Genomic DNA, 57,671 nt, shown 5'->3' on the forward strand with positions numbered 1-57,671 from the left:
AACCTTATCTCCTTATCGGAAACTGATATCTCATCGACGCTCCTTCGGGCGTGAAACCACTAATGGTAACCATATTATTGCGGCTTGATTTGATTGCGGTTTCAATATCCTGAGTTTTATTTACTGCTTGTCCATTAACTGTGGTGATCACAGTTCCCTGAGCAACTTCGATCTGGTCAAAGTATCCTCCATTTTGAACGCCGGTAACTATCACACCTGAATTGATCTTGTATTTTTTCTTAAGAGACTCGCTCACAGGTGCGAAGCTTGCACCCAGATTCCTGGTTACAACGCTGGCTGTTGTGGTTTCATTGTTTTTTACAGACTCTTCGCCTTTAAGCGTTACGTTGGTATTAAACGTTTTACCATCTCTGAGGTAAGAAAGCTGAACTTTGTCGCCGGGACCTAAGCGGCCGATACGTTCCTGGAGATCAGAAGGACCATAGATCTGCTTTCCGTCAACCTTTGTGATGATATCTCCCTCTTTCAAACCAGCCTGATCAGCTCCACCACCGGTGATAACGCCGTTGATATACAATCCGTTAAGTTCATCAACACCGAAGCGTTTTGCCTGCTCAGCATCGAGTCCGGTAAAGTTCACACCTATAAATCCACGTCTAACCGATCCAAATTCCTTAAAATCATTCAGGATCTTTTTGGCAAGGTTAATCGGGATAGCGAATCCATAGCCCTCGTAACTTCCACTCTGGGAAGCTATCGCAGCATTAACTCCAATAAGCTCACCATTAGTGTTTACCAGGGCACCACCACTGTTCCCGCGATTGATTGCAGCATCTGTCTGAATAAACGATTCAATCGCTGTTCTCGCCTGCGGCTCACCATTAGGAGATGGCTCACTGTCAAGAATTCCTATCTGGCGACCTTTAGCACTCACAATACCGGCAGTAACCGTGGTATTCAGGGCAAAAGGATATCCAACTGCCAGAACCCATTCCCCGATACGGACATCATCAGAGTTTCCCAGTTTTACTATAGGAAAGCCAGACCCTTCAATCTTAATTAATGCCAGGTCGGTATTGGCATCCCTGCCAATGACTTTAGCAACAAGTGAACGTTTATCAGGCAAGATAACGTCAATCTTGTCTGCGTTGTCTACCACGTGGTTATTGGTTACGATATATCCATCCGGTGAAATGATAACACCTGATCCGGAGCCCATCGCCGGTCCGCGTGATCTCCGGCCTCCACCAAAGAAATCCTCGAACATATCCTGCATCTGGTCGCGGCCGGCACCTGCAGATGGATTGTTATACGTTGTTTTAATATGTACAACAGCCGGCGTAACGGCAGCGGCAGCCTGCGTAAAATCCAGATCTCCGGTAGAAGAATTAATAACCGGTAAAGGATTATTTGCAAAATGAACCTTTTGTTTCTCTTCGAATGACATCCCGTCCTGGACCTGATTCTCGATCAGCTTGTACGAGCCGATAGCAACCGCCCCGCCAAGGCAAGCTGCCAAAAATGTAACACCTATCTTCTTCATATCTATATAGTTATTTATTTTTTATTATTCGTTCAAAGATTGTTCAAAATTAATACCAGTTAAACGCAGAACAAACATTTCGTGTATCGAAAATATGTTAAAAATTGTTAAATACATTTCATTGTTACCGTGATATATTTACGGCGCGGGATGATCTGGACTACATTATAATTCCGAATTTTAAAAGAATACTTGGTTAACATACTTTACTTATACCGATACAAAATATGAAATTAAATTTTTATAAATACGAAGGCGCTGGGAACGATTTTATCCTTTTAGATAACCGGGAGCAGCACTTTAACCCGGATCAGCAGCCTCAGATGATTAAGAAATTGTGCGACCGTCACTTCGGTATCGGCGCCGACGGACTAATGGCATTACAGCTAAAACCCGGTTATCATTTCGAGATGCTCTATTATAATGCTAACGGTTCGGCTGGAACCATGTGCGGAAATGGGGGGCGATGCATCACGGCCTTTGCCAAACGACTTGGCATTATACAAAATGAGACTAACTTTATGGCAGTTGACGGACCTCATTATGCCAAAATTTCAGAAAACGGAGATTGGGTGAGTCTGAAAATGATTGATGTAGACGATATTAAAATGGACGGAAATGCGTTTGTTCTCAACACCGGATCTCCCCATTATGTTGTGCAAAGAAGTCAGCTCAGGGATCTTGACGTTTTCAGGGCAGGGCGCGAGATCCGGTATAACGAAGTCTATTCATCGGAGGGCATTAACGTGAACTTTGTTGAGGATATGGGTGATCATTATTATGTACGCACCTACGAAAGAGGCGTAGAGGATGAGACATTCGCTTGCGGCACAGGGGCAACCGCGGTGGCTATGGCTATGGCCCGTCTAAAAAACAAAACCGGTCAAACCACAATCACGCTCAGGGTTACGGGCGGCCAGCTAAGTGTTAGTTTCGATTATGATGGTAAAAAGTTCACAAACGTTTTTCTCGAAGGTCCGGCGAGTTTTGTGTTCGAAGGCTCTATCGATGTATGATAGTCTGGCATAAACGATGGCGTCGGTGCCCTCTTAAATTTGTCATTGTCATATTTTAAACATAAATCAATTATTTACTGCGGTCACTTGAAAAAGGCCAAAATTCTGCATAGATTTAGAATTTTTTAATGCTCAACTTGCTTAAAATTTTTCCGATTACCTATGTTAAGAGTTGATAGCAGTAAGCCTTGCAAGATTGTATACTCTATTTGCAAACATGATTTCCTGGGATATTTGATTGAACCTCATATTGTTCAATTAAACCCTGATGGAGGGTTTTCTCTAACATATCAGCGAATATTCAGTACTACCGCAAGCGAATTTTCTTCTATTCTTGACGAAACGGATCTTAAGCTAATAAAACTCCTGGAAGAAACCGAGCAAGGACATATTATAAAGCGATACCACAAAAAAGCTATCAGGCCTCTTGAATATTTCAGTACGATCTTTAATGAAAAGCTTTACGAAACTTTAAGGCCGAAAATAGAGAAGCGGCTGGTTGACGCATTTGGCATGCTTGCAGAAAAAGAGCTGTATCTCATGAGCAAAGAAGGCTGGCCCGTAGAGCGTAAAATCACAATTGCCTCGGAGCCTGCCTCGATCTTATTTCATTTCCGGCGTGGTTTGACAGAAACAAGATATTTTCCCACTATTAAGTTCCAGGGACTTAGGATCGAATTTATGTTTAAGGATGCGCAGATCATTTGCAACCAACCTGCATGGCTGCTTCTTGACGACGTACTTTATTATTTTGAAGAGGAAGTTGAGGGGAAAAAACTACAGCCTTTCCTGAATAAGCGTTTTATTTCTATTCCAAAATCTTCTGAAAAAACTTATTTCGAAAAATTTGTAGGCCCGCTCATAGAAAAACATGCGGTTTACGCCGAAGGGTTTGAAATAAGAACTGAGAAGTTTGAGGCCACACCGGTCCTAAAGCTTTTGTACGCGAATAGTGAACGGCCCCAGATTCAACTATATTTTAGATACGGCGATTATATTTTCCCTGCCGGGAGTGAACGGAGGGTATCGGTAAGGACCGAAAAAAAAGATAACGATTACATTTTCCACCGTATCAAGCGCTCGCTGAGCTGGGAAAAAAATAAGCTTAACACCTTGCAGGAGCTGGGCCTTAGATCCACCGGTTCCTTATTCCTCAGTGTATTCACCACAGATCCGGAAAATACAGAAGAGGAAGATTCCCCCTTCAGAATTATTAACTGGTTAAACGAAAACCATGATGAACTTGAAGCCAAAGGCTTCACATTTGAGCAGGCGGATGGTGAAAAGAGATTTGTGATTGGGAAAAGTAAAATAGACCTGGAGATCCGGGAAAATAATGATTGGTTTGATATACATGCTGTGGTGCATTTTGGCCATTACCAGATACCTTTTATTGATCTAAAGAACCACATTTTAAACAAGATCCGGGAATTTAAGCTGCCATCAGGCGAGATTGCTGTTATACCGGAACAATGGTTTTCACAATACGGAAATTTACTCCAGTTTACAGAGGGCTCAAAACAGCTAAAATTAAAAAAGCTGCACATCGGGCTTGTTAACGATTTCGCTAATAGCGAACTGGCTACTGTAAGCATGGACAGAAAGCTTCAAAGGTTATCAGATTTTGAGGAGATCGAAGACGCTGATATTCCAAAATCATTTAGTGGAACTTTACGTCCATATCAAAAGGCAGGATACAACTGGTTCCACTTTTTACGCAAGTATAATTTTGGCGGCTGTCTGGCAGACGACATGGGCTTAGGGAAAACCGTTCAAACCCTTGCATTGCTTCAAAAGATCAAGGAAGAAAACCACGATCTGGATATTCACACTACCTCCCTGATCATCATGCCGACCTCCTTAGTTTACAACTGGCTGAACGAAGCCAGGAAGTTTGCCCCTAAGCTTAAGATCCACGCGCATACAGGAAGTTTCCGGAACAAAGAAATAGAGCTGTTTTCAAATTATGATGTCGTGATCACTACCTATGGAATTACGCGGGTTGATATCGACCTTTTAAAAAACCTCTATTTCAATTACATCATACTGGATGAGAGCCAGAATATTAAAAATCCGGCCTCCAAATCCTTTAAGGCAGTAAAAAGCCTTAAATCGAAACATAAACTCATTTTGAGCGGCACTCCAGTAGAAAATACTGTAAATGATCTCTGGACTCAGATGTCATTTATTAATCCTGGTTTGCTGGGCAATCAGCATTTCTTTTACACCGATTTCGTTGTTCCCATTGAAAAGAAAAAGGACGATGAGAAAGCGGCAAAACTACAGGCGCTGATCAAGCCCTTTGTGCTAAGGCGAACAAAAACGCAAGTTGCAACAGAACTGCCAGCCAAGACCGAGAACTTGTTTTATTGTCAGATGAGCGATGAGCAGAAGGAGTATTACGAAAAAGTGAAATCTGAATACAGGAATGCCTTGCTTGTGAATCTTGAAAATGGCGCTTTCAAACGATCTCAGATACAGGTCTTACAGGGCCTCACCCAATTGCGCCAGATCGCTAATCATCCGCTGATGATCGATGAAGGCTATGAAGGTGACTCTGGTAAATTTGAGAATGTAATCCATACACTTGAAAATGTGCTTTCGCGGGGCCATAAGGTTTTAGTATTCTCCCAGTTTGTAAAGCAACTGGATATTTACCGCAGGCATTTTGATAGCCAAAATATTCCGTTTGCTTATCTGGACGGAGCCACGTCGAAACGAGGAGAGGTAGTGAGAGAGTTCCAGGCTAATAAAGATATTAAGCTTTTCCTGATATCGATCAAAGCGGGAGGAGTTGGTTTAAACCTTACGGAAGCTGATTATGTTTTCATTCTCGATCCATGGTGGAACCCGGCGGTAGAACAGCAGGCTATCGATCGCACCCACCGCATCGGCCAGAATAAAAACGTGTTTATCTATAAATTCATAACCAAAGATACTGTGGAAGAAAAGATCCTTGCCCTCCAAAACCGCAAGCGGAAAGTGGCCGAATCGCTCATTACCACCGAGGAGAGTTTTGTTAAATCATTGACAGCGAAAGATATTTCGGATATTTTAAGCTAGTTTACTAGTGTAGTCAAGTAGGATTAATCTGCGTGAACAAGCACGGTCACTGTCCACCACCAGTGTTAAAAGATATCGCTTGTCGACCCCGAAGGTGCCCGCCCGGATGAACAGCGCTCGGGCGGGGTCACATGTTTATAGCAATCGATATCTCCAACAAATCGACCCCGAAGGGGGTCGAATATGCGAATTTTAAAAATACATACGACCTCTTCGGGTCGGGAAAGCGTTGGTATGGCTTTTTATAAATATGTGACCACCTTTGGGGTCAATATCTGCTTTATTTTATCGGGGCTTATTTTTTAAAACGCAACTATAAATAACCCAATGGGAAGCATAAAAGCATATTTTATTAAGAATTTAATTTTAACCGGACATTAGTGACTGTTGCCCAATATCACCTCGACTTCGGAAGCGTCCATTGATATTTAAGAGATATAAGCCGGATAAAAATGATCGCAAAAACGCTGACGAACGAATTTATATTATCATCAACTTCCAAAAGTTTTAGAACAACAAATATTGCTGCTCCCGATAAGCATGCCGTCGCATAGATCTCCTTCTTAAAAATAAGCGGGATTTCATTGATCAGCGTATCCCTTATTACTCCCCCCATTACTGCAGAGAACATTCCCATAATTATAGCAGCCAGGGGGGATACGCCATGCTCGAGCGATTTCTGAACACCCACAACCGTATATAAGCCTATCCCAATTGTATCGAATAGAAAAAAGGTGCGCCTGTACTTGATGATATAATATTTGAAAGTAATTGCAAATACTACTCCGATGGTTATAGCGATCAGATAGTTCCCATCAACAACCCAGGTTGGACGCACCCCGAGAATCATATCACGCAAAGTACCGCCTCCTACCGCGGTGACAAAACTTGTAAACGTTACCCCGAAAATATCCTTGTACATGTTTTTATCAGATGCGGCCAGGGCACCTGAAACTGCAAACACTAATGTTCCGAGCAGATCAATATAATAAGGTAACTGCATGGGGTATCTGTTTGAACGTTAAATTAGGACTTTTTATTCAAAAAAATCAGATACTCCTCACGGCCGATCATTTCTGCACCCAGGCTTTCGAGATGGCTCGTATGGACCTGGCAGTCAATCATAATATAAGACTGGTTTTGACACAACCATATCAGTGCAGCTTTAGAAGCATTGCTTACCTTACTGAACATACTTTCTCCGCAAAAAACCTGGTTCACCTGTACCCCATAAAGTCCACCCACCAGTGACCTGTTCTCCCACACTTCGACGGAGTAAGCAAAGCCTAATTCATTTAACCGGATGTAGGCTTGCTTCATCTCGTTAGTGATCCATGTGCCTGGTTGCCCCTCACGGGATATCGATGAGCACGATTCGATCACATCAGCGAAGGCTGTGTTGAATGTCACCTCGAATTTGCCGCTCTTCAGGATCTTATGCATAGACGCAGAAACCTTAAGCTTATGAGGAAATAAGACAAAACGCTTATGAGGAGAATACCAAAGGATCGGCGTTTCTTCAGAATACCAGGGGAAAATTCCGTGATGATAGGCAAGCATTAAACGTTCCGCAGACAGGTCCCCACCCACAGCAAGCAATCCATCATCCTCTGCTAATTCTGGCTTTGGAAACCAGATCTCGGTATCTGACAGCTGATAAAACATTCTGATATACCGCCCTTAGGCCGGTACCGCTTGTATGGTAATTATTAAAAGCGACATTCGTTCCAGGCTCATTTACAATGTTGAGCGATCATTCCGGCTGCAACATCGCTTCCTAATCTCCGAACAGTTTGAAAATCCTCACAGGCTCCTTCTTTATCACCCTGTTTTAATTTGCGCTGGGCGAGCTTCAGAAGGCGTTCGATAAACTTCTCATCATAGCCTAGCTGAGCTTTAAGATCCTGTATTCTTGCCTCATCGGCCTGGTCATATGTTCCCAATGCCTTTTTATCATAAAAGTTAAAAATAGCGTCGTTCATGCCTACACGGGCATGATAAGCACTAATAGCTGCATTGATCTCGTCCCTGGATCGCTGATCACATTTAAAATCACGGAGAGAAAAGTTAACCGGCAGAACGAGAGAAATTAATGTATCATGATTCGTCGGGATGATCCATTTCCCCGAGGTAAGACGGACAACACGTAAAGCTTCCAGATCCAGATCTGTTCCAAAGCCTTTTTGTATTTTAGAATCATATATTTTACCCTGCCTGTTAAGTCTGAAGCTCACCTGGATAGTCCCCTGCAGACAGTTTTCTTTTGAAAACTCGGGGTAAATTAAATTATTGTCGATAAAACTGACAAGAGCTTTTTGTCCGCCTTTGAACGCCGGTTGCTCCTGCGCATTCACACTGATTACTTCGCGAAACCCAAAAAGACCGGCCAAACTCAAGATAAAACCTAATGTTATACTCGGGTACATATTCTAATTTAACGAAAAATAAACAGAAGTAATATATAACCGGATCATGTGATGCCACGATTATTCATCGCCCGGCTCATACAAACAAATAGAAATAGTTATATACGTAGTGCGAGGCTGCACCAGCTACAACAAAAAGGTGCCAGATCTCGTGGCTATGAAGCAACCGTCCCATTGGCTTGTCCTTATAATAAAAGAACGTTCCGCTAACGTAAAAGAAGCCCCCCAGGAGCATCCAGGCAATCGCCGAAAAAGGCAACTTTACTGACATCTCACTTAAAAGCGGAACAATGAGCGCGCCCATAGCTATGTAAATAGTGAGGGAAAGGGCTGTATTTTTTAAACGGTTAAATATTTTTAAAAGACAGCCGGCCAGAGCTATGCTCCAGATCATCGCAAATAAAGACCAACGGATATACCCATCAAAAACAAGTAATGCTGTTGGAGTGTAGGATCCTGCGATCATCAGGTATATACAGCAGTGATCGAACTTCTGCCAAAAGCGGATCTCTCTTTCAGTTACCGGGTAGCTATGATAGGTAGAACTGATACCGAAAAGTACGAACGTACATACACCATATATCCAGGCAGCGGTTTGCTGAGCCTGCGAGCCGGCGCGCAACAATAAGAAAAAGGTACCCGGAATTGCAAGAATTGCGGGAATTATATGAGTATAAAAATTTACAGGCTCCCGTATAGTTCTCATCATCAATCTTCCTGCGATGGCTCGTCGGGCTGGCGTGGCTCCTTGCTGATCTTATCGAATATCCTGTCCATCTTTTCAACATAATCACTGGTATCGTCTACAAAGAATTCGAGCTGAGGAACTATCCTTGCCTGGTCTTTAATCCTGCTGCCCAGTTTATACCGGATCTCCCCGGCATGCGCTTTAATAGTGTTTAGTGAAAGAGTATTATTAGTACTGTTAAAAAAGCTGAGATAGACCCGCGCAATTGCAAGATCAGAGGTTACTCTGACCTTGGTAATTGTTACCATAGTGTTCGGTAGCAAGTTAGCTCCTTCCCGCTGAAATATCTCAGCCAGATCTTTTTGTATAACACCTGCAAACTTCTGTTGACGTTTCGATTCCATATTCTTGATAGGCTGATAAATGATTTTGCTATGGGCCGTGGGCAATGAGCTATGAGCTCCGTTATTGTTATTATTAATAATTCTTTTTACGCGCGAGGTGGAAGCTCATTGCTCACAGCTCATCGCTCAAGGCCGTTAACTTCATTTCATTGTTAACATATCACTAGTATAACAATTTATCGTAAGGATAACGTGCCGTATGGATAGATTTCACCTTCTCATAAAGCAGCGACCTGAATTCTTCTATATTATCTTTATTTAATGCTGAAATAAAAACAGCTGATGGCCGGTTCTTATTCATCCAAAGATTTTTAAAATCGGTCAGTGTTAAAGGTGGATGCTCCTCCTGGGGATCAAAATCGGCTGGTACGTACGCATCTATTTTATTGAATACCATGATTATTTCTTTATCAATGGCTCCCATTTCCTTAAGAGTCTCATTAACTGTATTTATCTGGTCTTCAAAATTAGGATGGGAAATATCAACCACGTGAATTAAAACATCCGCCTCTCTGACTTCATCCAGGGTTGACTTAAAGCATTCTATCAAATGATGAGGTAGTTTCCGTATGAATCCGACGGTATCTGAAAGGAGGAAAGGTAAATTTTCGATCACCACCTTTCGTACGGTCGTATCCAGGGTTGCAAATAGTTTGTTTTCTGCAAAAACTTCTGATTTAGATATCATATTCATGATGGTGGATTTACCAACGTTGGTATATCCAACCAATGAAACCCTGACAAGCTGGCTCCTGTTCTTGCGCTGTGTTTCATTTTGCTTGTCGATCTCTCTCAATCGTTCCTTTAACAGGGAGATTTTATTTAAGATCAGCCGGCGGTCAGTCTCGATCTGGCTTTCACCGGGTCCGCGCATTCCAATACCTCCTTTCTGCCGTTCAAGGTGAGTCCATAAACGGGTAAGCCGTGGAAGGAGATACTGCAATTGCGCCAGTTCAACCTGGGTTTTCGCCTGGGAGGTTTGCGCGCGCTTTGCAAAAATATCCAGGATAAGGTTGCTCCTGTCAAGAATCTTTACCTGTAATTCGTTTTCTATATTACGCAATTGGGACGGTGATAACTCATCGTCGAAAACCACGATGTCTATTTCTTCCGATTTTACGTATGCATTGATCTCTTCCAGCTTTCCTGTACCAACAAAGGTTGCGCGGTCTGGACGTTGCATTCTTTGCGTGAATGACTTGTGCGTTTCGCCACCTGCTGTATCAACCAGAAAAGTCAATTCATCCAGGTATTCCTGCGTCTGTTCTTCTGTCTCCCCCGGAGTGATGATACCTACTAAAACCGCCTTTTCAGGTTTAATAGCTGTATCGAAAAATTTTTGTCTTGGCATCTATTTGGTTAACAAGTGTCAAAGATAAGAGTTTGATCTCTTGGTTCTACTTTTAAAACCCTGCCACAAATTCCTTCATAGCTTTCCCCGGGTCCTGCGTTTTCATAAAGTTCTCACCAATAAGAAACCCATTAAACCCCGCTGCTCTTAATTCAGTTATCGTTTTAGGATCGCTTAAACCGCTTTCCGAAATCTTTAAAAACTCTGCTGGAATGTGCTCAACCAGGTCATAGGAATGCTGAACGGAAACTTCGAAATTACCGAGGTTCCGGTTGTTGACTCCGATGGCATCAAGTTCGGGAGTTATGCTTCGTTCCAGTTCTGCTTTGTTATGAACTTCCAGCAATACGCTCATTCCAAGATCTTTTGCAAGCCTTGCAAGTTTCAGGACCTCATGGGGCGTAAGGATGGCTGCTATAAGCAGGATAATATCTGCGCCCAGCGCCTTCGCTTCAACAACCTGGTACTCATCCAGCATAAATTCTTTTCTCAAGACCGGGATCTGATTAACTTTCCTGGCCTCCACCAGGTCTGCTTTCCTTCCTCCGAAGAAACTTCTGTCGGTCAGAACAGACAGCGCCGACGCTCCCGCTGCTGCGTACCCATTTGTTACCTGCTTTACGGTAACGCTATCGTTAATTATTCCTTTCGAGGGAGATTGCCGTTTGAATTCAGCTATCACGCCTGTACGTAACGGGTCCAGAATAAATTGGCGTAATGAATAACATTCCCTGAAAAAGTTTTCTGATTCTTCAAGCCGTATGATTGGGGTCCGGCGTCTGTCGGATTCAATTTCCTGTCTCTTTTTGGCTACTATTTTATCCAGAATATTTCCGGACTGTGTTGTTTCACTTCTACTCATTCTAATACGCTTAACCCAGCCAATTGGATATTAATAGTTTACCATGTTCAGTAAGTACAGATTCAGGATGAAACTGTACACCTCTGACATCAAGCTTGCGATGCCTTAAAGCCATAATTACTCCTTCCGTATCTGTTGCTGTTATTTCTATATCTGCAGGAACATTATCATTTTTCAAAGCCCAGGAATGATATCTTCCAACCTTAAATTCCTCAGGACAATTCCTGAACAGTTTTTCTTGTCTGTCAAGGACTGTTATTTCGGTTGCCCGACCGTGCACCGGCCGGGAAAGATTATAGAGCTCGCCGCCAAACACCTCACCAATCGCCTGAAGGCCGAGGCAGATACCTAAAATGCTTTTGCTTGACGAGTAAGTACGGATAACATCTAAGAGCAAGCCGGATTCTGAGGGTATTCCCGGTCCGGGCGACAGAAGAATCTTATCAAATGCGTTTACATCAGCGAGCTTGAACTTATCATTACGCCATACGGTCGCCTCGTGTCCTGTTTCATTTAACAAGTGTACCAGGTTAAAGGTAAAGGAATCGTAATTGTCTATTACTAGTATGTTCATTTTATGTGTTTATTAGGTGTTAGGTGTTAGGAACTAGGTATTAGGATCATACGCAGTGCTCACCTTCCATCTTTCAGTTTTCAGTTTCTTAAAGTTCTTCTGCCATCTCCAGCGCTTTTCTAAGCGCCGCAATTTTGTTATTAACTTCGTTTAATTCGCTTTTCGCATCAGAATCAGCAACAATTCCAGCCCCTGCCTGATAGTGAAGCACGTTATTCTGGCTTAAAAAGGACCTGATCATAATTGCATGATTAAAATCTCCGTTGAATCCCATAAAACCAATCGCTCCACTATAAAAGCCACGCTTTTGACCCTCGAACCTGTCGATAAGTGTCATAGCCATATACTTCGGGGCGCCGCTAAGGGTTCCGGCAGGATAGGTATCTCCAACAACATCAAAAGGGTCGACAGATTTCTGCAACTGACCGGTGACTTTTGATACCATATGGATCAAATGAGAATAATATTGAATTTCCTTAAACGACCGGACCTCCACCTTATCGCAATGACGGCTCAGATCATTTCGCGCAAGGTCGACAAGCATCACATGTTCCGCATTTTCTTTCACATCCTGCTTTAGGTTTTCTGCTAGCTCCGCATCCAACAACCCATCGCCGGTCCTTTTAAAAGTACCTGCAATCGGATAAATTGTCGCTTCACTATTTTTTATGGTAAGCTGCGCCTCTGGCGAAGACCCAAAAAGTTTGAAATCACCATAGTCATAGTAAAACAAATAGGGCGACGGATTTATAGACCGCAGGGCCCGGTAGACGTTAAACTCATCCCCCAGAAAGGGAGTGGAAAATGATCTTGAAGGTACTATTTGAAAAATATCGCCACGGAAGATGTGCTTTTTTATGCTTTCAACAGTCTCAATAAATTGGTCATCCGTAAAATTTGATCTTTCCTCACCGTTTAGGTGAAACTTATATTCAGGAAAATTCTTATTCTGAATTAAATACTGGATCTTCTCCAGGCTGTCGGGCGCATTTTTCTCGGTTCTGTGTTCAAGCAGAAACAATTCGTTTTTAAAATGATCAATTACGATTATATACCGGTACACATGATATTGCATCAAGGGGATATTCCGACCATCGACATTTGTTGATTGTAGTTTTATATCCTCGAAATGCTCAATGGTTTCGTACGCAAAATATCCAAACAAGCCATTTGAAATAAATTTAAAATCACCTTGCGAGGCCGATTCAAATTGCTTCCTGAAATCGGATACGTGCTTCTTCAGATCCAGGCCAGTGAGCGGGTATTGCTCACGGGTACCATCGGGGAAATAGGTTTCAAGTTTATCCCCGTTAAGTGTTATACCTGCGATCGGATCACAGCATACGTAGCTCAAACTATTTTCGCGACTGTGGTAATCCGAGCTTTCAAGTAAGATACTATTGGGAAACACATCCCTCAATCGCAGATAAATACTTACCGGCGTTGTCGTATCCGCAAGCAGTCTTTTGTGTGAGGTATATAATTTATAATTCTTCATAATCGTTTTCTTATCCCCGGGATATATTCTTTCATAAAAAAACCCGACGGCATTAAAGCGTCGGGTTCATATTGTTTAGGTTTTGGTTGATTAATATTATCTCAAAATACCTGTCCCGTGCGCCGCTCTTTTAAAGGGTACCACCAATTTCCAGTATTTTGTATCATCTTCATCGGTCACAAAAATATAAAGAAATTTGACATTGCAAATTTTTTATATAATATAAGCGTGCTATTTCTGCTTTTTTATGAACCTATGCTCGTCATTCCCAACAAAGGCCTGCCACTTTGGTAAATAGCGATGACAATTACCAATATCGCTAAACCATAATACAATGCAATTGCCCTATGCTTATTGACAGCAGCCACATCTTTTTTTGAACGCGAGTGGCCAACAGTTATTAATGCCACAGCAAATAGCATCAATACCGCATGTTCAACCGTCCAGTATCTCGCAAGAGTATTTTTCATTGCCTCTCCCATATTTCCATATTGAACCAGCGGGCTGAAGAAATACAATATCAGACCGGCAAGAAGCTGAGTATGGGTAGCTATCATCGCAAAAAGATTGATCTTCCTGTTTGTCTGGGTATAATCTTTTTTACCGAATAATGCAGTTACCGACAAAACGATTGCTACCGCAAGAAGCAACAGGACGATATAACGTAATCCTGAATGCAGTCCTAAGAAAAAATTGTACATGGCTTTTTTATTTTATGATCAAAGTAAAGAAAAATTGTGATCAATAGCGAGCGGGTTCCTACCTGGCATCCAAATAAATTGCTTCTGGCGACGAACTCAACGTAGTGGTCATAAAAGGATCGACGTTCCCATTATCAGCCAGCTTAAAAACAAGTATCTTATTATTTGCTTTTTCAGCAACATAAATAAGTCCTTTGCCTTCCCGTTTGTCGAAAGCTATATCGACAGGATTTCCTAAGCCCGTTGATACACCTCTTATAGTTCTTGTCGGTGTTATTTGCGAACCCTGCGCTGTAAACTTTGCAGCTGCCTCTTCTATAATATATATAGCTCCATCTGTTTTTGATGACGCGTCACCGATATCTGTGATCATTAAAACGTCGCTTTCCGATGAATATGTAATTCCGTGCAGCCTTGTGGCGCCCGCGATAGCGATCCTTTTATTAGCGCTTATAAGTCCGACCTGCAAAGCCGATGCATTTTCAAACAGCAGCACCTCCAATTTTCCCTGATCCAGTGCAACAAACAAGTTTTCTCCTTCAAGGTGTATACCCCATGGCCGTCCGTCATTTATCTTTAATTTCTTAGTTGCCCTGACGGTGCTCCGAAGTGTGTCTATGCCGCCATATACGTATATCGCACTATCAGAATCACTTGAAACATAAAGTGACTTCCGGTTCCTGTCGAAAGCAATCTCTCTGGCACTTGGCAAACGTTCGTCGATGAAAGAACCCTTTTCGGAAAGTGTGCCGTCTGTTTCTACGGAAAAACTGCGGATGTTCCGTTCCTGCCTGCTCACCTGATAGACTATTCCTGAATAGGGATCAAAAACAATCCCATTCCCATCCGGCAATTTAGAGTCAAATTGGTAGGGTTTCGGAAAGGAAGTGCTGTCAGCAGGATCAAAAATAAAAAGGTTCGGAACTGCAGTGTCAGTATCAGCATTCGAAACATATAACCGGGAAACAGTACTTTTCGGCAGCGGTTCGTTATCGTCTTTCGTACAGGCAGACAATATCACCGTAAAAAGAAGAACCAGAAAGGCTGATTGTTTCATATTCTTCTCAAAGTTAAGAGTTCAATTTATATTAAGAGAATAAGGGGCAAAGAACAAAGAATAAAAGACAAAATATAACGGCCAGATTTAGATGGGTTCGGAGGTCACAAAATCCAGCTTTGATCCTTGCTCTTTGTTCCTTGTTCTTTATTCAATTACGCTATTTCGTTCTAAATGCCTTGTTAACAACGTCCTCAAGGTCGCTTATGCTAAAGGGCTTTGCCAGAGTGTAATCCGCTCCTGCATTTTCCGCAAGTTGATCTATATCCTGGCTGGCAGTGAAATATACAACCGGTATAGATTTATGGACAGGATGACTTTTTATCGTTTGAGTAGCTACTACACCGCCATGCGTAGGAATTTTATTATCCATAAAGATAAGAGCAGGTTTTAATTCCTCTATTTTGGCGATAATATTATCACAATCGGGGATAGTATAAACTTCCGCCATATTGCTGTCCACCAGAATAATGGCTACTACCTCTGAAATAGTGACATCATCATCACAAACTAAAACACGTCTCATTTCGTCTTTTTATATCTGATCTAATAATACAACATTCAAGCCACTTCCATGTTTTTTTCAGAAAGAACTTTTAGAAAAGACAGCAGGAGATGAAATAAAATAAGCTCCTGATGGGCAGGAGCTTATTTAAACTAACCAATTATAAACCTGTTGAATAAGGTTTGCTGTAGGGGAAGGAGTCGAACCTTCACGAAGCAGTTATTTCCCTTTTACGGTATTTCCCAAATCTTCGCCACCGAGACGAGGAGGTGTGTCTGCCAAATTTCACCACCCTACAGTGTGTAAGCGCTCAGTATTTCCGATTGCTTAATACAAATGTAAGGAGAAGGTTCATTCCTTGCAAATATTTTAATGAATTAAGTTTATTTTTATTTATTTGATAATTTTTAAGTGAATTTAGTATGATATTAAAAATTTTTATTGAAAATAATGGGGCGAAATTTCATTATTGATAACAGGTATAAGGGGTCATCCCAGTCCCTTTCAGGTTGTGTTGACTGGCAGGACAGAAAAATATTTTATAGAATCATTAAAAAGGTAATAATCTGGAAAGCAGGTGCTGTAGTTTTTCGGTTCGGAAACCGACTCTCCCCGTCCGAATGGCTTCAGCCGGGCGGACGCTGTAGTTTTTGCCATGAACGTTGATTTAACCAGAGAATTTCTCAAAGGCAAAAAGCTGCCGCTACTATCCCGTTTAGATGGCAGGGATACTGCTATTATTATCGTTAATTAATCCCGATCGATGGAAATTGTTCTAATAAACTGTGCAAACTGCTGCACCAAAGAACTTCTGTCCTGAGTAAAATAAACCGGATCGCAGCAAGTAGCCTTTGCCAGCCCATAATTTCAATTTAATATAATCTTTATTGGCAAAGCTACTGCATAGAGCCGGACTACCACGACCAAAGAGACACAGGCCTCCCTTTCCAACAAATTAATGAAAGTTTTCTCGTTAACACTTAAAATATCGTTGGGAAACTCATCCTGGTTGTCTCACTTCTAACAACAATTTTCCCGCAAATAAAATAAGCTCCTGATGGGCAGGAGCTTATTTAAACTAACCAATTATAAACCTGTTGAATAAGGTTTGCTGTAGGGGAAGGAGTCGAACCTTCACGAAGCAGTTATTTCCCTTTTACGGTATTTCCCAAATCTTCGCCACCGAGACGAGGAGGTGTGTCTGCCAAATTTCACCACCCTACAGTGTGTCAGCGCTCAGTATTTCCCGATTGCTTAATACAAATGTAAGGCAAGCCATTATTTTTTGCAAATATTTTAATGATTTATTTTAATTTTTATGTTATTTATAATTATATTTGAATTTTATTAACATTATAATAATTACAAATGGAAAATCGAACTCAAAATTTCGAACCTGATAATCTCGATTTGCAAATTCTGGGCATATTAATGGAAGATGCCACTATTCCCTATACCGAGATCGCGAAGAAATTGATTGTATCCGGCGGAACTATACATGTGAGGATGAAGAAAATGCACGACCTGGGAGTTATCAAAGGCTCGCATCTCATAATTGACCCTCAAAAAATTGGTTATGATATCTGTGCATTCCTTGGTATCTTCCTGGAAAAGGGATCTCAGTATAAAGATGCGGTGGAAAATCTGCGGAATATTAAGGAAATAGTAGAGCTTCACTATTGCACTGGTCTCTATAGCATGTTCGCGAAGATCATCTGCAGGGATACCAATCATTTAAGGCACGTACTCAACGAAGATATTCAGGGTGTGAAAGGCATTCAGCGTACAGAAACGTTTATATCACTTGAGGAAAGCATTAAACGCCAGATCACATTACAATAAATCTGATTGGAGATGTTGTCTTCTTATTATTAGCATGATCGCACATCCTTCGTTCAAACGGTACTTTGAACGAAGGATCTACGAACAAGACCCTAACCAGACCTTAACATGGGATCCTGTCGTTAGAGAAAAGAGAATTTTCTATTTAGCTTCTAAATACATTACGTTTTTAACGGCGGCAATTACTTTTTCAGCATTAGGAAGAGCTTCCTTGATCAGCGTCGGAGCATACGGCAGCGGTACGTCAGCACAGGCTACACGAAGAACCGGTGCATCCAGGAAGTCAAAAGCATCTTTCTGAACTTTAAATGCAACTTCCGTTGCAATGGATCCTAATGGCCAGGCTTCCTCTACAAAAACCATTCTGTTGGTTTTCTTTACAGAGTTAATAACTGTGCCGTAATCAATCGGACGAACGGTACGAAGATCGATAACTTCGGCATTAATGCCTTCCTTTGTCAATTCCTCAACAGCCGGCAATACCACGCGTGAAAGCATTTTACCGAAAGTAACAATCGTAACATCAGTACCTTCCTTAACAATATTTGCTTTACCTATTTCAAGGTAATATTCTTCTTCAGGAACCTCTCCTTTGTCGCCATACATCACTTCGGACTCCATAAAAATTACCGGATCCGGATCAATAATAGCTTGTTTTAACAAGCCCTTGGCTTCGTATGGCGTGGACGGTACTACCACTTTAAGGCCCGGGCAGTTAGCATACCAGTTTTCAAAATTCTGTGAGTGCTGCGCTCCAAGCTGACCGGCGTTGCCGGTTGGGCCACGGAAAACTATCGGGCAGGGAAATTGCCCGCCGCTCATTGAAAGAACTTTGGATGCAGCGTTAATCACCTGATCTATTGCCACAAGAGAGAAATTGAATGTCATAAATTCGATAATGGGATTTAATCCATTCATCGCAGCTCCAATGCCTATACCAGCAAAACCAAGCTCAGCAATAGGTGTATCAATGATGCGCTTAGGGCCAAATTCATCCAGCATACCCTGACTAACTTTGTACGCTCCATTATACTCAGCAACCTCTTCGCCCATTAAAAAGATCTTGTCGTTTTTACGCATCTCTTCATTTAATGCTTCGCGAAGTGCTTCTCTGAACTGTATTTCTCTCATCTGTAATTCATTTTGGGAATGCAAATATACCTATCCATTAGGAATTATCAATTACGAATTACGAATGCGGATTGTAAAAATCAGGATTGCTTACTTGATAATTGAATTTTCCCAATTATCCTGCAAATCTCTTCAACATCTGACTAAATTAGATTCCTGATCCGGATAATATTAAAATTTGAACAATTCGGTAGATCCATCCAGCCAACGGTTCCTGTTTCGCTACCCTGACGCATGAATTTCGCAATTAATTACCTCTGGCAAATTTTCTTAAACGGACAATACTTACAGATATCCAAATTAGTAGTTTGAACGAAAGGTATAGTTTTATCGAATATCTCATTCAGCTTTTCGCTTAGCTTTAGTTCAAACTGTTCTTTAAAATGATCCAGGTTCTGATCTGATAGCTTCAAGCCATCACGCCGCCTTTCAGAAAAGAGCGTTCCGTTTTTGAGATCCTTTACTGTGTAAAGGTGAGGTTCAACACCGTTGACCGATCGTGACTTTTCGTATACATAGGTGTAAAATAAGGTTTGAATAAGCGCTTTGTTCTGCCCTCTGCCCTCATCATCGAAAAGCCCTTCAAAATCTTTATATCTCAGTTGGTCTTTCCCTGTCTTATAGTCTACAATTCTCAGCTTTCCGTCCAGCCGGTCGACCCTGTCGATAATTCCAAGCAAGCGTACTTCCTCATCTTTGCCATCGACCCTGACACTAAACAATGGGGCATAACTGTCTTTGTTTTCCAGTTCTATTATGGTGAACGGAGCCAAGGCTGCATCATGCCTCAGGATCTTAAGAGCGTATTGTTCTATAACCTTTAATATGATCTGCTGGAGAGCATCCTGCTTTCTTAAAGGATTAGCCGCGTCAGCATTCAACTCTGCTGCAAGAGCATTCTGACACATTGCCGTAAGGTTCTTCTCCTGCATTTTTATAAATCCGGCAGTAACTTCTGATCCCACAGAGCTGCGGTAAAAGGTTTCCATTACCGAATGCAGCATTGTTCCCACAAGATTGGAACCGATCTGGTCGGGCAGGTCATCGGGTTCTTTTAAACCAGCGATCCTGCTAAAGAAAAATTTCAGGGGGCAGCTAACATATTCTGTAAATGCTGATGCTGAAATCTTTTTATCGTATCTGATATCTGCGTTTCGCTGCAGGTATTTGTATAACCTCTCTAATACAATTCCCTTCTTTTCTACAATAATTGCCTGTGTTCCATAATTTTCTACAGATTGGTTTCGCTGAACTGCGTCGCGAAAACGGCATTGGGTTTCAAACCGGAGCTGTTTAATGAACCGGCTTTCTTCGCCCGTACTTTTCTCGTCCGTGATACCATTGTAAACCAGGGTGATTTTCTTTGCGCAATGAAGAAGGCGATAGAAAAAATAAGAGAATATTGAATTTTGATTTTCTAATACAGGCAACCCAAAAGCCCGGCGTACATTGTCGGGGATGAATGAAGGTGTGATGCTTACCTTTGGCAGGACACCCTCGTTCATTCCCAATACGATCAGCTCATCAAAATCAAGGCACCGGCTTTCAAGCAAACCCATTACCTGGAGACCAGAAAGAGGCTCTCCGTCAAACGGCACTGATAAGCCGGCCAGGGCTCTCCGTATTGTGCGGAAAACAAACTTTGCATCCATCTCAACGCCTCCCGGGCTTGCATTCAGCTCCTCAAAATTATCCGACAGAATATTTAATGCTTTTATTGCCTCGGTTATTAACAGGCTATCCAATTTTCGCAGCTGATCTATCTTTTCTGAGATGATCAGAAGCAGGCTGCCAAGGTTCCGGATCGTTTCCGAAGGGCTTTTGTAAACCGAAAAACATAACCCGGCAGCTTTTCCCAGCCCATGAAGATCTTTCAGCTCGAATCTTGATCTCTTCTCGTGGGTTATTTTTTTATAAATGTTATTTCGCAGATCGTCCTCAAGGTTAATCAGAGGATTGAAAATGAAAATCATCACCTGGTGATAGGCTAACGTAAGCCGGTCTCCGGAAGAGATTTCCTCCTGAATGTTAAGCCAAAGATCGCATAAGCCGAAAACGGCCGACTGCCCGAAGGGGTAGCCCATGGTAATATTTAGATTATCATCGGTGACCGTTTGCAAAACGGGAAGCAGAAGGCTTTCATCGGCAAGTATTATCGCCCTGGAATCAGAGTCGACCGCCGACTTATTATCCCCCAGCAAGTCAGTAAGCAATTTTCCCTGTGCAACATTTCCCAAAGCCTGGACAATGGTAAATTCCTTTGCAGGATCGTTTATTCTTGCCGCAGGCAGCTGAAACTCATTTTTCAACCCTACCGTATTGATATTTCTCCGGATGAAATGACCCGCCTCCTGTTTTTTATCGGAGTAGTAATGCTCGTCAGCGTCAAAATAAAAAGAGCATAGGCCATCGTTCTGCCAGTTCTTAAACAGGAGCTCTTCAGCTTTAGACAATGCATTAAATCCTACGAAAACCACATGAGGAAACTGCCTGATAAATTCCTGCTTTCCGGACCGGCCTTCTGCAAGATCCCGGTACATTTTCGCGCTGGTCACAAGGTCTTGTTCTCCCAGCTTATCATGAAAGTTCTTATAAAGAACGGGCATGCGATGCCACATTTCAATAAACTTTTCCTGTACCTTACTCTGCTTCTCCTGGGAAAAGGAAGCCCAGAACGACCTCATAAAGTCCAGTTGTTCTTCATCAAAATTCGGAAACTGATGCTGCAGCTCGGCGATACTACCTATCAGGTTGAAAACCTTAGCCGGGTCAGCTAGATAGTAATCAATTTGTGAAAAGTCGGAAACAATGATCTCTGCGAGCGGGTAAAATACGTCGGCGCTTACTGTTTCCTTTCCTTCTGATGCCAGCAGCAGATTGTATTCGCTGAACAGCACAAAAAACTGCTTCAATGGGGAAGAGCAAACCTTGGAGGTTGACAGCGCTAAAAATTGCTGTATCGTGTAAAAATGTGGGCTCCAGATGGGTTTCCCGCTAATCTCAGACAGGTATTTTTTAAGAAAAAGTTGCGGCCGTTTATTATTAAATACAATTGCAACGTCCTGAAGATCGTTCCCGAAACGGTTCAGCAAGTCTGAGGCAACGCGATATAGAAATTTGTCCTGTCCCATATCAAACTTTTTGGAGTTTCCCGTCCCGGGCATACCACAGATAGGCGTGTACTTCCCTAAACTCGCCCATTTGCAACAAGCTGTTGCGATAAGATTTAATTTCCTCAATATATTTTGCCTGCTCCTCGCCGAACTTAAAGTCAAGCAGCACTGCATGATCATCAAAGACAAATAACTTGTCCGGACGTTTCACCACCCCATTTTCAAGTATCATATCTTTTTCACTGATCACAAATTTTGCGGTATTAAACCAAAAGCTGATCTGTTCATGCATCAACACCTCCAGAACTGTCTTTTTTATTTCCTCCTTTTCGGAAAGCCTGATTAATCCCTCCTGCACTTTCTCATTGATCAGCTTATCGAGGGTTTCAAGATTACTTATCGTTTCAAGAAGACCATGTAATACCACACCCTTTCTCTGTTTGGCATTATACCAACTTTCCTGCTTTTGATTGTTTCGCCTAAACTTTTCGGTCAGGCGCTCGTTGACCTGGTAAGAACTTACTATCAAGCTCTCGGTTTCGGCCACAGAAGCGTCCTCATATAACGTTGTACCGCTGCCTAATATAAAGCAATTGTCGTCATTGTTAAATTCAAGCTTTTGCCCGGCCGGCGATGACAGCATCTCCGACAGTATAATCTGGATATCATTAGGTACACCTGTTTTTGGCCTCGGCGGGAGAGTAGGACAGATGAGGCATAAATAATCCTTAGCACGTGTCGTAGCTACGTACAACGTATTAATTATATCCATATAATTAAGGAGCATCTCTTCGAAATGTCCCTGAGCGAATACTGTATTTGAAAGATTTTTGCTGTATTCAACAGGAAGCAAATTAAATTTATCGAATCCTGCAGCGTTGGAATCGACCCATAACAGTTTTCTGATAAAGCCGCCACTATAAATATTAAGTTTCCAGTTAACGAATGGCACAATCACAGCCCGGAACTCAAGACCTTTGGATTTGTGAACTGTCATTACCTGCACAGCATCCTGGTTCGCAGCAGCTGGCAATGCTTTTACAGACCCTTCCGTATCCCACCAATCTAAAAATGCAGCCGTTCCCTGATCGCCTGCACTCGAAAAAACAGCAACCTGATCTCTGAATGCGAGCAAAAAAGGAATGTGATTTGAAATATCCCCCAGCATGTAGATCCGGATCAATTTCTCGGTAAGCTCATTAACCGGAAGCTGTCGAAATGAGTGAAATTCTTTACAAAGCCGGGCTGGTAAAATGTCTTCGAGCTCAGCGACAGGTTTCATCGTTAGTTCGATCCAATCGATCCCTTCCAAAGCTATAAAGTCGCTGCCAGGATTCTTGATCTGCTGCCAAAGACGGGCGCATTCGGCTTTGTAAATCCCGCTATCCTGGTCATGAGTGGCCAGGATCCTAAAGGTACTTATCAGCAGCTGCACAGCAGGGTTGTTTACTATCTTTAAAGCTTCGCCAGAGATGACCTGAAAAGTTTTGCCGGCTGCCCGGCTAAGCCTGTCCTGGTTCTTTTTATTAAAAATGCATTCCAGGATCTCTTCCGCCTCCCTGTTAACTCTAACCAGAATCCCTATATCCTTCATGGCAATTCCGGTTTCCAAAAGCTCTGCGAGCTTGTCTATGGTATACGCTGCCGCCGCACTATGATCTTCCTCCAGATCCGGATCTTCATCTTTCGAGAAAAATTTAATTTCAACTCTGCCTCCCGGCCTGGTATTTTCTGTGGACTTTTGATAGCTCCCTTCATAAGCCTTTTCAATCAGTTGATTATTTTCCAGGTTCCACATCTCATGCAAATGATCGCGGGCATTTTCCGCGAAAACCTGGTTAATCTGCTGCTGCAGGATTTTCGGGAGTTGTGAATAAAGGAAATTGTTAAACTGAATGATAATAGCTGAGCTCCTGCGGTTGTATTCCAGATTTTCCTCATCGACATTCGCACTCAAAAGGTCGCTTCGGACATTGTTATGGAGGATACGCCAATCCCCATTCCGCCATCGGTAAATAGATTGTTTGACATCTCCCACTACAAGGTGCTCCGGCTTGTCACCCTGGCTCTCTGCAATAGCATTTTTGATTAAGGGTAGAAAATTCATCCATTGAAAGGTGCTCGTATCCTGGAACTCGTCGAAAAGAAAATGTTTAAACTTATTACCTGTTTTCTCCCAGATAAAAGACGGGTTGTCGACATCGGAGCCGGTTATTCCTTTCAGCAGGTGCTGGGCGTCACTTATTAACAAGGCGCGGTTCTCTGACCGGTAGTTTTTTAGCAAGTCTGCCATTCCCTGCATTAGGCGCAAGTACGAACTGTTTTTACTGATGGCGAGATAGGTTTCATACTTTTCACCCCCCTCGCTGTAACGTGTCTTTAATTCCTTTATTTCCGGATTAAGGCGATCGTAAAGAGACTGAACAGCACTGGTATCGGTTAACTTACTATTTGGCCATTGCTGAAAATCATCTACTAATTTATCAAGTGCCTTAATTAGTCCGATATCTTCATTAATGATCTTATCAAGCTTAAACAAAGGATGCCTTGATTTTTGATTAAGTTCGTCAACCAGTACCCCTGAATCATCAAAGGCTTTTTTTATATTTTGCGTGCGATTTGATAAATCGGCTTTAAACTCCGAAATGCCGGTGCTTACAATTTGGCGCAGGCTATTAAACTCTTTGCCCTGCTCATCACCCATAGCCAGCATTGCTTCCTGAAAAGGATAATAACGCTCTTTGAAGATCTCGTCAGCAAGATCCCCGAGCGTTTTTTGATAGTCCCAATCCTTACCATCGTTAATCCGGTCAATAGCCAGGTTAGTTACCCATTCCAGCAGATCGGGATCTTTTTCAAGATGCAGGTTCAAGGCTTTTATAAGTTCATCCTTAACCTTGTCCTGATTCATTTCCAGCTTGTAGCCGCTATCAAGGTTCAGTTCAAATGCAAAACTCCTGATTAACTGCTGGACAAAGCCATCGATTGTATTTACTGAAAACCGGCTATAATCATGTAATATGCTGCTGTATATCTCCGATGCTCTTAGACGGACGTCCTGGTCGCTTAGATCCGGATAGTTTTGCTGAAGTATGCCGCTAAACTTTGACCTGGTGTATCCGGAGGAAGCAAGCTCTTCGAGCGAACTTAGGATCCGCTCTTTCATTTCGGCGGTAGCCTTATTTGTAAAGGTAACCGCCAGTATTTCGCGGTATTTCCCCACGCCGCTAAACAGCAGAATGAGATAATGGGCTGTTAATGAAAAAGTCTTTCCAGAGCCTGCAGACGCACGTATAAGTTTAAGAGGTTTCTGTCGGACCATTATCTTCTTTAACGAAGCTCACGTTAGCGCTAAAACTCAGTGTTTCATAACGGTCACTGAGTTATACCATCTCCGTTTTTGAAATTAGTGCTTACGCTTACAGGCAATTTACCACTTGCCTTCAACTTTCCTGCAATAACTTTCGCACTGGCTCTCTGAGCTTCTTCTGAATTCTGATAATTTACCAGGATGGTTTTAGCCCTTTCAATACCCGGCAAGCCTGCGATTGTATAAGGATTAGCAAATAAGACCATTGTACTGTTCATCTTTGCCAGTTCGGCGATAAAAAGCTTCATGCCATCATTGAAATCTAAGGCGGCGGCTGGCCTCTTTCGCAAATCGTGTATTGCTACTATAATCTGATCATAATCGCGAAGCTCCCTGGTGACGTTTGCAATATCTTCTGCGGATGCATTCTTTGACAGCAGAAAATTCATGCTATTTCCAAGATCCGGCTTAAGCATATTCTGGAAGGTCGTCAATGTAGCTGGACCCATACTTACCAGGGCAGTCCTTTTATTTTTGTCAAGGCTCCTGATCTGCGAATCACTATTTAAAACCGTAACAGCTGCATCAGCTAAACGCTGGTTGAGCACCAACGCTTCCGCACGGTTCAATTCGGCGGCTACATCAGTTGTCTTGAGCGGTTGAACATTATCCAGTCCAACCCAATATTTCGCAGTAAGCACCTTCCTTACACTTTCATTCACCTGTTCCCAGCTCAATCTTTTGGTTCTGATCGCTTTTCTTACCAGCCGCACCGCCCTTGCAGTATTTTCTGACAATTCTATCACATCGTTACCTGCGATAATAGCCCTTACGTCAGCCTCACCATGAGGGAAAAATTTCACGACACCTTTCATTTCCATCGCGTCTGAGAAAATCAGGCCTTTAAATCCAAGATCCTCTTTCAGGATGCCGGTTACGATAGGCTTCGATAAGGTGGAAGGCAGATTTTTCGTGTTATCAAGTGCCGGAATATTCATATGTGCAACCATAACGCCGGATGCCCCCTGCTTTATAAGCTCTTTGAATGGATATATTTCCAGCGAGTCGAGTCTGGCCCTCGAAAAAGGCAGCTGAGGCAGATCATAATGTGAATCGACATCTGTATCACCGTGACCGGGAAAATGTTTGATACTAACCATGACCTTATTATCCTGTAATCCTTTCATATAGGCTCCGGCTTTGGTTGCTACATTAAATTTATTGTCCCCAAAAGACCGATACCCAATTACGGGATTTTTTGGATTGTTATTTATGTCGGCGTCCGGCGCAAAATTGACGTGCATGCCCAGACGTTGGAAGTCTAAGGCAACCTGCCTTCCCATCTCATAAATAAGGTTATTATCCTGGATAGCCCCTAAAGTCATCTGATATGGAAAAGATACTGTACTATCAAGCCGCATTCCTAATCCCCATTCTGCGTCCATCGCTATCAATAAAGGCACTTTGCTACGCGACTGGTATTCATTCGTCAGGATAGCCTGCCTTCCCGGACCGCCCTGAAAGAATACGAGTCCGCCAATGCCCTCCTTCTTAATAACCCTTCCTACAGAATCCTCGTACGCTTTGCCCTTGTCCGTATGTGCACGAACCATAAACAATTGAGCTATGCGCTCTCGCCTGTTAAGCTTGTCAAAGACAGAATCTACCCAGGCATTTGAATCGTTTAAAGATTCTACAAAAGATTTTGGAGTCTGTGCGAGCCCGATAAACGGAAGTATCAGGAAAATAGCCAGTAAGCAGCTCTTTAATTTACAATACATGATTGTTTAATAGATATTAATGAAATTATAGTTGAGGAATAAACTTAACAGAAGCAAAACTAAGAAAAAAGTCACGCTCAGGCTTAATGAAATACTAAACAACCATACAGAGAGGTCATCTTTTAAGCGCAGTTTTAAAATTCTGCGGACGTAGTAAATCCCTGGAATATTTATCATAAAATAAAAGGCTATGAGCAAGGCCAGGTACATTTTCGCGCAGTATGAAAAGCAAAGATAAACAAGAACAAAAATTAATACCGGAAAAAGGATACAGCTCCTGCTTAAAAAAGCGGGGAGCTGTATTCAAATACTGCTACATGCTGTCGCGCTTGGATGTATCAGTAACAACGGAATCAACCAGGGTGGTGTCGCTCATCATCGTATCAACCGCCATGCTATCTACGCTCGCGGAATCCGTTACACTGCTCCCTTCCTGGGTTGCACTACAGGATGATAATGCTGTAACTATTGATCCAGCAACGAGGCCGATCATTAATAGATTCTTCATAATTGTAGTTTTTGAGATGTAATTGTTTATGATTCAGTTCAGTTTACAAAACCCTGAATCTTGATTTTTGATTTAATTATTTGAAAACACAAAGAGATTTAACCAAAAAAAGTCTGTTATTCAAATACTTATATAAAACTAAGACCGTGAAGCGATTGAAAACAGGGAGTATCCGATTTCCTGAACAGTTGGTTATGATTGAAGTTATAATTCAGGCTAGGTATGCAGGATTATTAAATGATTGTAAATCAACCCCTAAAACTGTATTACCGGAATTAACGAACTATAAACAACGTTATTGGCATGATGTTTTCATAATGAGCTGCAATTATTAATAAATAGAATATATCATCATGAAAAAAATAATGATTTTAGGCGCGGCACTGCTATTTGCAGGTTTCGCACAGGCACAAAGCCCACAGGTTGGAGTTAAGGCAGGAGTTAACTTTGCAAAATTTGCAGGTGATCCGGACCCGGAAAGCGAATTCAATACTGGCTTAGCAGCCGGGCTATTCGTTAACATTCCTTTATCATCGGCATTCTCTTTTGAGCCGGCAGCGGAATATTCGCAAAAGGGTGCTGAGTTCACTACAGCTCTTAACAGCGAAGTTAAATCGAAGATTACCTACATCGATATTCCTTTGGTTGCCAAATACAATGTTACCCCGGCATTTGGATTGTTCGCTGGACCACAGGTTTCCTTTTTCCTGGATCAGGAAACGAAGCTTGTAAACGGTAATTCTACGACCACATTTGAAGGAAGTAACGATTCTTATCGTAAATCGCTGGCGGGTGGTAAAGTAGGTCTTAGCTACAACTTCGGTTCAGTAATGCTAAACGCAAGTTACGCTACGGATTTCCAGAATCTTTATACTGATGAATCAGGAAACAGCGATTTGAAAAACCAGGTCATCAACGTAGGACTGGCTTTAGGATTTAAATAAAGAGCCCCTTTAAATTACAAAAAGAGCCACCCGTTTACGGATGGCTCTTTTTTTATTTCTTGGCTTGACCCTCTTATTCACCATGAATTAAGATCTCAGATATCTTCCATCCTGCAACACCCTTCTTAAACTTGAAGGTAAGCTTATAGGTCCCGGATATATCGTTACCATCAGACAGTGTACCCTCCACGGTATAATCAGCCGACCCGCCTGCACCGATACCGGCAACCATAAATGCTTTGTTACTGGCAGAGGCCTTCGTTATATAATATACGCCTCCCGTGAACGCGTGTATCGTTGTTTGTCTATCCAGCGTTTGGCCATTAGGGACATACGTCACACACTCGGGGGTAAAATTTACGTCCATCCAGGCCTTGTCCTTTTTGGACATTGCAACAGCAAAACCGTCTGTAAGCACAGCCAGATCTTCCTTATCATCAACTGCTGAAAAAGAGAAACCTTGCGAAAAAACAAGGAGAAACAACGCGATGAGTACTGCTACTTTCCGTGAGAAACCGCGCATATTACAGGTACTTCGTTATCTCAGGCGACATTGGTGTAACTGCTGATCTAAACCTGTGAATAAGCTGACCCTTCTCATCAATCAGGAATTTTTCAAAGTTCCATTTAATATCGCCGGTAAAATCCGGGTTAGCGGCTGTGGTTAAATATTTGAACAATGGATTGATATCATCTCCTTTTACGCTGCTCTTTTCGGCCAGCGGGAAAGTTACTCCAAAATTTTTCTGACAAAATTCCTTAATGTTTAGATTCTCGCCCGGCTCTTGCCCACCGAAGTTATTTGCAGGGAACCCAATTACTACTAATTTGCCTTTATAAGTATCGGCAAGCTTTTGCAGATCAGCATACTGCTTTGTATATCCACATTTTGACGCGGTATTTACAATAAGGATTTTCTTGCCTTTGTACTTTTTAAGATCCAAAGCTTTTCCATCAATATTTTGGACCTTGAAAGTATATATCGTCGATGGCGCTGTCGTCAAGGCCATGGCCAGAATTAATAGGAGTGTTTTCATAAGTACTTAATTTATTTTTATGGCTATGAGATTCGCATGAGCTCCAACTCACGGCAGTTTCATATTATAAAAATACGACATAAGTATTTAAAAATTAAAGTTTTTACCTGTGCTATTGTATGAATATTACACAATTAGGATTTTAAACGCTTTCCATCCGTTTAAAATCCTAATCTAAATCCGTGTTACCTTGGAATAACAAACTGAGGCGCTGTTGTTTGTTTCTTTTTAAACAGATATTGTATCCCAATGTTCAGCGCGTAGTCAGCGAACGCTGCGTCTCCCTGCTTGAAGGTTCCGGTTGACTTCTGATAGTCCAGATCCGTAACACTTTGCGGACGATTTCTTCTCAGTGCCACAGGAACATTCACATTAAAGCCTATATTTTTCTTCATGAATGAAAAACCTGGCTCCAGTGATAAAATATTTCCCGGGCGCCTGAAACCCGCACTACCACCAACGATATCTTTTACCGGGACTCCCTCATAACGTGCTCCCATTGAAATACTGCCAGACTGTTTTATCGAATAATTAATTGCGACTCTGGTGGAAAACTGATCAGGTACTGACATGATCGATTCATTGGCCAGGGTGGGACTAAGTTTTTCCCTGAAAGTTCTTATTTTATTGGTTTCTCTTGGATTAACAAGGTAGAAAGCGCCAGAACTTAAGAACATCTTTTCACTGAGCTCCACATACAATTGGGATTCCAAAATCACCCCGAAGCCACCATCTCCTAATTGGATAGACTGATCAACGGGCCGCACTTCCGGTGTACCGTTAACCCCAACATTGTAGAAGATATCCGTTGAATTAAAATTTCCTGTAGGTAACTTCAGGGAAGATCCAAGCTGTAGATTCCAGCCTTTTGAGCCCGGTGCAAGCAGCCACTGCTGAACACCCACTCTAACATCACCTAAGCCTCTTGAAAAAGTCATATTTCGCTCAGTTCTTCCATGCTCGTACAAAGAAGATCTTGTATTTATTTGCATTGGAATGCCAAGGACCAAACTGGTCTTTCCGGATAGCCAATAATTTATTGAATATTCCCAATTATGGGAATTATTAATAACCTCAGTTCCGTTAGTGACCCTGTCTGTTTCTTCATGAGTTCCCCGAAAATGTCGGAAAGATTTAAAGTACCGGTAATTAACTGCTGCCTGGATATCGCCCTTCTCGAGAGCACCATGACTTGTACCGGCAGAGCAAACTCCAAAGTGCCTGATTGATACGCAGCCCTGCCCGTAAGTATAAGTTGCCAGATAAAAGAAAAATAAAAAGAGTAAAGGTTTTTTCATATTGCGTTATTTAAATGAATATTGATTAAGGTGTGTGTACGATTAATTACAAAATGCCTGAAAGTAAAAATAACACCCCTTACTTAGATGTGAATTCAGAGAGCGCATTCTTAAAGCGTACTTAATTCCTTGTTTTACTGTTGGTTTGAATTAAGACGAATTAAAGTTAATAGAAAAATAGATCGAATAAGATTATTTGTGATTTTGTTTTTTCCATCCATAAAATTTCTTTTGAAAAAGCGGTTAACAACCTATATAAATAAAAAAGCCGCGTTTTCACGCGGCCTCCTCAATTAACATACTGTTCAAACTAAAACCGGAAACTAACACCGGGCATTAAGAACATCTTTCGCCTTTTACACGCTGTGTATATCAACAGACACTTCGAACTTTCAGGCTTTAAGAACATCCTCCCTGCGTACCGCAGTTCAAACACTTGTAACAAGTACCTGATCTTACCATAATGTGGCCACAGTTACCACATGCTGGTGCATCTGACTGGCCTCCACCTGAAATATCCAGAACAGGCTTCAGCTTCAGGTTCGATGCGGGCGCGGGGTTGGTAACCGACGCTTCCGCAAACGTATTGCTTGTGTCATTATTTACATCCTCATCGCTCATCTGCGGATTTCCGAGGACAGCATTCTGCTCCGTGATCACGTGAACCAGGTCTGTACGGCTCAGATACTCGTAGCCAAGCATTCTGAAAATATAATCGATAATGGACGTTGAGCTTTTGATATTGTCATGGCCACTAACCATTCCTGAAGGCTCGAAACGAGTGAATGTGAACTTATCAACGAATTCTTCCAACGGAACACCATACTGTAATCCCACAGACACAGCGATTGCAAAACAGTTCATCAATGAGCGGAATGTTGCACCTTCTTTGTGCATATCCACAAAGATCTCACCTAAAGTACCATCCTCATATTCTCCGGTACGAACAAATACAGTCTGTCCGCCAACAGCAGCCTTTTGAGTGAATCCACCACGTTTGCCAGGCAAGTTCTTGCGTTCTACCACCGATGATAATTGTCTTTTGAACTTCGTATCAGTGGAACGTTCCAGGATTGCTCTTGCGGCCTCGAGTACCTGATCCGCGGTTAGGTCGCTCAATTTAACGTTCGCAGCCTGACCAAGAACCTCTTCCACTGTATCCAGCTTATCTTCCTTGCTGTCTGCAGATTTAGTAGAAAGAGGCTGAGATAATTTACAACCATCCCTGTAAAGCGCATTTGCCTTTAAAGCAAGCTTCCACGACAACTCATAACAATCTTTAATCTCATCAACTGTCGCCTCGTTCGGTAAGTTGATCGTCTTGGAGATCGCGCCTGAAAGGAATGGTTGAGCAGCTGCCATCATCTTGATATGACCATGTGCATGTATAAAACGCTCACCTTTTTGTCCGCATTTGTTAGCACAGTCGAAAATCGCATAATGCTCTTCTTTCAAATAAGGCGCGCCCTCGACGGTCATTGTACCACAGATATATTCATTTGCTTCCGCGATCTGCTGACGGTTAAAACCGATAGCCCGTAATAAGTTGAAATCCGGTGAAGAATATTGCTCAGATTTAAATCCTAAACGGTTCAGACACTCTTCACCAAGGCTCCATTGATTGAACACAAACCCTATTTCGAAAGCTGCCAGCAAAGATTTATCGATCCTCTCAAGCTCATCCTGCGTAAAACCTTTAGCTGCAAGACTATCGAAATTGATATGTGGTGCTCCTTGTAAAGTAGCCGCGCCTTTAGCATAGTTAACGATAGCCTCAATTTCGTGCTCCTGGTAACCCTGATTACGTAAGGCTGCAGGTACGCCCTGATTGATGATCTTAAAATAACCGCCACCAGATAGCTTCTTAAATTTCACTAAAGCAAAATCTGGCTCAATTCCGGTCGTATCGCAATCCATCACCAGGCCGATTGTTCCGGTTGGTGCGATCACAGTAGTTTGAGCATTGCGATAACCATATTTTTCACCCAACTCGACAGCCCTATCCCAGGAATTACATGCGGCAGACAACAGATAATCAGGGCAATACTTTGGATCAATTCCCGGAGGCGCTATCTCCAGTCCCTCGTATGAATCGTTATTATAAGCAGCATAACGATGATTGCGCATTACACGCAGCATGTGCTTTTTATTCTCGTTATATTTCTTGAATGTTCCTAATTCTTTCGCCATTTCAGCCGAGGTTGCATAGGCTGTACCAGTCATTACAGCTGTTATTGCACCGCCAATTGCACGGGCTTTATCGCTATCGTATGGAATACCGGCAACCATCAGCATAGAACCGAGGTTAGCATAACCCAAACCAAGCGTACGGTAATCGTAGGATAGCTGAGCCACTTCTTTCGACGGGAATTGAGCCATCAATACAGAAATCTCAAGAACCACGGTCCACACACGACAAGCGTGTTCGAAACCTTTCACATCGAATATCAGTGTTTGAGGATCGAAAAAATGTGCAAGGTTGATTGAGGCAAGGTTACACGCAGTGTTATCCAGGAACATATATTCCGAGCATGGGTTAGATGCATTGATACGACCGCCTTCAGGGCATGTATGCCATTCGTTAATGGTTGTATCATACTGAATACCCGGATCCGCGCAAGCCCAGGCCGCGAAGGAAATATCATTCCATAATTTTTCCGCTGAAATAGATTTAACCGGATTTCCGCTGATGCGTCCGATCAGGTCCCAGTTTCCGCCTTCGTTTAAGGCTTTGAAGAATGAATTCGGAACACGAACTGAATTATTGGAATTTTGGCCGGAAACTGTACGATAGGCTTCACCTTCGTAGTCTGACGAGTAGCCTGCAGCTATTAATGCGGCTACTTTCTTTTCTTCCTCAACTTTCCAGTTTACGAAGCCCTCAATTTCCGGATGGTCCAGGTCAAGACAAACCATTTTAGCAGCTCGTCTGGTAGTTCCTCCCGATTTGATCGCCCCTGCAGCACGATCTCCTATTTTAAGGAACGACATTAAGCCCGATGAATAGCCTCCGCCTGACAGCTTCTCGCTTTCTCCGCGGATAGCAGAAAAATTAGTACCCACACCCGAGCCATATTTGAAAATGCGTGCTTCGCGAACCCAAAGATCCATGATACCACCGTCATTTACCAGATCGTCGTTAACCGAAAGAATGAAACATGCGTGAGGCTGCGGACGTTCATATGCAGATGTTGATTTTTCCAGCTTGTCTGTTTCGGGGTTTACAAAATAATGACCCTGAGGCTTTCCTGTAATTCCATAAGAACTGTGCAAGCCTGTATTAAACCATTGAGGAGAATTAGGTGCAGCAAGCTGACCAACAATGGTGTAAACCAGCTCATCATAAAATATATTAGCATCTTCTTTGCTGGCAAAATAGTTGTAACGCTCGCCCCAGACCTTCCAGCAGTTAGCCATACGGTGGGCTACCTGTTTGATACTGGTTTCAGACGAGGTTGAACCGTCTGGCTGCGGTACTCCTGCTTTACGGAAATATTTTTGCGCAAGGATATCTGTAGCTACCTGGCTCCAGCTTGCCGGGACTTCCACATTCTTCATTTCGAACACCGCATCGCCCGCCGGGTTCCGGATAACCGATGTACGTTTTTCATAGTTGAACAGATCATAAACGTCTACTCCTGCTTTTGTGAAGTAGCGCTGGAAACCAAGACCCTTTCCGGCTCCTTTTGCGGCTGTGTTTGAAGATGCTTTACCCATAATTATATAATTGATGTTGTTAGTGAGATCGTTGATGTTGTTAGTGAGTGACTTACCTCCTGAAAAAAGTTTAGAGGTTTTTAATCAAATCTATCAGTTGGCGGGATTTATATTGAATGAGAGTTTTCCACAGCTTGTTAGTGTATCGATACACCAGCACTTCTTGTACCAGTAATGGTATGGTTTAAAGAAACTTAAGGGTGTGGAAAACTCAAAAAAAGACCCAATTTTCAGGGTTTATATTACACAAAGCCGGGGATAAAAAAAGCCGGCAAATGCCGGCTTTTTTTATCCCCGATTACGATGTACCAGCGTTGTCCTTACTCGATAAAAGTAACCTTGATCATATTTGTCTTACCCTTTTTTTCAATGGGAATAGCCGCAGTATTAATAACCACCTGACCTACTTCGACCAGCTTTTCAGATTTAAGGATCTGGTTCACTTCCCGGATAGTTTTGTCCGTGCTTTCAAACTTATCATAAAAGAACCCACGAACTCCCCAGAGTAAGCTTAGGGTATTCAAAAGTTTCACATTACTGGTGAAAATAAATGTAGCCGCCTTGGGACGATAGCTTGAAATCTCAAAAGCCGTGTAACCAGACGACGTCATAGAAATAATCCCCACGGCATTAGTTTTCTCTGCAAGAAATACGGCTGATCCGCATACTGCATCACCCATATAAGTAGGTGATTTAATATTCAACTTCTTCGGATTATTAAACGGATAATCAGTTTCTTCAACGTTCCTTACGATCTTCTGCATCGTTTCAATTACTATGATCGGATAATCACCAACCGAAGTTTCGCCGCTGAGCATTACTGCGTCGGCGCCATCAAGCACCGAGTTTGCTACGTCGTTCACCTCCGCACGCGTTGGGCGGGGCGAAGTAATCATACTTTCAAGCATTTGAGTAGCCACGATAACCGGCTTTGATGCAGCACGGCATTTCTTCGCTATCATCTTCTGAAGCATAGGAACCTGCTCCATCGGCATCTCAACCCCCAGATCTCCTCTCGCCACCATCACACCATCAGTAGCCTCAATGATCTCATCAATATTGTCTATCGCTTCCGGCTTCTCTATTTTGGCAATAACACGGGCTGCATTCCCGCTTCTTGCTATAATGCGCTTTAATTCTATAATATCATCAACAGACCTGACAAAAGACAAGCCAATCCATTCCACATCATTCTGTAAAGCAAACTCAAGGTTATTAAGATCCTCTTCTGTCAGGCTTGGAATCGAGACCTTTGTATTTGGAAGGTTAACTCCTTTGCGGGAAGTCAGGTTTCCTCCGTAAACAACCTCACACTGCACAGTATCCTTATTATTGGTTGACAAAACCCGCATCTGAATCTTACCGTCATCAAGAAGAATTATCTCCCCTGCACGAACGTCGCTCGGAAAGCTCTGATAGGTGATATAAATCTGCTTATCATCACCCAGAAGCTCCTTTGTAGTGATTTCGATCTTTTGCCCGCTAACCAGATTTATCCCTCCGTCTTTAACCAGTCCGATACGGATCTTTGGTCCCTGAAGATCAGCAAGAATGCCAACGTTAGTCTTATATTTCTTATTTATGTCACGGATTATATCAATCACCTTTTGATGATCTGCCTGGCCCCCGTGGGAGAAATTTAGTCTGCAAACGTCTACACCTGCCTTTATCATACTCAGCAATACTTCTTTCTTGGAAGAGGCAGGGCCCAGAGTAGCCACTATTTTAGTTCTGTTATGAACCGCTTTCATCTTTATGTGTTTTGTTTAAAATTTGAAGGGAATAGTGTACAATTGACACCATTCAGCCCGCTAAAATATGAGATTTTCTTTGGATTTCAATTTTCTGGGGTCAACTTCGGCTGCCACAAGCACCTCCGAAATCCGGTTTAACCCACTCAATATATCCCTCAGCTCATCTTTATCGATGTAATTACGTATCAGCAAAAAGAAATCTACCTGCTTCATTTCAGGAACTAAAAAACCTTCTGTTCCTTTATTAGCAAGCACGTAAAATTCCGTTTCCGACTCCGGTATCATATAGAAGTATCTGCTGAAATAAAATAATTCTTCATCGGTACTGAATAACATTTCTAAATCATTAATTTTAGTAAAGTCGGTACCCAGCTGTTTGTTAATTTTATAACAAAGCATATAATCCCTGAGTTGTGTTGTTATAGCAATCAGCACAAAGTCAAGGTCTAATTCGAATTTTAAGATAGTTTTATTCAAGGCTGTGTGAAAAATATAAAATTACAAAAGTAAAACGCTTTGCAGTCTAAATTGTATGATATATCACAGGCTAAAACAAAAAGGTTTGAAAATTGACATAATTTATTTTTCTTTGCACAGAATTATTTAACAATTAAACTAAAAAACCATGTCTGATATCGCTTCAAGAGTTAAAGCAATTATCGTTGAAAAATTAGGTGTTGACGAAAGTGAAGTTACACCAGAGGCATCTTTCACCAATGATCTTGGTGCTGATTCATTGGACACCGTGGAGTTAATCATGGAGTTTGAAAAGGAATTCAACGTAGCTATCCCTGATGACCAGGCTGAAACAATCGGCACTGTTGGTCAAGCTATCGCTTATTTAGAAAAGAACGTAAAGTAATTTACGACACCCTCAATATAAATGGAGCTTAAAAGAGTTGTTGTTACAGGATTAGGTGCGCTTACTCCGATTGGAAATACTGTACCCGAGTTTTGGGAAAGTCTTATCAATGGGGTAAGCGGCGCCGGTCCGATAACTCATTACGACCCTGAGAAATTCCGCACAAAATTTGCTTGCGAAGTAAAAAATTTCAATCCTGAAGATTTTCTGGATAAAAAGGAGGCTCGTAAACTCGATCCATTTGTACATTATGCTATTGCAGCTTCCGATGAAGCTATAAAAGACGCAGGCCTGGATTTTCCTAACCTTGATACTAACCGGATCGGTGTTATCTGGGGTTCAGGTATCGGGGGATTGAAGACCTTCACTGATGAGGTTGTTAACTTCGCTAACGGCGATGGTTCTCCGCGGTTCAATCCTTTCTTTATTCCTAAAATGATCCTGGATATTGCACCGGGTCATATTTCTATCCGGCATGGCCTGCGTGGTCCTAATTTTTCTACTGTTTCTGCTTGCGCCTCATCAACCAATGCGCTGATCGACTCGTTCAATTATATTCGCCTGAATATGGCTGATGTGATCGTTTCAGGAGGTTCGGAAGCCATTATCTATGAAGCCGGCCTGGGTGGTTTCAATGCGATGCATGCTCTTTCCACACGCAATGACGACCCTAAAACAGCCTCTCGCCCTTTTGACAAGGATCGTGATGGGTTCGTAGCAGGCGAAGGCGCAGGAAGCATAATACTTGAAGAGCTGGAGCATGCGAAAGCCCGGGGTGCAAAAATTTATGCCGAGCTGGTTGGTGGTGGAATGAGTGCAGATGCAAATCATATTACGGCGCCACATCCCGATGGTCTTGGAGCCAAGTTGGTAATGACCAATGCCTTACGTGATGCAGAACTTCAACCTGGTGATATTGATTATATCAACGTTCACGGAACTTCGACCCCTCTCGGAGACATAAGTGAGGTAAAAGCGATCGTTGACCTGTTCAGAGAACACGCTTTTAAACTCAATATCAGTTCTACAAAATCAATGACCGGTCACCTGTTGGGTGCTGCCGGTGCTGTTGAAGCAATTGCAGCAATCCTGGCTGTCAAAAATGATATTGTTCCTCCAACAATTAATCATTTTACCGATGACCCAGGTTTCGACCCAAAACTGAACTTTACTTTTAATAAAGCTCAAAAACGTACTGTAAATGCCGCATTATCCAATACATTTGGTTTTGGCGGGCATAACGCCTCCGTTATCTTCAAAAAATACACTGCGTAAAATAGTATAAACCGCAAGTATTCCGGATCAATAAAACTGTATATTAGTTAGTCTTTATCCGATTTATATTCGTTAATGCCCGTTTCCAGACTTTATAAACTTTATTTATCTCCGGACCGAAAATATATCAGGTCGCTTAGAAACTTACTGGGATTTGTCCCCGGAAATTTAAGACTATACAGGATGGCATTCCGGCATCGTTCGGTAGCAGTTGAACTAAAAAACGGAACCAAAAACAGCAATGAAAGGCTGGAGTTCCTGGGTGACGCCATCCTCGGTTCGGTAGTGGCGGAGTTGTTGTTTAAAATGTATCCATATAAAGACGAAGGATTCCTGACAGAAATGCGCTCCAAGATCGTAAGCCGCTCAAACTTGAATCAGTTAGCCAAACGTCTGGGTTTGGATGAGCTTATTGAATTTGATACGCGGATCCTGTCTTACTCCAATAAACAGGGTTCGCTGCTTGGGGATACGTTTGAAGCAATGATCGGAGCCGTTTATATGGATAAGGATTATGATTTTACTCGTAATTTTCTCCTCACCCGCATTATCAAACCCCATATTGATATTCATACTCTTGAGCTTACTGAAACGAATTTTAAAAGCAAGCTGATCGAATGGTGCCAGCGCCATAGCAAGGATATATCCTTTGAAATTATCCCCAATGCAGAGGGCGAAAACTCGAAACTGTTTACTGTCCAGGTAACCGTAGATGGCGAATTATGCGGATTAGGCAGGGACTATAACAAAAAAAACGCTGAAAAACTGGCCGCCGAAAAATCCTGTGAATTCTTAAAGATCTAGGATGAAAGCATATTCAGCATACTTGGATCAAAAAAGGCTGCTGACTGCCATCATCATCCTTATTCCTGTCGCTTTTTTTCTGCGGCTTAATTCGTACCAGCTTCTGTTTGAAGAACCAAGACGAGCATTGGTAGCCCTTGAAATGCTTATTGCAGATAATTGGCTTATACCTACAACCAACGGCGAGCTATATTATAATAAACCCCCTTTATATAACTGGATCCTCATCGGTTTTATGAATTTGTTCGGCAAGGCAGAATGGGTCATTCGCCTGCCCTCTGTCTTATCAGTATTTGCCACTGCAGCACTTCATTACTGGATAAGCAAGAAATATATCAGTAGACAGGCTGCCCTGCTTTCTGCTCTTTTTTACATTACCAGCGCCGATATTCTCTTTTACTTTTCCTTGCTTGGTGAAATAGATCTGTTCTTCGCACTAATCGTTTATGCGCAATGTGCATTAATCTTTCATTTCTACCAGCAGAAACAAATTCACTGGCTTTACTTAAGTTCATATTTGCTGACAGCCGTGGGTGTTCTCACTAAAGGCATCCCATCGCTCTTTTTTCAGGCCATCACCCTGCTGGTGATCGCCTTCTTGAACAAAGATCTCAAGCGCCTTTTCTCGGTGTGGCATTTTGCCGGTATAATTTTGCTCGCCTTAACGTCCGGAGGGTATTTCTATCTATATTCCCTCCATCATGACGTGGATCCGTATTTAGCAAGGCTGTTCACCGAAACTTTCTCCAGGACCGCCATGGAAAGAAGCATTGTCGATAATTTTAAGCACCTTTTTAATTTTCCGGTGATGCTCATCAAAATTTCGGCGCCCTGGTTTCTCTTATTTCTGCTCACTTTAAAAAGCAATTGGAAACAACGATTGAGGGATAATCCTTTTTTAGCCTTCTGCTTTTGGTTCTGCATAGCAAACGGTCTTGTATACCTTTTCTCACCAGGTACACGCGAAAGATACCTTTACATGTTCTTCCCATTTGTTTATTCATTGCTTGCGGCTGCAGCCTGCAATTTCAAACCCGACAATCTGTGGATAAAGAGGTTTTACCTGTTCGTGGCAATAACCGTTACATTGGGCCTCGCGGGGATGGCAGTTTTCGGGCTACTAAGACATTCCCTATTTCCTTCAGTTCTATGCCTTGCCCTTAGCCTGGCTACACTTGCCTGGCTTATTTATGCAAAGGTAAATCAGTCTTATCTGCGTATCCTTGCGTCGATTCTGCTTGTTTTGGTAGCGCGCATGGGATTTGATCTGGTGATACTTCCCACAAAAAAACAAAACGATCCTTATAAAGCCGATGCGCTAAAAATGTCGGAGATTACCGGCGCTGACCCGATATATCTTAGCGGTCCGCCCGAGCTAAAAGTCGACAACGTAAAGTTCGCAGGCCATAACTTCGTAACCCTGACCCGCAACGAGCCTACCTATCTCACTTTCCAAACGTCGTTCTACTTGTCACGATACACCGATCATATACTTAAGTATACTGAAAATAAGTCGCATAAAGGCTTTTACATCAGCCCCGAGGGCTTTGCCGATCCCGCCGCCATCCGTGTGTTTTACAGGTTTAATAACAGGGCGAATAAAGAAGATCACTGGTATATCTTATATAAGTTTAAGGATCCATGAAAGCTTTAAGACGAATTCTCTCCCTGATCTTCATCATCTGGAGTTTTCTGATCTTTATTTCAGCTATGCTTCTGGTATTACCGTTCATAGTCACTTGTTCCGCTTTATTACGGGGAAAGAAGGGCGACGACATTATTTTCTTCTTCCTTAACATTTGGGGATGGATTTTCTGCACTTTTTGCTTTTTCAGCATTCGAACAAAGAACAAAAAAGCAATAAAGCCCGGAAAGGCTTACATTTATGTGTGTAATCACAACTCATACCTGGATGCAGTAGCGATAGTCAGGGCAATTCCCGGCGCTTTTAAGCCGCTTGGCAAAATTGAAATGGTGAGAGTTCCAATTTTTGGGATCATTTATCGCAGGGTGGTTGTCATGATCGACCGCGCAAGTAAGGAAAGCCGGGCCAAAAGCGTGGAACAATTAAAAGCAGATCTGGCAGAAGGACAGTCCATATTGATATTTCCCGAAGGCACAATGAACCGCACAAATAGAGCCCTGACTGAATTTTACGATGGAGCTTTTCGCTTAGCGATCGAAACCCAAACCCCAATTGCACCAATGGTGATCATCAATGCCCGAAATCTATTTCCAAGAGCGGATCCGCTGGCTGCAAGACCTGGTACGATCACCTGCGTTTTTGGCGAGCCTGTTGAGATCTATGGTTTAGTTGCAGAAAACCTGGACGATTTAAAAGCGAGGGTCCATAAGCGAATGTCCAGCCTTATCGAAACTTACGGCTAGTATTTCAGGTTTCTTTCTGTTAGATCAGGTGCCTTCGGCAAGGCTGGCAAACTTAATAAGCCCTTGGGTCTCCCCGATTTGTTAAAAGATTCGACTGATCTTTTGAGATAGCTGATAAGGGCGTATTCGTCCATCGCCGACAAGTTTTCATAAGCTGGCCGGTAAAGAACCATGAAGTTTTTCAGATCGGCATCAGCAAGCCCGGTCATCTTGCCCACAAACACAGCATTAAATCTGCGATCGATCTCCGTCTGCTCCATCTCTCTGATGTAAAATAAGTTAAATCGCTTTGCCTGGTTTGGAGTTTTCCCCACCAATTCGTATAAAGCGGTAAGAGGCTGGAAAAAATAAGCGAGTAATGGCGGTTTGCCTCTATAAAAGGAACCTTTCTTGCGATATTGATCTTTAAACTCCTGAAACTCTTCCTGTTTGCTCTGGCCCAAGACTTTCACCTCCGCCAGTTCAATCACCCTTTGCATCTGCAGTACCAGGTCGGTCATCGATAAAAGCGGCTTAATAATATCGACATATCCGGATTTAGAGAATAAAAGAGTATCGCCCGTCGCAGCAGAAATTTGAAACAGTCCCAATTCGTTACTTAATGCTTTTGAACCAGTATTTTTATTAAGAACAGAAACATTTGCCACGCGCGAAGCGCCGGCTTTTTCCAACAGTAACCCCTGCACAATATTCTGGGCACTTAGCCTGCCGGCATTCCAAAGAAGAATGATGAGCATGCAAAAAAATCCGGGCAAATGTTGCTTCATAATATTATTCGCTTAAAATTAACAATTAGAGTAACCCAAACCCCTTAAATAATGTTAAATGTGATCTAACCAGTCTAAGTACCTTTAGGTATTAAATCTTATCTTTGCCCGATGATAAAATCCATGACAGGATACGGTTTGGCCACCAAAGATTTTGCAAACGCAAAATATACCGTAGAGATCAAATCATTAAACAGCAAGTTCCTTGAACTTTCTTTAAAGATGCCAAAGGCGTTATCGGATAAGGAATTTGTTTTAAGGAACGATTGCAGCAAACAGATTGAACGTGGAAAAGTAAATATAAGTGTGAATGTAGAATATGCTGAAGCCACACTTAAAACTTCCACAATCAACCAACCGCTGCTTAGACACTATTACGAACAGCTTAAAAATTCCGCAGACGAACTAGGCGATTCAGGAAGCAATATCTTGCAGATAGCGTTAAATTTCCCCGATGTAATACAGTATACGGCTGACGAGAATACAGAGGACGAATGGAAAACCGTATATAAAACATTCGAGGAAGCGCTCGCCAATTTCCAGAACTTTAGACGTGATGAGGGGAATATTTTAAAGCAGGACCTTATACTCCGGATAAATAATATTTCTGAAGGCATGCGCCTGGTTTCAGAACAGGAACCACATCGTATTCCAGCAATCCGGGAACGCCTGAACCATTTTTTAGAAGAAGCAGCAGGGAAGGAAAATATAGATAAAAACCGCTTTGAACAAGAGCTGATCTATTATATAGATAAACTTGATATAACTGAAGAGAAAATTCGCCTTAAAAGCCACCTGGATTATTTCCTGGAAGCCCTTAAAGACAAGGATGCTAATGGTAAAAAATTAGGCTTCATTTCCCAGGAAATAGGACGCGAAATAAATACCATGGGATCAAAAGCTAATGACGCTAAGATGCAGCAGATTGTAGTTGGGATGAAAGAGGAATTGGAGAAGATAAAGGAACAATTATTAAACGTATTATAAGTTATACGTTTTAAGTGATACGTTTTAAGTTTCTTACAGACGTACCAATATAATTCAAAAGTAGCCGAGCAGACGTACAACGTAACACGTACAACTTACAACATGAAAGGTAAACTCATCATATTTTCAGCCCCCTCAGGCGCCGGTAAGACTACGATAGTCCATCATTTATTAAAAACTATACCGACCCTTTCTTTTTCTATTTCTGCTACAACCAGAGAAAGAAGGGGAGATGAGATTGATGCTAAAGACTATTATTTTATATCACAGTCTGACTTTCTTCACAAAATAGCACAAAAGGAATTCGTAGAATTTGAGGAGGTTTATTCCGGCACATTTTATGGCACGCTACGTTCTGAGATCGAACGGATCTGGGCTACCGGAAAACATGTGATATTTGATATCGATGTGGAGGGAGGTCTGCACCTCAAAAGGAAGTATGGTGAAAACGCCTTGGCTATTTTCGTCGACCCTCCATCCCTTGAAGTTCTTGTTGAACGCCTGACCAGCCGGGGAACTGATAAACCTGAAAAACTGGCTGAACGCATTAAAAAAGCAGATAAGGAACTTCAATACTCAAGCAGGTTTGACGTGGTATTAAAGAACCATGATTTAACAGTGGCTTGTGCTGAAGCGGAAAAGCTGGTAACAGATTTTTTAAAAGATTGATCATTCAATGATAATGCGATGAAGGTCGGCTTATTTTTCGGTTCTTTTAATCCCATACATATTGGCCACCTGATTATTGCAAATTATATGGCTAATCATACCGATCTTGATCAGGTTTGGTTGATAGTATCGCCTCACAACCCCTTAAAAGAAAAAAGCGACCTGATTAACATGTACGATCGCCTGGAAATGAGTAAGCTCGCAACAGATGATGCTGATAATATCCGCGTCAGCGATGTGGAGCTTAAATTACCGCAACCATCCTATACGATTGATACCCTGACCCATCTCCATGAAAAATATCCTGAACATCAGTTCAGCCTGATCATGGGATCGGACAACCTGGTGTCGCTGAAAAAATGGAAGAACTACGAGCTGATACTCCGCGACTATCTAATTCATGTTTATCCGCGACCCGGATTTGAAAATGCCGAACTTCTAAGCCACCCCTCAGTACACATAACAGACACCCCGCTGATGGAGCTGTCGGCAACCTTTATCCGCAGATCTGTTAAAGAAAAAAAGAATATTCAATACTTTGTAACTGATAAAGTTTTGAAATTCATAGAGAACAAGAATTTATACAATTAGTATTTATCATTAGTTGTTCGTTGTCAGATCATTCAGACGTAAAACGTACAACGTATAACGTAAAACGTCTTATGGGCGAAAAGACCATACTCAAGCTCCAACTCCCTACAGACCCGCTGTGGGTAAAGAACGTAGTTGAGAGCAATATCGAAGAAATTTTGACTGACCATGCTTTCTGTGAACAAAAAGCAGCCAGCAATGCTATAACTCTGATCGTTCAAAACCCAAACCTTTCTGACCTCGTACAGGAGATGGCTATGCTTGTACAGGAAGAAATGGATCACTTCAAACGGGTACACGACATCATTCTTGCACGGGGTTTCGTACTGGGAAGAGAACGGAAAGACAATTATGTGAATGAGCTGATGCAATTCATCATTAAAGGAGGAAGCCGGCAGGACCAGCTGATTGACCGGCTGCTGTTTTCGGCTATGATCGAAGCCAGAAGCTGCGAGCGGTTCAAAGTTATGTCAGAGCATATCAAAGACGAAGAGCTTTCAAAGTTCTATTACGAGCTGATGGTAAGCGAGGCTACCCACTACACGATGTTTATCGGCCTGGCACGTAAATATGCCGGCGATATAGATGTGGAGAAACGATGGAAAGAATTTTTAGATTACGAAGCTATGGTGATCCAGAATTATGGGAAGTCAGAAAGTATACACGGCTAGCTCTTTAAACTGCGTTGCTTCGCTTGCAGTGATAATGAGTTTTTCATTTCGAAGCGAAGCAATTACCTTTTAAAAATTAAGAATATTACCGGCTTTTTGTGCAATTCGGGTACAGCAGCTTTCCAGTCCTTAACTGATTTAGTCTTAACAAATTCTTGTTCCGAAGTCAGGTCACACGCAATACACAGTCTGGTCTCGGATTTACAGCTCCTAAGGATCTCTTCCAGCATTGGATTATTACGAAATGGGGTCTCTATAAAGATCTGGGTTTGATCGTAACGCTCGGCGGCATTCTCGAGCTCTCTTAACTTATTAGCACGTGCAATTTTGTCTATCGGCAGGTATCCATGGAAAGTAAAGCTTTGGCCGTTGAAGCCCGACGCCATCAGCGCCAGTAAGATAGAGCTTGGCCCTACAAGCGGTACCACTTTAATTCCCCGCATATGTGCATAAGCAACTATTTCAGACCCGGGGTCGGCTACGCCAGGGCAGCCTGCTTCGCTCATCAGCCCCACATCCCTGCCCGAAAGCAGGCCCAAAAAAAATTCCTTGATATTATTATCGCGATTATGTTTTCCGTAATCATGCACAATCAATTCATTTTGAGGAGTTTTTAATCCTGCTTCCTTTAAAAATTTGCGGGCTGTCTTGCTGTTCTCAACGATATATTCGTTAATATGGTTAATGGTATCAACCAAATACGGAGTGAAAGATTTTGCAGAGGCGTTTTCCGCCAGAGGCACTGGGATTAAATAGAGGATACCGATTGACATAGTTGAGATTTCAGTAAAAATAGGGATTTTATAGGGAACTAAGATTGAGATCGTTCGTGTCACCTCCCTGGAGCGATATTACGCAGTGAGCAAGCTTTAAATCGTTACAAATCAATCACAATTACTGACGCCTTAATCCGTTATCTCTGAAACGATCGTAATTAATCTGATACAATACAACCCCCGACCAAATATGACCATCTTATCATTAAGAATGAACAAATTAAATTTTAAGCGCCATGAAAAGAAAGTATGAGTTGACGGCCTTTATGTTTGGGATACTAGTAACCCTGGTATCCTTTATTTCTACCCCTGTGCACGCACAGTACGGCGAGGATGTATCCCTCGAAACATTTTACGAAGAACTATCACCTTACGGTGTGTGGATTGATGATCCGCAATATGGTAAGGTGTGGCGGCCGGATGTTGATCAGGATGAATTCAGGCCTTACTACACTAACGGTCACTGGGAGATGACCAAGTATGGTAATACTTGGGTATCAGACTACGATTGGGGATGGGCGCCCTTCCATTACGGGCGTTGGCATCATCACAGCCGCAGAGGCTGGGTATGGATCCCCGGCAGGGAATGGGGGCCGGCCTGGGTAAGCTGGAGAAGCGGAGGCGGACATTACGGATGGGCTCCTCTTGGCCCCGGTATAAATATTAATGTCAATATTGGCCGTATTCCAAGTTTTTGGTGGGTGTTTATACCACAGCGCCATATCTATTACAGGTCTTATCCACGTTATGACTACCGAAGGTATGGTAACATTTACCACAACACCGTGATCATCAATAATACCTACGTATACAATAACCGTAGCAGGTATTACACTGGCCCCCGGGCGGAAGAGATCAGGAGAGCAACTCGGCAGCCGGTAACGATACACGACGTGAGAAATCAGGGCCCGAGTCGCTACGCCAATGGACGTGACAACAGGCCTGAAGTAAATCGTGGCTCTGCTCAAACTCCGAGACCGGCACGTGCCAGTGACAATGCAAGAGGAACAGTTAACGGCCGGGGAGATACCCGAATAGTCGACAGATCCGGCGATAACAGAGGATCTGTGAGTAGCAGGCCTGACAGGACAGTCGCAGGAAGACAAGGTGATAACTCTGTAAACCGGGGTGCTGTTACCAACCGTCCAGACCGCGTTTATACAAGGCCAACCGAGCGGAGGGCTGCACAGCAGGGAGAACGAAAATTACCGGCATCTTCCCAGCGTTCCGCACGAACCTATGATAACCAGTCAATCGGAGGAAACTCTTCTGCACAGCGCGAGCGACGCGAGGTGGCGGAACGCCAGCCACAGCAAAGCAGACCATCAGCGCCGCAAAGGGAGCAAAGAGCAGAGCGCCCAACACAACAACGGGAAATGAGCCGCGGGAATAGCAGCGGACAGAGATCCCAGGGCGGCGGCTCTGTTGATAGAGGCAGCAGCTCTTCCGGCAGAAGCTCTGAGCGCGGCAACGGTGGCGGAAGGCCGTCGAGAGGTCAATAGAATAGAGAGTTGAGAAAAGCCCTGGTATCTCTACCAGGGCTTTTTATTAAAACTATTTTCTGCCCGCCTTCCTTCTCCGTCCAGCAACTTTCAACTTTCAACTTTCAACTTCGCCAGCGCTTCCCCCACCTTTGGCAGCATCTCTTCTATATCCTGTAAAGAACATCCGCCAACAGAAGCTCTGAACCAGTTCATGCCGGGGTCTGTTCCAAAAGCAGAAAATGGAACAATGCCCATGCCCGCTTCATTGATCAGATAGAAAACGAGATCAGCACCAGTCTTTAACACCTCTCCCGCCGGGGTTTTTTTACCAAGATAATCTATCTGTATTGTGAGGTAAATAGCTCCCATGGGCTGGATCGCATCTACCGCAAAGCCATCTGCTTTGAGCTTTTGAAATCCCTGGTAAAGCGTATCCAGACTTTTCTGAACCTTGCCCTTAAAGCTGGTTAAAAACTCATTCCAGTCTGCTGTTTGGGTAAGAAATTTGCCTGTGGCTACCTGCTCTGCTTTAGGGGACCAGGCACCTACGTGGCCGATGATAGTTTTCATCTTGCTGATCACGTGCTCCGGACCAAAAGCCCATCCCACACGCACACCAGTCGCGGCAAGGCACTTCGAAATACCATCGATATATACAACCCTGTCTTTTAATTCAGGTCTCAGCGATACCGGGTTATAATGAACCTGTCCGCCAAAGGTAAGTTGCGAATAAATCTGATCGTACATGATATATAAGGGCTTTTCGCTTGCCGAACGACTCTTATTCTCTTCGATTACCAGGTCACAGATTTCTTCAAGGTCTTCCTTTGAAAACATCGTTCCGGTAGGGTTTAAAGGTGAACAGAGAGCCAGCAGTGTTGCACCTTTTAAATAAGGTTTGATCTCTGATGCCTTAGGCATAAAGTTGTTTGCAGCCGACGTCTGGACCGGTACATCTGTAGCCCCCGTAAAACGGCAATAGTGGTTATTGTTCCACGATGGAGTTGGATAAACAACCCGGTCGCCCGGATCAACCAAAGCCATATACAGCCCATAGATCAGCGGACGCGAACCGCCGGAGACTTGTATCTCTTTTGCACTGTAATCGAGATTAAAATGCGATTTAATAAACGCTGAAACACTGTCCCTTAAAGATACAACGCCCTCGGCCGGCGGATAGTTCGTTTGATTAGAACCATAAGCTTCCATAATATTGTCAGTAAGCTTACCTGGGATAGGGAAAATATTGGAATCGAAATCCCCGATTGTGAGATTAGCAATTTTCTGACCCTGTGCTTTCAATGCATTGATCTCACCAGAGATCTTTATGATCTCAGACCCTTCAAGAGTGTTCGCAATTTTAGAAATATTCATTTTTTGGATTTGTTGCGGAACGAGTCCGCATATTTTCTATTCTGGTTCTAGGAAAGAAGTGCACTGATCGCCTTGTCAACTTTTGCAAAGCTAAAGTTTTTAAGAGTAGCTTTAAAAGACTCATAGATCTCTTTGTTACAAAGATTTCCGATGCTTCCTTCATGCGTATGATTGACCATTTCGGGGGCGTTAAATTCTCCTTTTTCAATAGCCGAACCGACGTTCCTATATGCTTCACGGAAAGGAACACCTTTTAAAACTTCGGCATTCACAGCCTCAACACTAAAGAGATAAGCATATTTAGCATCCTTTAAGATGTCTTCTTTTATTCGGATAGCCTGCAGCATTAAAGACGTCATTTCAAGGCATTCATTCAATGATGCAAAGGCTGGGAAAAGGTTTTCCTTCAGCAGCTGCAGGTCACGGTGGTAGCCTGATGGAAGATTGGTAGTCATGAGGGCGATCTCATTTGGCAAGGCCTGGATCTTATTACATCTTGAGCGGATCAGTTCGAAAACATCCGGGTTCTTTTTATGAGGCATGATGCTTGATCCGGTTGTCAGCTCATCAGGAAAAGTAATGAATGCAAAGTTCTGATTAATGAACAAGCACGCGTCCATTGCGAGCTTTGCCAATGTTGCCGCGACAGAAGACATGGCCTGAGCGAGTATCCGTTCTGTTTTTCCCCTCCCCATTTGTGCATAAACAACATTATAATTCAATGCATCAAAGCCCAGCAATTCCGTTGTCATTGTCCGGTTTAGAGGAAACGATGAACCATAACCCGCGGCAGAACCAAGGGGGTTCTTATTACAGATCTTCCAGGCTGCGAGCATCAATTCCATATCGTCGGCAAGGCTTTCAGCGTAGGCTCCGAACCACAGACCAAAAGATGAAGGCATAGCTATCTGCAAATGGGTATAACCCGGAAGCAGTTTGTCTTTATGTTCCTCACTCTGAACGATCAGCTGATCGAAAAGTACTTCTATATTCCCTGCAAGCTTCTGGATCTCAGACCTAAAAAACAATTTAAGATCAACCAAAACCTGGTCATTGCGGGAACGCCCGCTATGAATTTTCTTCCCTGCCTCTCCAATTCTCTGTGTCAGAAGAAACTCGACCTGTGAATGGACATCTTCGACAGTGGGCTCGATAACGAACTGCCCGTCCTCAATTTCCTTGTAGATCTTCTTCAGTTCCCTCTGAACCAGTGCAAGATCTTCCTTTTCCATTAATCCTATGCTTTCCAGCATTTGAGTATGAGCAAGGGAACCGAGGACATCAAACGGCGCCAGCAACAGATCCATTTCACGATCGTTGCCAACCGTAAATTTCTCCACTGACTTTTCTGTGTTTGTGTTTTTTTGCCAGAGCTTACTCATACGATACAAAATTTGTAAAATACTGTTCCTTAATGGTATCCCATTCAGACCGCAAAATACTGTAATACACTGTGTTACGGATATAACCGTCGTGCAGCTTAATATGTTCACGGAGTACACCCTCGCGGGTTGCACCAATTCCCAAAATAGCCTGCCGTGAGCGATGGTTACGTTCGTCAGCTTTCAGTTCTATCCGGTTTAGCCCCAAAGTTTCAAAACCATAACTCAGGATAAGGAATTTCATTTCCTTATTAAGCCCGCTTCCCTGAAAATCATTTCCTATCCAAGTCCAGCCTATCTGGCCACGCTCATCCCTCCACGAAATCTCTGCAAGGCGCGTGCAGCCCGCAATCTGGTTTGTTGCTTTATCAATTATCACCCAGACGGCACAAATTCCGTTACTGCGATCCGCAATGGCATTGGCTATATATTTTCTTAGTTCACCCGGTTTCGAAAGATCCGATATTCCGTAGATCCATAAGCCATCATCGTTTGCAACTTCCTGTAATGCTATTTCGTCATCTTTTGTTAGCGGACGAAGAAGCACTCTCTCACTTTCTAAACTTCTATTCAGATCCGGTATCATTTATATTATTTTTGATAGTAATTTGATATAAAGGTCAATACCTTCCCTTATCTCATTTAAGTGAATAAATTCATCAGCCATATGCGATCTGGCAGAATCTCCCGGCCCCATCTTTAAGGACGGGATGTCAAGTAAAGCCTGGTCGCTGGTCGTTGGTGAACCATAAGTTGTTCTTTGCAAAGCCAGTCCGGCTTCTACTATTGGATGATCCTTCCTGATAAATGAGGGCTTTAACCTCGTCGACCGGGCGGTAACTTCGCAATTGACGTTCTTACGGATAATGTTCAGCACCTCCTCGTTCCTGTAAGCATCAGTGACACGTACATCGACAGTAAATTTACAAATTGCCGGAACAACATTATGTTGTGACCCCGCTTCGATAATGGTCACACTCATCTTAACAGGACCGAAGAGTTCTGATTTCTTGGAGAACTTATAAGTTCTGAACCATTCTATATCTCTCAAAGCCTTATAGATAGCATTATCGCCCTCCTCTCTTGCTGCATGACCTGCCCTTCCGTAAGCGATGCAATCAAGCACCATAAGGCCTTTTTCAGCAATAGCCATATTCATTAAAGTAGGCTCGCCAACGATCGCAAATTCCAGTTCACCCAATTCAGGAATTATCAGTTCCAGGCCATTCTGACCGGAAATTTCTTCTTCTGCTGTGAGAGCAATGCAAAGGTTATATTTTAGGTTTTCCTCGTTATAGAAATGCAAAAACGCAGCTATTAAAGAAACGAGGCAGCCCCCCGCATCATTGCTTCCAAGCCCGTAAAGTACCTCATCTTCAACATTCGCAGAGAAGGGATCACGCGTATATCCCGGATTAGGTTTTACCGTATCATGATGAGAATTAAGCAGGATGGTAGGCTTAGCCGCGTCAAAAAACTTATTGTAAGCCCATACATTATTAAGCTTACGCACAGTTTTAACGTTCCTCGCCGTCAAAAACTCATCAATGATCGATGCAGTTCTGTCTTCTTCCTTGCTGAATGAGGGAATACTAATCAGTTTTTTAAGTAATTCTACACTGTCGTCAATAAGCGTTTCAGACATTATATTATCCTTTTGTGTAAAGTTCGCCGGCCTTCAGGGCCGACAACTTGATTCCCTTTATTAATGATGAACTGAAGCCCTGATGTTCCATCTCATTTAAACCAGCTATGGTACAGCCTTTAGGTGAGGTTACCTTATCGATCTCATGCTCGGGGTGACTGTTCTGAAGTAACAGAAGATCGGCAGCGCCTTTGGCAGTTTGAACAGCCATTTTTAAGGCCTCATCTGCATGGAACCCGATCTCGATACCACCCTGCGAAGCCGCCCTGATCGCCCTTAAAAAGAACGCAACCCCACAAGCGCATAAGGCTGTAGCTGAAGTCATCAGATCTTCATTGATCTTAATGACCGAACCCACGGTTTCAAACATTTTTGTAACCTCAGCTATGTTTTCAGCGCTGGCGTTATCCGATGCGATACAGGTCATAGATTGCCCAATAGCGATAGCAGTATTCGGCATCGCACGGATAACCTGAACATCGCTACCCAGTTTAGCCTTGATGTCGGCACAGCTGACACCAGATATGACCGAGATAACCACATGCCTTTTCGAATCAATGGCCCCATTGATCTCCCCCAATAAAGTATTTAATTGTTGCGGGAGAACCGCAAGAATGATCACGGCAGAATCTGATACAGCATTCGAATTCTGATCACTGGTTTTGAAACCCTGAGCTGCCTCTTCAGAAAGGTGCTGAACGGCCCGGCGGGTGAGCGTGATATCACCGGGTTTACAATAATCAGCTTTTACCAGCCCCCTGGCAAGTGACATCCCAATATTTCCGCTTCCTAAAATTGCAATTCTCTCTGATTTGGCCATTATTTCTCTGATTTTAACCGTGTTCCAAATGTTTTTTCCTTTAACCGGGAGAGCGCATCCGCTTTCCCTATATAAACCTCACTGAGGCCTTTGCTTATCGCTTCAAATGCGTTATCGAGTTTAGGAACCATGCCCGAGTGGATAGCACCTTCTTTCTTCAATTGCTTATATTCCTCCGGATCAATGCCCGGGATAACCGACCCTTCATCATTTACATCCTTAAGAACTCCGCTCTTTTCGAAGCAGTAAACAAGCGAAGTGGTGTACAACCCTGACATAGCCACGGCAATCACAGAAGCAATAGTATCGGCGTTTGTGTTTAATAACTGACCGTTTCCGTCATGAGTGATGGCGGAAAAAACCGGTGTAAAGCCTGCTTGTACCAGTTTATAAATTGCCTGTGCATCTACAGAATTATCATCCAGATCGCCAACGAAGCCGTAGTCGATCTGGCGGCCGTCTGCTATCGTTTTAAGCGGACGCTTTTTAGCCCTGATAATATTTCCGTCCGCACCGGCAAGACCTATCGCATTACAATTTCTCTTTTGCAAACCGGCGACAATATTCTTATTGATCAGCCCTGCGTAAACCATCGCTACAACTTTCAGGCTTTCGTCATCAGTGACCCTTCTGCCTTCGATTAGCTCGGATTTAATTCCAAGATCCTCAGCAAGCTTGGTCGCGATCTTACCTCCGCCGTGCACCAGTATCTTATACCCCTCCAACTCAGAAAAATCCTTAAGGAAGCTTTCCATCTGCACCGGGTCGTCGATAATATTTCCACCGATCTTTATCACATAAAGCGGTTTCATTTCAAGTCCTCCAGCATCTTCTTAAGAACGGCCTGCGCCGCCCAGGTCCTGTTGCCCGCCTCTTTGATCACAATAGAATGAGGACCATCGAGTATCTCGGCCGACAATTCATAGTCACGTCTCACCGGCAAACAATGCATTACTTTTGCTTCATTAGTAGGTGCTAATTTGGCATTGGTCATCATCCATGATTCAGCGCCCGGTAAAGTTTGTCCGTAATCTCTATAGGAAGACCAGTTTTTAACGTATACAAAATCAGCACCTTCAAGCGCCTTATCCTGGTCTGTGATAATCGTTGCTCCCTGAGTAAATTTCTCGTCAAGCTCAAAACCTTCCGGATGTGTGATCACAAACTCGATCATCCCTTCCTTTTGCGCTTCAGACATCCATTCAGCAAAGGAATTCGGCACCGCCTGGGGCAGCGCCTTAACATGCGGAGCCCAGGTTAAAACAACCTTCGGCTTCGCTGTCTTCTTATGTTCTTCAATGGTGATCAGGTCCGCAAAACTTTGCAAAGGATGCAGCGTTGCACTCTCCAGACTCACAACAGGTACTCCGCTGAACCTGACAAATTTGTTGAAGAGGCTTTCGCTGTAATCTTCTTCCCGGTCCTGTAACTTTGGAAATGACCGGAATCCAAGGATATCACAATATTCACCCATTACAGCAGCAGCTTCCCGGATGTGCTCCACGGTAGTGCCGTTCATAACCACACCGTCTTCAGTCTCTAAAGCCCAGCCTTCTTTGTCAAGGTTCATCACCATGACATTCATCCCCAGGTTTAATGCTGCCTTCTGTGTACTTAATCGCGTGCGCAGGCTTGGGTTAAGAAAAACCAAACCAATTGTTTTGTCCCTGCCCAATGATTTGTTGGCAAAGGGATCGGCTTTAAGGACCAAAGCCTCTTCGATAAATTTTTTCAGATCAGTTACATCCCTGACCGAAGAAAATAGTTTCATAATACGCAGCTAAAAGAACAACAAACACGGCTCTCCCGGGTCTATAGCCGGGAGCCTATAAATTAACCTTAAGAAAGGCTTTTCTCAAATTTACCCAACAGCTCCAGGCTGAAAGCCTCCAGGAACTGGTCAGCATGCGCCCTCGTCAGGTTCAATGCAGGCAATAACCGGATAACATTAGGTTTGGCCTCACCGGTAAAGATACGATGTTTAAAAAGTAAATTTTTCTTCACGTGGCTTAGTTCTTCAGGCAGCTCTATACCGATCATCAAACCCCGTCCCCTGACTTCTTTGATCTGGTCAAACTTCCTAAGTTCCCCGATCAGATAATTGCCGACTTCGTCGGCATTTTGCATCAGCCCGTCCTGCTCCATCACTTCAAGAACTGCCAGCGCGGCTGCACAGGCTAGGTGGTTACCACCAAAGGTGGTTCCGAGCATCCCGTGCCATGGTGTAAATTTAGGTGCAATCGAGATTCCCCCTATCGGGAAACCGTTACCCATACCCTTGGCCATGGTATAAATGTCCGCATCAATATCTGCATGATCGTGGGAATAAAACTTACCGCTCCTGCCATACCCGCACTGTACGCTATCCGCTATAAAAACCGCATCATACTGATCGCACAAGATCCTGATCTTCTGAAGGAAACTTTCTGTGGCGACTTTAATTCCACCTACACCCTGGATGCCTTCAATGATCACCGATGAGATCTCATTTCCATGAGCGTTGAAAGCTTGCTCTAAAGCAGCTTCGTCATTGTGAGGAAGGAAGATAATATTGTCAGTTTCGTTAACCGGTGCAACGATCTTTGGATTGTCTGTAGCTGCAACTGCCAAAGATGTTCTTCCGTGGAATGCACCTTTAAAAGAAATAATTTTCTTCCTGTTATTATAGAAAGATGCAAGCTTCAATGCGTTTTCGTTGGCTTCCGCGCCGGAGCTGCACAAGAATAACTGGTAGTCGGTTTTACCCGATATCTTCCCAAGCTTTTCAGCCAACTGAACCTGTAATGGAATCTTAACTGAATTAGAGTAGAAACCAACTTTGTTTAGTTGATCGGTTAGTCGTTTTACATAATGTGGATGTGTATGGCCGATAGAAATGACAGCGTGACCGCCATACAGATCAAGATATTCATTCTCATTTTCATCCCATACTATGCTGCCTTGCGCTTTAACAATTTCAATATCGTTTAAAGGATAAACGTCAAATAATTTCATGTTTGTAAGATTTGTGGTTCGGCTTTCTTTTGAATTAGCTTAACCTGTTATAAATATTTAAGAATTTCTAGTTAATGGAGTGTTATACACATCGTCGCGGACGTGCATCAATGAAAGGTTTTCTCATTGTTAACTCTAATTCCATCTTTGAATTCTTATTCTTCATAAATCTAATTTTAAAATTAAAACGCAGAGGCCTTAAGTTTCAGGCCAATGGTCTCCTCCAAGCCAAACATCAAATTCATATTTTGCACTGCATGTCCACTGGCACCCTTAAGCAAATTGTCAAGCATCGAAATAATGAACAACTTATTGCCATGCTTTTCTATATGCACCAGGGCTTTATTGGTATTCACAACCTGTTTGAGGTCGATGTTTTTAGTGCTAACATGCGTAAACGGATGACCAGCATAAAAATCATCATAGATCTGGGTCGCTTCTTCCAGAGTCAGATCACTTTCAAGATAAATCGCAGCTAAAATTCCCCTGGTGAAATCCCCCCTTTGTGGGATAAAATTGATCGTCTGATCAAAGCCATCTTGCAGAGCTGTTAACGTTTCCCCTATCTCATTCAAATGCTGATGCCCGAACGCTTTGTAGATCGAAAGGTTATTGTTTCTCCAGGTAAAGTGCGACGTTGCTGCCAAACTTTGGCCTGCCCCGGTAGATCCGGTAGTAGCGTTAATATGGATCTCGGAATTCAGTAAGCCCTTAGCCGCTAACGGAAGCAGACCTATTTCTATGGTTGTAGCAAAACATCCCGGGTTGGCAATATTGCTTGCAGTTTTGATCTTATCCCTGTTCAGCTCCGGCAAGCCGTAAACAAAGCTTCGGTCTTTCAGCTTTGAGTTTTGAGCCAGTCTGAAATCCTGGCTGAGATCAATGATTTTAACGGAGTCTCCTATGGTGTTGGCATCCAGGAATTTCCTGGCATCTCCATGCCCTACGCAGAGGAAGAGCACATCAATATTCTGCGATAGCGTACTGGTAAACTTCAGATCGGTATCACCATACAGGTCGGTGTGCACTTCATAGACCGGGTTGCCTGCATTGCTGTTACTGTGAATGCATATTATGTCCACCGCCGGATGATTGATCAATATCCTGAGTAGTTCACCTCCTGTATATCCTGCACCGCCGGCTATTCCGACCCGTATTTTACCGTCTGTCATTTTATTTTTTCTCGTTAACTCTATGATAGATCATCGTCTGGTTGCCGAAGATCTTTGAAAATCCTTTTACATCCTCGCCCGACCACGAATTGTTCATCTCGCCGTAACTGCCGAATTTATTCGACATCAGGTCGTGCCCGGATTCAATACCTATTACCTGGAATCTGTAAGGATGAAGCTTAACAAATACTTTTCCTGAAACAGTCTCCTGCGTGTCTGCCAAAAACGCCTCCATGTTCCTCATAATCGGATCATGGAACTGCCCTTCATGAAGCCAGTTACCGTAGAAGCCAGCCAACTGGTCCTTCCAGCTTAACTGCCATTTGGTTAATGTATGTTTCTCAAGCGTGTGATGCGATTTGATGATAATAATCGGTGCAGCAGCCTCGAAACCTACCCGGCCTTTGATACCGATAATTGTATCGCCAACGTGGATATCCCTGCCAATACCATAAGGTTGTGCGATGGCCTGCAATTTCTGGATAGCTTTAACCGGAGACAACTTCTCGCCGTCAATACCAACTAATTCACCTTTTTCAAAGGTCAGTTCAATATCTCTCTCCTTAGTTTCAGAGACCTGCGTAGGCCAGGCTTCTTCAGGTAGAGTTTCGCGGGATGTCAATGTTTCCTTACCGCCAACAGAAGTTCCCCAAATTCCTTTGTTAATGGAATACCTTGCTTTCTCAGCCGTATATTCCACACCATGTTTATTCAGGTATTCAATCTCTGCTTCGCGGCTTAACTTCAGGTCCCTGATCGGAGTAATGATCTCCACTCCAGGGATCATGATATTAAATATCATATCGAAGCGTACCTGGTCATTACCAGCACCGGTACTCCCGTGAGCAACGTAGTCTGCTCCAATTTTCTTTACATAATTAGCGATAGCTGTAGCCTGGCTTACTCTTTCAGCACTTACGGACAAT

At 42.9% G+C, this 57,671-nt stretch carries 50 protein-coding genes (1 of these 50 running past the window's edge); 14 read left to right on the forward strand and 36 right to left on the reverse strand.

Annotated elements, in window-relative coordinates:
* Positions 1-4 precede the first annotated feature (4 nt).
* Positions 5-1,504 (reverse strand): Do family serine endopeptidase, encoded by a 1,500-nt coding sequence (locus tag P2W76_RS02125; RefSeq protein WP_276345825.1) that lies wholly within the window; start codon positions 1,502-1,504, stop codon positions 5-7.
* 227 nt (positions 1,505-1,731) lie between these two features.
* Here P2W76_RS02125 and dapF point away from each other — a divergent pair, with 227 nt between their 5' ends.
* Positions 1,732-2,520 (forward strand): diaminopimelate epimerase, encoded by a 789-nt coding sequence (gene dapF / locus P2W76_RS02130; protein ID WP_276345826.1) that lies wholly within the window; start codon positions 1,732-1,734, stop codon positions 2,518-2,520.
* A gap of 162 nt (positions 2,521-2,682) precedes the next feature.
* On the forward strand, positions 2,683-5,583 hold the full coding sequence (locus P2W76_RS02135; RefSeq protein ID WP_276345827.1) for a DEAD/DEAH box helicase: 2,901 nt from the start codon (positions 2,683-2,685) through the stop codon (positions 5,581-5,583).
* A gap of 397 nt (positions 5,584-5,980) precedes the next feature.
* Here P2W76_RS02135 and P2W76_RS02140 read toward each other — a convergent pair whose 3' ends face one another.
* The 12 genes from P2W76_RS02140 to P2W76_RS02195 all read right to left on the reverse strand — a co-directional run bounded on the left by P2W76_RS02140 (position 5,981) and on the right by P2W76_RS02195 (position 15,670).
* Positions 5,981-6,586 (reverse strand): trimeric intracellular cation channel family protein, encoded by a 606-nt coding sequence (locus P2W76_RS02140; RefSeq protein WP_276345828.1) that lies wholly within the window; start codon positions 6,584-6,586, stop codon positions 5,981-5,983.
* 23 nt (positions 6,587-6,609) lie between these two features.
* Positions 6,610-7,248: a leucyl/phenylalanyl-tRNA--protein transferase gene (aat, locus tag P2W76_RS02145; RefSeq protein WP_276345829.1), complete on the reverse strand. Its 639-nt coding sequence runs from the start codon at positions 7,246-7,248 to the stop codon at positions 6,610-6,612.
* 68 nt (positions 7,249-7,316) lie between these two features.
* On the reverse strand, positions 7,317-8,009 hold the full coding sequence (locus tag P2W76_RS02150; RefSeq protein WP_276345830.1) for a TonB family protein: 693 nt from the start codon (positions 8,007-8,009) through the stop codon (positions 7,317-7,319).
* 76 nt (positions 8,010-8,085) lie between these two features.
* Entirely contained in the window at positions 8,086-8,718 is a 633-nt protein-coding gene (locus tag P2W76_RS02155; RefSeq protein ID WP_276345831.1) for a hemolysin III family protein, read from the reverse strand.
* Positions 8,718-9,101 carry a 30S ribosome-binding factor RbfA gene (gene rbfA / locus P2W76_RS02160; RefSeq protein WP_276345832.1) on the reverse strand — a complete coding sequence of 128 codons (384 nt, stop codon included), beginning with the start codon at positions 9,099-9,101 and terminating at the stop codon, positions 8,718-8,720. The genes P2W76_RS02155 and rbfA overlap by 1 nt, the downstream gene beginning before the upstream one ends.
* Before the next feature lie 163 nt (positions 9,102-9,264).
* Positions 9,265-10,452, reverse strand: a complete 1,188-nt coding sequence (gene hflX / locus P2W76_RS02165; RefSeq protein WP_276345833.1) for a GTPase HflX — start codon at positions 10,450-10,452, stop codon at positions 9,265-9,267.
* A 52-nt stretch (positions 10,453-10,504) separates the two neighbouring features.
* Positions 10,505-11,314: an indole-3-glycerol phosphate synthase TrpC gene (trpC, locus tag P2W76_RS02170; RefSeq protein ID WP_276345834.1), complete on the reverse strand. Its 810-nt coding sequence runs from the start codon at positions 11,312-11,314 to the stop codon at positions 10,505-10,507.
* A 10-nt stretch (positions 11,315-11,324) separates the two neighbouring features.
* A complete protein-coding gene (locus P2W76_RS02175) occupies positions 11,325-11,888 on the reverse strand; it encodes an aminodeoxychorismate/anthranilate synthase component II (RefSeq protein ID WP_276345835.1) in 564 nt (187 codons plus the stop codon).
* A gap of 88 nt (positions 11,889-11,976) precedes the next feature.
* Positions 11,977-13,386 carry an anthranilate synthase component I family protein gene (locus P2W76_RS02180; protein ID WP_276345836.1) on the reverse strand — a complete coding sequence of 470 codons (1,410 nt, stop codon included), beginning with the start codon at positions 13,384-13,386 and terminating at the stop codon, positions 11,977-11,979.
* Positions 13,387-13,631: 245 nt separating this feature from the next.
* A complete protein-coding gene (locus tag P2W76_RS02185) occupies positions 13,632-14,087 on the reverse strand; it encodes a cytochrome B (protein WP_276345837.1) in 456 nt (151 codons plus the stop codon).
* Positions 14,088-14,145: 58 nt separating this feature from the next.
* Complete coding sequence (locus tag P2W76_RS02190; protein ID WP_276345838.1) at positions 14,146-15,144, reverse strand: hypothetical protein; 999 nt, start codon at positions 15,142-15,144, stop codon at positions 14,146-14,148.
* A gap of 160 nt (positions 15,145-15,304) precedes the next feature.
* Complete coding sequence (locus P2W76_RS02195; protein WP_276345839.1) at positions 15,305-15,670, reverse strand: response regulator; 366 nt, start codon at positions 15,668-15,670, stop codon at positions 15,305-15,307.
* Between the two features lie 1,347 nt (positions 15,671-17,017).
* On the opposite strand from P2W76_RS02195, the gene P2W76_RS02200 reads away from it, so the two are divergent.
* Complete coding sequence (locus P2W76_RS02200) at positions 17,018-17,491, forward strand: Lrp/AsnC ligand binding domain-containing protein (protein WP_276345840.1); 474 nt, start codon at positions 17,018-17,020, stop codon at positions 17,489-17,491.
* Positions 17,492-17,632: 141 nt separating this feature from the next.
* On the opposite strand, the gene P2W76_RS02205 is transcribed toward P2W76_RS02200, so the two are convergent.
* The 5 genes from P2W76_RS02205 to P2W76_RS02225 all read right to left on the reverse strand — a co-directional run bounded on the left by P2W76_RS02205 (position 17,633) and on the right by P2W76_RS02225 (position 27,334).
* Positions 17,633-18,622, reverse strand: coding sequence for a pyruvate dehydrogenase complex E1 component subunit beta (locus P2W76_RS02205; RefSeq protein WP_276345841.1), 990 nt, complete (start codon positions 18,620-18,622; stop codon positions 17,633-17,635).
* A 251-nt stretch (positions 18,623-18,873) separates the two neighbouring features.
* On the reverse strand, positions 18,874-21,753 hold the full coding sequence (locus P2W76_RS02210; protein ID WP_276345842.1) for a PD-(D/E)XK nuclease family protein: 2,880 nt from the start codon (positions 21,751-21,753) through the stop codon (positions 18,874-18,876).
* A 1-nt stretch (position 21,754) separates the two neighbouring features.
* Positions 21,755-25,057: a UvrD-helicase domain-containing protein gene (locus P2W76_RS02215; RefSeq protein WP_276345843.1), complete on the reverse strand. Its 3,303-nt coding sequence runs from the start codon at positions 25,055-25,057 to the stop codon at positions 21,755-21,757.
* A 53-nt stretch (positions 25,058-25,110) separates the two neighbouring features.
* The gene (locus P2W76_RS02220; RefSeq protein ID WP_276345844.1) at positions 25,111-26,826 is read right to left on the reverse strand and encodes a glycoside hydrolase family 3 N-terminal domain-containing protein; all 1,716 of its coding nucleotides are present in this window, start codon (positions 26,824-26,826) and stop codon (positions 25,111-25,113) included.
* 313 nt (positions 26,827-27,139) lie between these two features.
* Positions 27,140-27,334, reverse strand: a complete 195-nt coding sequence (locus P2W76_RS02225; protein WP_276345845.1) for a hypothetical protein — start codon at positions 27,332-27,334, stop codon at positions 27,140-27,142.
* A gap of 353 nt (positions 27,335-27,687) precedes the next feature.
* Between P2W76_RS02225 and P2W76_RS02230 the strand changes: the two genes are divergently transcribed.
* Positions 27,688-28,278 carry a porin family protein gene (locus tag P2W76_RS02230; RefSeq protein WP_276345846.1) on the forward strand — a complete coding sequence of 197 codons (591 nt, stop codon included), beginning with the start codon at positions 27,688-27,690 and terminating at the stop codon, positions 28,276-28,278.
* Positions 28,279-28,351: 73 nt separating this feature from the next.
* On the opposite strand, the gene P2W76_RS02235 is transcribed toward P2W76_RS02230, so the two are convergent.
* The 6 genes from P2W76_RS02235 to P2W76_RS02260 all read right to left on the reverse strand — a co-directional run bounded on the left by P2W76_RS02235 (position 28,352) and on the right by P2W76_RS02260 (position 36,561).
* Positions 28,352-28,801, reverse strand: a complete 450-nt coding sequence (locus P2W76_RS02235) for a hypothetical protein (RefSeq protein ID WP_276345848.1) — start codon at positions 28,799-28,801, stop codon at positions 28,352-28,354.
* Between the two features lies 1 nt (position 28,802).
* Entirely contained in the window at positions 28,803-29,315 is a 513-nt protein-coding gene (locus P2W76_RS02240; RefSeq protein WP_276345849.1) for a glutathione peroxidase, read from the reverse strand.
* A gap of 185 nt (positions 29,316-29,500) precedes the next feature.
* Entirely contained in the window at positions 29,501-30,613 is a 1,113-nt protein-coding gene (locus P2W76_RS02245) for a hypothetical protein (RefSeq protein WP_276345850.1), read from the reverse strand.
* Positions 30,614-31,012: 399 nt separating this feature from the next.
* Positions 31,013-34,330 carry a vitamin B12-dependent ribonucleotide reductase gene (locus tag P2W76_RS02250; protein ID WP_276345851.1) on the reverse strand — a complete coding sequence of 1,106 codons (3,318 nt, stop codon included), beginning with the start codon at positions 34,328-34,330 and terminating at the stop codon, positions 31,013-31,015.
* A gap of 320 nt (positions 34,331-34,650) precedes the next feature.
* Positions 34,651-36,081, reverse strand: coding sequence for a pyruvate kinase (gene pyk / locus P2W76_RS02255; protein WP_276345852.1), 1,431 nt, complete (start codon positions 36,079-36,081; stop codon positions 34,651-34,653).
* Between the two features lie 60 nt (positions 36,082-36,141).
* Positions 36,142-36,561 (reverse strand): IPExxxVDY family protein, encoded by a 420-nt coding sequence (locus tag P2W76_RS02260; RefSeq protein ID WP_276345853.1) that lies wholly within the window; start codon positions 36,559-36,561, stop codon positions 36,142-36,144.
* Positions 36,562-36,709: 148 nt separating this feature from the next.
* Between P2W76_RS02260 and P2W76_RS02265 the strand changes: the two genes are divergently transcribed.
* From P2W76_RS02265 to P2W76_RS02285, 5 genes are all read left to right on the forward strand, one after another.
* Positions 36,710-36,946, forward strand: a complete 237-nt coding sequence (locus P2W76_RS02265; RefSeq protein ID WP_008508386.1) for an acyl carrier protein — start codon at positions 36,710-36,712, stop codon at positions 36,944-36,946.
* Between the two features lie 21 nt (positions 36,947-36,967).
* On the forward strand, positions 36,968-38,221 hold the full coding sequence (gene fabF / locus P2W76_RS02270; protein ID WP_276345855.1) for a beta-ketoacyl-ACP synthase II: 1,254 nt from the start codon (positions 36,968-36,970) through the stop codon (positions 38,219-38,221).
* A gap of 75 nt (positions 38,222-38,296) precedes the next feature.
* Entirely contained in the window at positions 38,297-39,025 is a 729-nt protein-coding gene (rnc, locus tag P2W76_RS02275) for a ribonuclease III (RefSeq protein WP_276345856.1), read from the forward strand.
* Position 39,026: 1 nt separating this feature from the next.
* Positions 39,027-40,670, forward strand: a complete 1,644-nt coding sequence (locus P2W76_RS02280) for a glycosyltransferase family 39 protein (RefSeq protein WP_276345857.1) — start codon at positions 39,027-39,029, stop codon at positions 40,668-40,670.
* A complete protein-coding gene (locus P2W76_RS02285) occupies positions 40,667-41,413 on the forward strand; it encodes a lysophospholipid acyltransferase family protein (RefSeq protein ID WP_276345858.1) in 747 nt (248 codons plus the stop codon). Before P2W76_RS02280 ends, P2W76_RS02285 begins: the two co-directional genes overlap by 4 nt.
* On the opposite strand, the gene P2W76_RS02290 is transcribed toward P2W76_RS02285, so the two are convergent.
* Positions 41,410-42,180, reverse strand: a complete 771-nt coding sequence (locus P2W76_RS02290; protein ID WP_276345859.1) for a hypothetical protein — start codon at positions 42,178-42,180, stop codon at positions 41,410-41,412. The two genes, P2W76_RS02285 and P2W76_RS02290, sit on opposite strands and share 4 nt — an antisense overlap.
* 111 nt (positions 42,181-42,291) lie before the next feature.
* On the opposite strand from P2W76_RS02290, the gene P2W76_RS02295 reads away from it, so the two are divergent.
* From P2W76_RS02295 to P2W76_RS02310, 4 genes are all read left to right on the forward strand, one after another.
* A complete protein-coding gene (locus P2W76_RS02295; RefSeq protein WP_276345860.1) occupies positions 42,292-43,167 on the forward strand; it encodes a YicC/YloC family endoribonuclease in 876 nt (291 codons plus the stop codon).
* Between the two features lie 102 nt (positions 43,168-43,269).
* Positions 43,270-43,836: a guanylate kinase gene (gene gmk / locus P2W76_RS02300; RefSeq protein ID WP_276345861.1), complete on the forward strand. Its 567-nt coding sequence runs from the start codon at positions 43,270-43,272 to the stop codon at positions 43,834-43,836.
* Positions 43,837-43,854: 18 nt separating this feature from the next.
* Positions 43,855-44,427, forward strand: coding sequence for a nicotinate (nicotinamide) nucleotide adenylyltransferase (nadD, locus tag P2W76_RS02305; RefSeq protein WP_276345862.1), 573 nt, complete (start codon positions 43,855-43,857; stop codon positions 44,425-44,427).
* 71 nt (positions 44,428-44,498) lie between these two features.
* The gene (locus P2W76_RS02310) at positions 44,499-45,098 is read left to right on the forward strand and encodes a tRNA-(ms[2]io[6]A)-hydroxylase (RefSeq protein WP_276345863.1); all 600 of its coding nucleotides are present in this window, start codon (positions 44,499-44,501) and stop codon (positions 45,096-45,098) included.
* A 62-nt stretch (positions 45,099-45,160) separates the two neighbouring features.
* Here P2W76_RS02310 and P2W76_RS02315 read toward each other — a convergent pair whose 3' ends face one another.
* Entirely contained in the window at positions 45,161-45,871 is a 711-nt protein-coding gene (locus P2W76_RS02315) for an SAM-dependent methyltransferase (RefSeq protein WP_276345864.1), read from the reverse strand.
* 239 nt (positions 45,872-46,110) lie between these two features.
* Here P2W76_RS02315 and P2W76_RS02320 point away from each other — a divergent pair, with 239 nt between their 5' ends.
* Positions 46,111-47,376: a DUF6600 domain-containing protein gene (locus tag P2W76_RS02320; RefSeq protein ID WP_276345865.1), complete on the forward strand. Its 1,266-nt coding sequence runs from the start codon at positions 46,111-46,113 to the stop codon at positions 47,374-47,376.
* 90 nt (positions 47,377-47,466) lie between these two features.
* On the opposite strand, the gene P2W76_RS02325 is transcribed toward P2W76_RS02320, so the two are convergent.
* From P2W76_RS02325 to argG, 10 genes are all read right to left on the reverse strand, one after another.
* Complete coding sequence (locus tag P2W76_RS02325; protein ID WP_276345866.1) at positions 47,467-48,732, reverse strand: aminotransferase class I/II-fold pyridoxal phosphate-dependent enzyme; 1,266 nt, start codon at positions 48,730-48,732, stop codon at positions 47,467-47,469.
* A gap of 47 nt (positions 48,733-48,779) precedes the next feature.
* A complete protein-coding gene (gene argH / locus P2W76_RS02330; protein WP_276345867.1) occupies positions 48,780-50,114 on the reverse strand; it encodes an argininosuccinate lyase in 1,335 nt (444 codons plus the stop codon).
* On the reverse strand, positions 50,107-50,700 hold the full coding sequence (locus P2W76_RS02335) for a GNAT family protein (protein ID WP_276345868.1): 594 nt from the start codon (positions 50,698-50,700) through the stop codon (positions 50,107-50,109). Before P2W76_RS02335 ends, argH begins: the two co-directional genes overlap by 8 nt.
* Entirely contained in the window at positions 50,701-51,759 is a 1,059-nt protein-coding gene (locus tag P2W76_RS02340; RefSeq protein ID WP_276345869.1) for a M20 family metallo-hydrolase, read from the reverse strand. It lies immediately after the preceding gene.
* A gap of 4 nt (positions 51,760-51,763) precedes the next feature.
* A complete protein-coding gene (gene proC / locus P2W76_RS02345; protein WP_276345870.1) occupies positions 51,764-52,579 on the reverse strand; it encodes a pyrroline-5-carboxylate reductase in 816 nt (271 codons plus the stop codon).
* Positions 52,579-53,391 (reverse strand): acetylglutamate kinase, encoded by an 813-nt coding sequence (gene argB / locus P2W76_RS02350; RefSeq protein ID WP_276345871.1) that lies wholly within the window; start codon positions 53,389-53,391, stop codon positions 52,579-52,581. The genes proC and argB overlap by 1 nt, the downstream gene beginning before the upstream one ends.
* Entirely contained in the window at positions 53,388-54,350 is a 963-nt protein-coding gene (locus P2W76_RS02355) for an acetylornithine carbamoyltransferase (RefSeq protein ID WP_276345872.1), read from the reverse strand. Before P2W76_RS02355 ends, argB begins: the two co-directional genes overlap by 4 nt.
* A 68-nt stretch (positions 54,351-54,418) precedes the next feature.
* Positions 54,419-55,573: an aminotransferase class III-fold pyridoxal phosphate-dependent enzyme gene (locus P2W76_RS02360; protein WP_276345873.1), complete on the reverse strand. Its 1,155-nt coding sequence runs from the start codon at positions 55,571-55,573 to the stop codon at positions 54,419-54,421.
* A gap of 182 nt (positions 55,574-55,755) precedes the next feature.
* The gene (gene argC, locus P2W76_RS02365) at positions 55,756-56,745 is read right to left on the reverse strand and encodes an N-acetyl-gamma-glutamyl-phosphate reductase (RefSeq protein WP_276345874.1); all 990 of its coding nucleotides are present in this window, start codon (positions 56,743-56,745) and stop codon (positions 55,756-55,758) included.
* 1 nt (position 56,746) lies between these two features.
* Positions 56,747-57,671 carry the 3' portion of an argininosuccinate synthase gene (gene argG / locus P2W76_RS02370; RefSeq protein WP_276345875.1) on the reverse strand. Its footprint extends 266 nt past the window's final position, so 925 of the gene's 1,191 nt are visible here — the last part of the coding sequence; the start codon falls outside the window, past its right edge; the stop codon is at positions 56,747-56,749.

Origin of the sequence: Daejeonella sp. JGW-45 (genome assembly GCF_029360805.1) — a bacterium.
GTDB lineage: Bacteria > Bacteroidota > Bacteroidia > Sphingobacteriales > Sphingobacteriaceae > Daejeonella.

What these genes read in the sequence shown, in the direction of transcription:
- P2W76_RS02215 (WP_276345843.1), bottom strand. Translation starts at nt 25,057, where the DNA reads ATGGTCCGACAGAAACCTCTTAAACTTATACGTGCGTCTGCAGGCTCT.
- trpC (WP_276345834.1), bottom strand. Translation starts at nt 11,314, where the DNA reads ATGAGTAGAAGTGAAACAACACAGTCCGGAAATATTCTGGATAAAATA.
- rbfA (WP_276345832.1), bottom strand. Translation starts at nt 9,101, where the DNA reads ATGGAATCGAAACGTCAACAGAAGTTTGCAGGTGTTATACAAAAAGAT.
- P2W76_RS02355 (WP_276345872.1), bottom strand. Translation starts at nt 54,350, where the DNA reads ATGAAACTATTTTCTTCGGTCAGGGATGTAACTGATCTGAAAAAATTT.
- P2W76_RS02220 (WP_276345844.1), bottom strand. Translation starts at nt 26,826, where the DNA reads ATGTATTGTAAATTAAAGAGCTGCTTACTGGCTATTTTCCTGATACTT.
- nadD (WP_276345862.1), top strand. Translation starts at nt 43,855, where the DNA reads ATGAAGGTCGGCTTATTTTTCGGTTCTTTTAATCCCATACATATTGGC.
- P2W76_RS02135 (WP_276345827.1), top strand. Translation starts at nt 2,683, where the DNA reads ATGTTAAGAGTTGATAGCAGTAAGCCTTGCAAGATTGTATACTCTATT.
- P2W76_RS02340 (WP_276345869.1), bottom strand. Translation starts at nt 51,759, where the DNA reads ATGTCTGAAACGCTTATTGACGACAGTGTAGAATTACTTAAAAAACTG.
- P2W76_RS02155 (WP_276345831.1), bottom strand. Translation starts at nt 8,718, where the DNA reads ATGATGAGAACTATACGGGAGCCTGTAAATTTTTATACTCATATAATT.
- P2W76_RS02265 (WP_008508386.1), top strand. Translation starts at nt 36,710, where the DNA reads ATGTCTGATATCGCTTCAAGAGTTAAAGCAATTATCGTTGAAAAATTA.
- P2W76_RS02230 (WP_276345846.1), top strand. Translation starts at nt 27,688, where the DNA reads ATGAAAAAAATAATGATTTTAGGCGCGGCACTGCTATTTGCAGGTTTC.
- gmk (WP_276345861.1), top strand. Translation starts at nt 43,270, where the DNA reads ATGAAAGGTAAACTCATCATATTTTCAGCCCCCTCAGGCGCCGGTAAG.
- P2W76_RS02190 (WP_276345838.1), bottom strand. Translation starts at nt 15,144, where the DNA reads ATGAAACAATCAGCCTTTCTGGTTCTTCTTTTTACGGTGATATTGTCT.
- P2W76_RS02325 (WP_276345866.1), bottom strand. Translation starts at nt 48,732, where the DNA reads ATGAATATTTCTAAAATTGCGAACACTCTTGAAGGGTCTGAGATCATA.
- P2W76_RS02185 (WP_276345837.1), bottom strand. Translation starts at nt 14,087, where the DNA reads ATGTACAATTTTTTCTTAGGACTGCATTCAGGATTACGTTATATCGTC.
- P2W76_RS02290 (WP_276345859.1), bottom strand. Translation starts at nt 42,180, where the DNA reads ATGAAGCAACATTTGCCCGGATTTTTTTGCATGCTCATCATTCTTCTT.
- P2W76_RS02320 (WP_276345865.1), top strand. Translation starts at nt 46,111, where the DNA reads ATGAAAAGAAAGTATGAGTTGACGGCCTTTATGTTTGGGATACTAGTA.
- fabF (WP_276345855.1), top strand. Translation starts at nt 36,968, where the DNA reads ATGGAGCTTAAAAGAGTTGTTGTTACAGGATTAGGTGCGCTTACTCCG.
- P2W76_RS02280 (WP_276345857.1), top strand. Translation starts at nt 39,027, where the DNA reads ATGAAAGCATATTCAGCATACTTGGATCAAAAAAGGCTGCTGACTGCC.
- P2W76_RS02335 (WP_276345868.1), bottom strand. Translation starts at nt 50,700, where the DNA reads ATGATACCGGATCTGAATAGAAGTTTAGAAAGTGAGAGAGTGCTTCTT.
- P2W76_RS02315 (WP_276345864.1), bottom strand. Translation starts at nt 45,871, where the DNA reads ATGTCAATCGGTATCCTCTATTTAATCCCAGTGCCTCTGGCGGAAAAC.
- argC (WP_276345874.1), bottom strand. Translation starts at nt 56,745, where the DNA reads ATGACAGACGGTAAAATACGGGTCGGAATAGCCGGCGGTGCAGGATAT.
- argB (WP_276345871.1), bottom strand. Translation starts at nt 53,391, where the DNA reads ATGAAACCGCTTTATGTGATAAAGATCGGTGGAAATATTATCGACGAC.
- P2W76_RS02175 (WP_276345835.1), bottom strand. Translation starts at nt 11,888, where the DNA reads ATGAACATACTAGTAATAGACAATTACGATTCCTTTACCTTTAACCTG.
- proC (WP_276345870.1), bottom strand. Translation starts at nt 52,579, where the DNA reads ATGGCCAAATCAGAGAGAATTGCAATTTTAGGAAGCGGAAATATTGGG.
- argH (WP_276345867.1), bottom strand. Translation starts at nt 50,114, where the DNA reads ATGAGTAAGCTCTGGCAAAAAAACACAAACACAGAAAAGTCAGTGGAG.
- P2W76_RS02200 (WP_276345840.1), top strand. Translation starts at nt 17,018, where the DNA reads ATGGAAAATCGAACTCAAAATTTCGAACCTGATAATCTCGATTTGCAA.
- P2W76_RS02225 (WP_276345845.1), bottom strand. Translation starts at nt 27,334, where the DNA reads ATGAAGAATCTATTAATGATCGGCCTCGTTGCTGGATCAATAGTTACA.
- P2W76_RS02125 (WP_276345825.1), bottom strand. Translation starts at nt 1,504, where the DNA reads ATGAAGAAGATAGGTGTTACATTTTTGGCAGCTTGCCTTGGCGGGGCG.
- P2W76_RS02150 (WP_276345830.1), bottom strand. Translation starts at nt 8,009, where the DNA reads ATGTACCCGAGTATAACATTAGGTTTTATCTTGAGTTTGGCCGGTCTT.
- P2W76_RS02360 (WP_276345873.1), bottom strand. Translation starts at nt 55,573, where the DNA reads ATGAAATTATTTGACGTTTATCCTTTAAACGATATTGAAATTGTTAAA.
- P2W76_RS02195 (WP_276345839.1), bottom strand. Translation starts at nt 15,670, where the DNA reads ATGAGACGTGTTTTAGTTTGTGATGATGATGTCACTATTTCAGAGGTA.
- P2W76_RS02285 (WP_276345858.1), top strand. Translation starts at nt 40,667, where the DNA reads ATGAAAGCTTTAAGACGAATTCTCTCCCTGATCTTCATCATCTGGAGT.
- P2W76_RS02235 (WP_276345848.1), bottom strand. Translation starts at nt 28,801, where the DNA reads ATGCGCGGTTTCTCACGGAAAGTAGCAGTACTCATCGCGTTGTTTCTC.
- P2W76_RS02205 (WP_276345841.1), bottom strand. Translation starts at nt 18,622, where the DNA reads ATGAGAGAAATACAGTTCAGAGAAGCACTTCGCGAAGCATTAAATGAA.
- P2W76_RS02210 (WP_276345842.1), bottom strand. Translation starts at nt 21,753, where the DNA reads ATGGGACAGGACAAATTTCTATATCGCGTTGCCTCAGACTTGCTGAAC.
- P2W76_RS02240 (WP_276345849.1), bottom strand. Translation starts at nt 29,315, where the DNA reads ATGAAAACACTCCTATTAATTCTGGCCATGGCCTTGACGACAGCGCCA.
- P2W76_RS02250 (WP_276345851.1), bottom strand. Translation starts at nt 34,330, where the DNA reads ATGGGTAAAGCATCTTCAAACACAGCCGCAAAAGGAGCCGGAAAGGGT.
- P2W76_RS02310 (WP_276345863.1), top strand. Translation starts at nt 44,499, where the DNA reads ATGGGCGAAAAGACCATACTCAAGCTCCAACTCCCTACAGACCCGCTG.
- hflX (WP_276345833.1), bottom strand. Translation starts at nt 10,452, where the DNA reads ATGCCAAGACAAAAATTTTTCGATACAGCTATTAAACCTGAAAAGGCG.
- rnc (WP_276345856.1), top strand. Translation starts at nt 38,297, where the DNA reads ATGCCCGTTTCCAGACTTTATAAACTTTATTTATCTCCGGACCGAAAA.
- P2W76_RS02245 (WP_276345850.1), bottom strand. Translation starts at nt 30,613, where the DNA reads ATGAAAAAACCTTTACTCTTTTTATTTTTCTTTTATCTGGCAACTTAT.
- aat (WP_276345829.1), bottom strand. Translation starts at nt 7,248, where the DNA reads ATGTTTTATCAGCTGTCAGATACCGAGATCTGGTTTCCAAAGCCAGAA.
- P2W76_RS02180 (WP_276345836.1), bottom strand. Translation starts at nt 13,386, where the DNA reads ATGAAGAATTATAAATTATATACCTCACACAAAAGACTGCTTGCGGAT.
- dapF (WP_276345826.1), top strand. Translation starts at nt 1,732, where the DNA reads ATGAAATTAAATTTTTATAAATACGAAGGCGCTGGGAACGATTTTATC.
- P2W76_RS02295 (WP_276345860.1), top strand. Translation starts at nt 42,292, where the DNA reads ATGATAAAATCCATGACAGGATACGGTTTGGCCACCAAAGATTTTGCA.
- pyk (WP_276345852.1), bottom strand. Translation starts at nt 36,081, where the DNA reads ATGAAAGCGGTTCATAACAGAACTAAAATAGTGGCTACTCTGGGCCCT.
- P2W76_RS02140 (WP_276345828.1), bottom strand. Translation starts at nt 6,586, where the DNA reads ATGCAGTTACCTTATTATATTGATCTGCTCGGAACATTAGTGTTTGCA.